Annotated in this window: 37 protein-coding genes and 1 rRNA gene; 34 read left to right on the top strand and 4 right to left on the bottom strand. The window is 63.5% G+C overall.

The features are described 5' to 3' along the window. A partial coding sequence (locus JW929_03730) for a DUF4372 domain-containing protein (GenBank protein MBN1438497.1) occupies window positions 1–387 on the bottom strand: 387 nt, incomplete at its 3' end. A 1,055-nt stretch (window positions 388–1,442) separates the two neighbouring features. Further along, window positions 1,443–1,826 (bottom strand): GxxExxY protein, encoded by a 384-nt coding sequence (locus JW929_03725; protein MBN1438496.1) that lies wholly within the window; start codon window positions 1,824–1,826, stop codon window positions 1,443–1,445. Window positions 1,827–2,148: 322 nt separating this feature from the next. On the opposite strand from JW929_03725, the gene JW929_03720 reads away from it, so the two are divergent. The 32 genes from JW929_03720 to JW929_03565 all read left to right on the top strand — a co-directional run bounded on the left by JW929_03720 (window position 2,149) and on the right by JW929_03565 (window position 45,580). Continuing rightward, window positions 2,149–3,057, top strand: a complete 909-nt coding sequence (locus tag JW929_03720) for a glycosyltransferase (protein ID MBN1438495.1) — start codon at window positions 2,149–2,151, stop codon at window positions 3,055–3,057. After that, window positions 3,047–4,684: a hypothetical protein gene (locus JW929_03715; GenBank protein MBN1438494.1), complete on the top strand. Its 1,638-nt coding sequence runs from the start codon at window positions 3,047–3,049 to the stop codon at window positions 4,682–4,684. Before JW929_03720 ends, JW929_03715 begins: the two co-directional genes overlap by 11 nt. Next, window positions 4,671–6,275 carry a hypothetical protein gene (locus tag JW929_03710; GenBank protein MBN1438493.1) on the top strand — a complete coding sequence of 535 codons (1,605 nt, stop codon included), beginning with the start codon at window positions 4,671–4,673 and terminating at the stop codon, window positions 6,273–6,275. Before JW929_03715 ends, JW929_03710 begins: the two co-directional genes overlap by 14 nt. A 2-nt stretch (window positions 6,276–6,277) precedes the next feature. Further along, a complete protein-coding gene (locus tag JW929_03705; protein MBN1438492.1) occupies window positions 6,278–7,927 on the top strand; it encodes a hypothetical protein in 1,650 nt (549 codons plus the stop codon). Between the two features lie 615 nt (window positions 7,928–8,542). Next, the gene (locus tag JW929_03700; GenBank protein ID MBN1438491.1) at window positions 8,543–10,408 is read left to right on the top strand and encodes a hypothetical protein; all 1,866 of its coding nucleotides are present in this window, start codon (window positions 8,543–8,545) and stop codon (window positions 10,406–10,408) included. After that, window positions 10,393–11,568, top strand: coding sequence for a glycosyltransferase family 4 protein (locus JW929_03695; GenBank protein ID MBN1438490.1), 1,176 nt, complete (start codon window positions 10,393–10,395; stop codon window positions 11,566–11,568). Before JW929_03700 ends, JW929_03695 begins: the two co-directional genes overlap by 16 nt. Beyond that, the gene (locus tag JW929_03690) at window positions 11,565–12,728 is read left to right on the top strand and encodes a glycosyltransferase family 4 protein (protein MBN1438489.1); all 1,164 of its coding nucleotides are present in this window, start codon (window positions 11,565–11,567) and stop codon (window positions 12,726–12,728) included. Before JW929_03695 ends, JW929_03690 begins: the two co-directional genes overlap by 4 nt. Further along, window positions 12,725–13,909: a glycosyltransferase family 4 protein gene (locus JW929_03685; protein ID MBN1438488.1), complete on the top strand. Its 1,185-nt coding sequence runs from the start codon at window positions 12,725–12,727 to the stop codon at window positions 13,907–13,909. The genes JW929_03690 and JW929_03685 overlap by 4 nt, the downstream gene beginning before the upstream one ends. Next, window positions 13,906–14,958: a glycosyltransferase family 4 protein gene (locus tag JW929_03680; protein MBN1438487.1), complete on the top strand. Its 1,053-nt coding sequence runs from the start codon at window positions 13,906–13,908 to the stop codon at window positions 14,956–14,958. The genes JW929_03685 and JW929_03680 overlap by 4 nt, the downstream gene beginning before the upstream one ends. 61 nt (window positions 14,959–15,019) lie before the next feature. Further along, window positions 15,020–16,153: a glycosyltransferase family 4 protein gene (locus JW929_03675; protein MBN1438486.1), complete on the top strand. Its 1,134-nt coding sequence runs from the start codon at window positions 15,020–15,022 to the stop codon at window positions 16,151–16,153. An 806-nt stretch (window positions 16,154–16,959) separates the two neighbouring features. After that, window positions 16,960–18,630, top strand: a complete 1,671-nt coding sequence (locus JW929_03670) for a glycosyltransferase family 39 protein (GenBank protein MBN1438485.1) — start codon at window positions 16,960–16,962, stop codon at window positions 18,628–18,630. A gap of 838 nt (window positions 18,631–19,468) precedes the next feature. After that, window positions 19,469–20,662 (top strand): glycosyltransferase, encoded by a 1,194-nt coding sequence (locus tag JW929_03665; protein MBN1438484.1) that lies wholly within the window; start codon window positions 19,469–19,471, stop codon window positions 20,660–20,662. 7 nt (window positions 20,663–20,669) lie between these two features. After that, entirely contained in the window at window positions 20,670–22,184 is a 1,515-nt protein-coding gene (locus tag JW929_03660; GenBank protein ID MBN1438483.1) for an undecaprenyl/decaprenyl-phosphate alpha-N-acetylglucosaminyl 1-phosphate transferase, read from the top strand. Continuing rightward, window positions 22,181–23,155, top strand: a complete 975-nt coding sequence (locus tag JW929_03655; GenBank protein MBN1438482.1) for a GDP-mannose 4,6-dehydratase — start codon at window positions 22,181–22,183, stop codon at window positions 23,153–23,155. The genes JW929_03660 and JW929_03655 overlap by 4 nt, the downstream gene beginning before the upstream one ends. A 12-nt stretch (window positions 23,156–23,167) precedes the next feature. Continuing rightward, a complete protein-coding gene (locus JW929_03650; protein ID MBN1438481.1) occupies window positions 23,168–24,589 on the top strand; it encodes a sugar transferase in 1,422 nt (473 codons plus the stop codon). 49 nt (window positions 24,590–24,638) lie between these two features. Then, window positions 24,639–25,610 (top strand): GNAT family N-acetyltransferase, encoded by a 972-nt coding sequence (locus JW929_03645; GenBank protein ID MBN1438480.1) that lies wholly within the window; start codon window positions 24,639–24,641, stop codon window positions 25,608–25,610. Then, complete coding sequence (locus JW929_03640; protein ID MBN1438479.1) at window positions 25,607–26,011, top strand: phage holin family protein; 405 nt, start codon at window positions 25,607–25,609, stop codon at window positions 26,009–26,011. The genes JW929_03645 and JW929_03640 overlap by 4 nt, the downstream gene beginning before the upstream one ends. A gap of 392 nt (window positions 26,012–26,403) precedes the next feature. Further along, complete coding sequence (locus JW929_03635; protein ID MBN1438478.1) at window positions 26,404–27,732, top strand: glycosyltransferase family 39 protein; 1,329 nt, start codon at window positions 26,404–26,406, stop codon at window positions 27,730–27,732. A 57-nt stretch (window positions 27,733–27,789) separates the two neighbouring features. After that, window positions 27,790–29,661: a cellulase family glycosylhydrolase gene (locus JW929_03630; GenBank protein ID MBN1438477.1), complete on the top strand. Its 1,872-nt coding sequence runs from the start codon at window positions 27,790–27,792 to the stop codon at window positions 29,659–29,661. A 254-nt stretch (window positions 29,662–29,915) separates the two neighbouring features. Then, the gene (locus JW929_03625) at window positions 29,916–30,284 is read left to right on the top strand and encodes an MBL fold metallo-hydrolase (protein ID MBN1438476.1); all 369 of its coding nucleotides are present in this window, start codon (window positions 29,916–29,918) and stop codon (window positions 30,282–30,284) included. A gap of 159 nt (window positions 30,285–30,443) precedes the next feature. Beyond that, window positions 30,444–31,685 carry an MFS transporter gene (locus tag JW929_03620; protein ID MBN1438475.1) on the top strand — a complete coding sequence of 414 codons (1,242 nt, stop codon included), beginning with the start codon at window positions 30,444–30,446 and terminating at the stop codon, window positions 31,683–31,685. A 219-nt stretch (window positions 31,686–31,904) separates the two neighbouring features. Next, entirely contained in the window at window positions 31,905–34,118 is a 2,214-nt protein-coding gene (locus tag JW929_03615) for a UvrD-helicase domain-containing protein (GenBank protein MBN1438474.1), read from the top strand. Between the two features lie 424 nt (window positions 34,119–34,542). Then, complete coding sequence (gene galE / locus JW929_03610) at window positions 34,543–35,523, top strand: UDP-glucose 4-epimerase GalE (protein MBN1438473.1); 981 nt, start codon at window positions 34,543–34,545, stop codon at window positions 35,521–35,523. A 72-nt stretch (window positions 35,524–35,595) separates the two neighbouring features. Further along, window positions 35,596–37,941: a DNA translocase FtsK 4TM domain-containing protein gene (locus tag JW929_03605; protein MBN1438472.1), complete on the top strand. Its 2,346-nt coding sequence runs from the start codon at window positions 35,596–35,598 to the stop codon at window positions 37,939–37,941. 83 nt (window positions 37,942–38,024) lie between these two features. Continuing rightward, complete coding sequence (locus tag JW929_03600) at window positions 38,025–38,318, top strand: hypothetical protein (protein MBN1438471.1); 294 nt, start codon at window positions 38,025–38,027, stop codon at window positions 38,316–38,318. 163 nt (window positions 38,319–38,481) lie between these two features. Beyond that, window positions 38,482–38,760: a hypothetical protein gene (locus JW929_03595; GenBank protein MBN1438470.1), complete on the top strand. Its 279-nt coding sequence runs from the start codon at window positions 38,482–38,484 to the stop codon at window positions 38,758–38,760. A gap of 123 nt (window positions 38,761–38,883) precedes the next feature. Beyond that, window positions 38,884–39,897: an SDR family oxidoreductase gene (locus JW929_03590; protein MBN1438469.1), complete on the top strand. Its 1,014-nt coding sequence runs from the start codon at window positions 38,884–38,886 to the stop codon at window positions 39,895–39,897. Between the two features lie 422 nt (window positions 39,898–40,319). Further along, a complete protein-coding gene (locus JW929_03585) occupies window positions 40,320–41,285 on the top strand; it encodes a hypothetical protein (protein MBN1438468.1) in 966 nt (321 codons plus the stop codon). Window positions 41,286–41,437: 152 nt separating this feature from the next. After that, entirely contained in the window at window positions 41,438–42,499 is a 1,062-nt protein-coding gene (locus tag JW929_03580) for a hypothetical protein (GenBank protein ID MBN1438467.1), read from the top strand. A gap of 106 nt (window positions 42,500–42,605) precedes the next feature. After that, entirely contained in the window at window positions 42,606–43,313 is a 708-nt protein-coding gene (locus tag JW929_03575; GenBank protein MBN1438466.1) for an HAD family hydrolase, read from the top strand. A gap of 150 nt (window positions 43,314–43,463) precedes the next feature. Next, window positions 43,464–43,676: a cold shock domain-containing protein gene (locus JW929_03570; GenBank protein MBN1438465.1), complete on the top strand. Its 213-nt coding sequence runs from the start codon at window positions 43,464–43,466 to the stop codon at window positions 43,674–43,676. Between the two features lie 236 nt (window positions 43,677–43,912). Then, window positions 43,913–45,580 (top strand): ribonuclease J, encoded by a 1,668-nt coding sequence (locus JW929_03565; GenBank protein ID MBN1438464.1) that lies wholly within the window; start codon window positions 43,913–43,915, stop codon window positions 45,578–45,580. A gap of 167 nt (window positions 45,581–45,747) precedes the next feature. Here JW929_03565 and JW929_03560 read toward each other — a convergent pair whose 3' ends face one another. Both JW929_03560 and JW929_03555 read right to left on the bottom strand, forming a co-directional pair. Then, window positions 45,748–47,259 (bottom strand): tetratricopeptide repeat protein, encoded by a 1,512-nt coding sequence (locus JW929_03560; protein ID MBN1438463.1) that lies wholly within the window; start codon window positions 47,257–47,259, stop codon window positions 45,748–45,750. A gap of 12 nt (window positions 47,260–47,271) precedes the next feature. Then, window positions 47,272–48,507, bottom strand: a complete 1,236-nt coding sequence (locus JW929_03555; GenBank protein ID MBN1438462.1) for a tetratricopeptide repeat protein — start codon at window positions 48,505–48,507, stop codon at window positions 47,272–47,274. Window positions 48,508–48,598: 91 nt separating this feature from the next. On the opposite strand from JW929_03555, the gene JW929_03550 reads away from it, so the two are divergent. After that, a complete protein-coding gene (locus JW929_03550; protein MBN1438461.1) occupies window positions 48,599–49,588 on the top strand; it encodes a hypothetical protein in 990 nt (329 codons plus the stop codon). 464 nt (window positions 49,589–50,052) lie between these two features. Then, window positions 50,053–50,142, top strand: a 16S ribosomal RNA gene (locus JW929_03545); the annotation flags it as partial.

The following is a 50,142-nucleotide window of genomic DNA, read 5'->3' as shown; positions in this document are numbered from 1 at the left end:
GGCATCCAGACTGATCAACGGGTTCTTGAACCGGAACTTCCGCTTCCGTTTGCCACCCCACTGTCGGCATTGGACCAGTAGATGCTCAAATAATTCCTGATAAACCTGCCAATGACGATGTTTATTGGCGTAGGCCAGTGTCGATCGGGACGGGGACTTCTTCAGGTTCAGGTGGATGAGTTTTCCCCCGGCGCTAGCCAATCCGCCAGATATCTCCCGTAGGGAATTGGCGCCGGCTAATTGAGAAAACAACATGGAAACGAACTGCTCCCAACAACTAAATCCTTTTGCATAACGTTCGGCTTTATGGTGTTTGATGGCTTGTGCGAACGTGGCTCGGTCGACCAAAGCGAGGATTTGCGTGAAACAGCTGGCTGCCTTTATCATTGGGTTGACCTCTTTCCGGGTAGGATGGTTGCGTCACAACGATTCTATCCCGTTTAGAGGTCACTTTTTTTAACCCGATCTTGGACAAGAGTGATGCAATATATTATTTTTTCGGCAATAATTAAGAATTATCCGCATTCGACCGGAGAAATAATTCGGATTTTTAGATTGAATACGAATACAAAGGAATTGATTTGGATTTCCGATCCGGGCGTCGATTCGTACGTTCCTGTTTGGATAGAGGGACCTGAATAATCGGGAAAATCTCGACATTATACAAAAGATAGAAGGTTTCCTTACAAATAGGGTGGCAGCAGTCGCGATAAGACACGCCCGCTCAGTGAAGCTGTGTGTTTTTAATAAAAAGTACGCGGATTCATAGATTGAATGGAAAAGCTGTCGCTGAGAAAAAACTTTATGTGCCTTTTGTGGTAAATCAATAGCCACATAAGGCATAAAAAGCACATAATAATTCTTCCGGTTTTTATTCTTGGTGGGTTGAGGGTAGTCGGTTCCCAAAAAACCCCTTATGTACCTTATGTACTTTTTGTGGCAAATCAATGGCAACATAGGGCACAATAAGCACAAAATAATTCTTCGGATTTTTTTCTTGGGGAGTCGAAGGTGGTCGTCTTCCCTAAAAACCTTGTGTGCTTTTTATGGGAAATCAATGGCCACATAAGGCACAAAAGTCACAAAATATTTCCCCCGTTTTTTATGAGAAGTGAATAGAGGGTAGTCAGTTTCCGAAAAGACCTTATGTGCCTTATGTGCTTCTTGTGGTAAATCAATGGCCACATAAGGCACAAAAGGCACAAAATAATTCTTCGGATTTTATTCTTGGAGTCGAGGGTGGTCGGTTTCCCAAAAACCTTTTGTGCCTTATGTGCCTTTTGAGGGAAATCAATGGCCACATAAGGCACAAAAGGCACAAGGAAATCTTCTGATTTTTATTCTTGGGGAGGCGAGAGTAACCAGTCTCCGAAAAAGACCATATGTGCCTTATGTGCCTTTTGTGCTTTTTGTGGCAAAAAAGGCCACATAGAGAACAATAGTCACAAAATTAATTTCCGGATTTGGATTTTTGGCGTGCCGAAATTTATGAGCATTGCGTCGCGGCAATTGGTTGCCCGCAGGTATCCCAATGTTTGCGCAAGGTGTTCTTCCGCCAATGATTTGCACGCTTTCAACTCCACGATCAGGCAATCTTCGACGAATAAATCGACGAAGTAATTACCCAGTGGAAATCCATCCTCGTCGTACACCCGCAAAGGTTTTTGCCGCTCAACCCTCATTCCTGCTTTTCGGAGCCGATGCAAAAGGCCGTTCTCATACACTTTTTCAAGATGTCCGTGACGCAGGTACGCATGGAGCGCAAACGCGACCTGCCGGACGTTGTTGCATAATTCCAGGATGATGGCTTCGTCTCTGGTTTCCATTTCTCCCCCCTTTTTATGGAACTAATGGAATATCAAGAATTTTATGTGCCTTATGTGCCTTTTGTGGCCATTTGATAGCCACATAAGGCACAAAAGGCACAAAATTATTTACCAGAGGCGCTTCTATTTTCCGGTCGAATGAATGTCGATCTCAGTCTGACGGATACGGTTGCACGGGTCGAGAGTGGCCTCTTCATTTCTCAATATATTCTCCCCCTTTAAAATATCCGAATTATTCATAGGACCTTATGTGTCTTTTGTGCCTTTTGTGGCTATTGTACCCCTTTATGGGATCGGCCTGCCCTTCGGTATAATCGAAGGGATGGCTTCCGACCCCCTGTTTTCGATCGTCATCCCGTCCTACAACCAGGGCGCATTCCTCGAGGAGTGCCTGTGTTCGGCGCTGGATCAGGCCTACGCCCGCAAGGAAGTCATCGTCGTCGACGGCGGCTCGCAGGACGCCAGCCGCGAAATCCTGCTTAAATACGAGCGGCGGCTGGATTTCTGGGTCAGCGAGTCGGACCGCGGCCAGGCCGAGGCGGTCAACAAGGGCTGGGCCCGCGCCAAGGGCGAGGTGCTGGGATGGGTCAACTCCGACGACCGGCTGGAGCCGGGCGCGCTCGCGGCCGCCGCCGCGGTCTTCGCGGCCCATCCCGGCGCGGCGATCCTCTACGGCGACGTGCAAGAGATCGACCACCAGGGCCGGACGCTCGGCGAGAAGAAGATGGCGGGATACGGATTGCGTTCGCTTCTGCTCGGCAAGAACATGGGCCAGCCCGGCGTATTCATCCCGCGGATGACCCGCGAGGCGGTGGGCGGGCTGAACGAGGACCTGCATTTCGCGCTCGATTTCGAGTTCTTCCTGCGGATTTGGAACCGCTTCCCGGACGGCGGCGCGCACATCCCCCAGACCGTCGCCGCCTCCCGGGTGTGGCAGGCCTCCAAGACCCTGCACCAGGGCGGGCGCTTCGGCGATGAATACAAGCGGGTTCTGGAAGAATATTTCGCCGATGAAAAATTGCCGCCGGAGGTAACGGCCCTGCGCCGCCAGGCGTTCTCGCGTTCGGTGTATTTCCGCCAGGCGCGGATCTTCCTCCGCGGCGGGCGGATCCGCGCGGGGGCGGCGAATCTGATCCGGGCGATGGCGCTCGAGCGCTCCCCGCGCGAGGCGGCGCGCTTATGCTACGCCGGGCTGCGGGCGCTGTGGGAGCGGGGCAAGCATGCATCATAGATCCTTCATCAGGCGGCATTGGCCGCTCCTGGCCGCGGCCGCCCTCTGGCTGGCGATCTTCGCCGTCACGCTGGTCCAGATCCTCTCGATCTCCGGCGGCAAGCTTATCTACGCTTCCGACGACGTCTACATCCACATGGCCATAGCTAAGAACCTCGCTCGCCACGGCGTGTGGGGCGTGACGCCCTACGCCTTCACCTCCTGCGCCAGTTCGATCCTTTGGCCGATCCTGATCGCGCTCACCTATGTGATCTTCGGGGTCAACGAGTGGAGTCCGCTGATCCTCAACCTGGGGATCTCGATCCTCGTGCTGGGCGCCGTCTACCGCGGGATGCGGGCGCGCGGGCGGGGGAATGCAACTTGCGCGGCGGTCCTGACACTCTTGGTGCTGTGCGTCCCGTTCGCGGCGATCACCTTCGACGGCATGGAGCACGTCCTGCAGATCCTGGTCTTCGTCCTCTTCGCCGAGTGGCTGATCTCCGTCTTGAAAGAAGAGGGCCCGGACAAATTCGACGGCCGCTTGATCGCGCTGGGGTGCACGCTGACCCTGATCCGCTATGAAGGGTTGTTCCTGGCCGGAGCGGCGGCCCTACTCCTCGGTTGGCGCCGGCGGTGGAAAACGGCGGCGGCGGTGATCGTTACGGCCTGCCTGCCGGTGGCGCTGATGGCGCTGGTTTCGCTGGCGCAGGGTTGGTATCCGGTGCCGAACTCGGTGCTGATCAAGAGCGCGCCGTTCACCGACATCGTCCCCGAGGCGCCGGCCCAGATCCTCACCCGCCCGTTCCGCTACCTCACCGGGCGGGATTACATCCTGGCGCTGGCCGTGTTGACCCTGCTTTCCTGGCTGTTCCTTGCCCATAAAGAAGAGCGGGAGAAGCTATTCGCGCGGATCGCCCCCGGCGCGTTCTTCCTGATGATCGCCTTCGCCCACGGGACGTTGATCAACATGGAGTGGTTCTACCGCCACGCCGCCTACCTGATCGCGCTCGGCGTGTGGGCCCTCGAGGCCGCGGCGCCGCCGGGCGGCTGGCGGTTGCGGCTGCCCTCCGCCGCCGCGGCGCGGATCGCCGCCGCGGCCACCGCCGTTCTGCTCGCCGTCCCGTTCCTCGGCCGGGCGCAGGGCGCGATCCTCCACACGCCGCCCGCGGCGCGCAACATCTACGAGATGCAATACCAGATGGCACTGTTCCTGAAGCGCTACTATCCGCAGGGGCCGGTGGCGGCCAACGACATCGGCGCGGTTTCGTTCTACAACGAATTCCCGCTGCTGGACCTCTATGGGCTGGCTTCGATGGATGTGGCGCGCGAAAAGCTCGGCGGCACGTACGATACGGTGGAAATCGCGCGGCTGGTGAGTGAAAGCGGCGCGCAGGTGGTGGTCGTCTACGATTACTGGTTCGACCGCTACGGGGGACTGCCCGAGGGATGGGTGAAGGTCGGCGAGTGGCATTTCACGGATTGCTACGTGTGCGGCGGCGACACCGTCTCGTTCTACGCGCCGTCCCCGGACCACGCGGACCTTTTGCGCTCGCAACTGGTGGAATTCGAGAGTTCGCTTCCGGAGCGGGTGGTGTTCGTCCCGGCGGAGGAGCTCGGGAGAACGGAGGAAACGCATGGCGGCGGATAAGGAATCCCTAAAACCGGCATGGCGCGCGCATTGGCCGCTCCTGGCCGTATTGGCGCTGGCGGCGGTTCTGCTGGGGATCGCGCTCGCCGGGCAGACCGCCTCCGGGCGGGTGATGCTGGCCGAGGAAGACGCCTATCAGCGCCTGGCTCTGGCTAAAAATTTGGCCCAAGGATTCGCGTGGGAGATCGTCCCGGGCGAGTTCGCCTCCGCCTTCGGGACCCTGTTGTGGCCGATTCTCCTCGCCCCCGTGTTCTTCCTGCTGGGCGCCGACGCCCTGTGGGCATGGATTTTCAACGCGCTCCTTTCCGCCGCGCTGATCGTGCTGGCCTATCGCGCCGTCCGCAAGGCGGTTGCCGCTCCGCTGGCTCAGGCTCTTCTGCTCGCGGTGCTGATCATCGCCCTGCCGCTCGCCCCGCTCGCCGCCTCCGGGATGGAGCACGTGTTGTTCCTCGTCCTCCTGCTCGCCTTTTTGGAATTGTGGGCGCGGCGGATGCAATCCCCCGCAGAGGCGGGCTTTGCGCCGCTGTGCGTCCTGGCCGCGCTGCTCGCTGCAACCCGTTACGAGGGCCTGCTGGTGGCCGCGATCGCCGGCTTCTTTCTTTTACTGCGGAGGGATTGGCGCGCCGGCCTGCTGATTCCGTGCGCGGCGGCGCTTCCGACGGCGGTCTTCGGCTTCTTCTCCTGGCGCGCCGGCTGGCTGCCCGTCCCGGCGTCGGTCTACCTGCGCCGCGCCGAGCTGATCCCGGCGGACCTCTCCGCGGCGCCGGCGGTGGTCTTCCGCTCGCTGAACATCCTCGGCCTCAATCCGGGCCTGCGCGCGCTCGTGCTCGTCGCGGCCCTCCTGCCGGCCTGGCTTGGATTCACCGGCCGGCTCGGGCCCGTCCGCGAACGCGGCTTCTTCGCGCCGGCGCTGGCGGTTCTTGTCATCCTCGCCGATCTCACGCTGATCGGAGACCTCGGATACCGGTATGACGCCTGGCTGATCCTGCTGGGGTGCTGGGCCGTCCTGCCGGGCTTGGGAAAGATCCTGCCCGCCGATTTGCGCGCCTTGCGCGACAACACGGTCTCTCTGCTGGCGGGCGCAGGCTTGGCCGTCCTGATCGGATTTCCGCTTCTCCACCGCGGCGTTCAGGGCGCAATCCAATTCGGCGAGTCGCTGGAACGCTACCAAGGGGTCCGGCTGGCCGCGGCCGGATGGATTGCGGATTGCGGATCGGGGATCGTGGCGACCGACTCGCCCGGGACGGTCGTCTTCCTGGCCGGGAAGGACGAAGTGGTGGATCTCACTGGCTTCGTCGGCCTCGCGGCTTTCCGGGAACGCCGCGGCGGAGAACTGAGCGCCGAATGGATGCGCTCGGAGGCGGAGCGCAGCGGAGCGTGCGCCGCGCTCATCTTCCAGCCGGTGATCCAGGTCCGGGCCGCGCAAGTTTGGATCCGCGCGGGCGGATGGGTGCAAGCGGAGTGCGCCGCGTGCGGCTCGGCCGAAATTTTCCTGGTGCGCGAGGACGACGAATTGCGGCGGTGCACCGACGCGTTCCTGGCGGATCTGCCGGATCACGGCGTTGTCCGCAAATTGGAGGGCGGGAAATAAGGATGCGCCGGGCGGCGGATTTTTTCCGCGGGAACGCGGTCCTGCTTGCGGCCTACGCCGCCGCGGCCGCGGCCGCGGCGGTCCTCCTGCTTGCCATCCTGCGCCAGACCGGGGGCCGCTTCATCTATAACCTCGACGACGCCTATATCCACCTCGCGATCGCCAAGCACATCGTCCGGGACGGGGTGTGGGGAGTCACGCCGTACGGTTTTTCCTCCTCCTCCAGCTCGATCCTCTGGCCGCTGATCCTGGCCGGGTTGATGCGGGTCTTCGGCGACCGGGAAATTTTTCCGCTGCTGATCAACGTCGCGGCCGCGGGCGTCCTGCTCGCCCTCTGGCGCCGCGAATGGGCCTCCCGCGGCGTTCGTCCCCCGGGCCAGTTAGCCCTCTTGGTCGGCGGCATGCTGGTCCTTCCTTTGTGGCCGCTGGTCTTTAACGGCATGGAGACGACACTGCAAACGCTCACCGCGGTGGCGTTCTGCGCCGCGGCCGTGCGCTTCCTCGCAGGCGGGCCGCCGGCGCGCCTGCTCCCGCTGTGTGGATGGGCGGCGCTGGCCGCGGCGGTGCGCTATGAAGGCTGTTTCCTCGCCGCCGCAGTGTGCCTGCTCCTCGCCCTGCGCGGGCGCTGGAAAGCGGCGGCCGCCGTCGGCCTATCCGCCGCGCTTCCGGTCGTTCTGTACGGGATTTATTCCCTGAGCCAGGGCTGGTCCTTCCTCCCCAACTCGCTGCTGATCAAACATGGCGGCGTAGATTGGACCGATCCGGTCTCACTCTGGACCATGGCCGTCCGGCCGTTCCTGCCCGTCACCGACATCGAGGGGCCGCACCTGCCCTTCTGGCAGTCGCTGGCGGTGATCCTCGGCGTGCTTTTGCTCCTGCGTGCGCGCGCCGAATCCAAAATCGCCTTTTGGGACCCGCGTGTTCTGCCCGCCGTCCTCTTCTTCCTCGCCGTTTTGATGCATTCGATATGGATCACGGCCGAAATGTTCTACCGCTATCAAGCATACCTGAACGCGCTCGGGATCTGGGCGGTCGGCTGTCTGGGGGTGCCGGCCGTGGATTGGGCTGGACTGCGCCGCAATGCGGCCGCCGCGGTCGCGGCGGTTGTCACCGCTCTCATAATCGGGATTCCGCTGGCGAACCTCGCGGTCCAGCCGCTCTGGAAGACGCCCGCCGCATCGCGCAACATCTGGCAGCAGCAGTATCAGATGGGCCTCTTCCTGCGGGAATATTATCCGCAGGGCGTCGTCGCGGCCAACGACATCGGGGCGATCGACTACTTGGCCGACCTGCGCCTAGTCGATCTGTTCGGGCTCGCCTCGCGCGAAGTGCTGGCGGCCAAGCTGGCCGGCGCCTGGCAGCGCGACCTGGCCGGCGCGCTGGAAACGCTCACCGCCGCGGAGGGGACGCGGATCGCGGTCATTTACGACAGCTGGTTCGGGTACAATCCGGAGACGGGAGCCGCGTCGGTCCCCGCTTCCTGGATCCGCGTCGGGGAGTGGACCATCCCCGGCAACGTCGTCTGCGGCAGTGCGACCGTGACGTGGTACGCGGTCCTGCCCGAAGAGGCCGCCCCGCTCCGTGCCGCGCTGGAGGCCTTCGAAGGGAAATTGCCGGCGGGGGTAAAAGTGCGGTATTTCGAATTGCTATAAAGGCCGCCCGCCGACATTGCCATCCCATCCTACCTCCCCCAACCCCTCCTCCCTTCCCGTATTACGGGAAGGGAGGAGGGGAATGTCACGAGCGCTCTTCCCGAGCGTAGCGAGGGATAGCGAGTGACAAGGGGAGGTGGGAAGGGATGGAGAATGGGAGGACGGCGTCCCTAAGGATGCCCTGCAGTCGTTTGATCGTCATCCCCGAGTGTCTTAATCGGGGATCCGGGATTTTTCGGGCTGGGTGCCCGCTGAGAGCACCCCCGCTCCGCGAGGGCGAGCGCGGGCATGACGACCTAATGGACGCCGTGAGTATCAATAGGGCATTTCCCAAGGAGCGGATATGAGAAATCATAGTCTCTGCTCAGCTTGTTTTGTAGTAGAGGGATATCCTGCCCTTTTCCATCCTCACCTCTATCCCCCGTCCCCTTCCCCCTCTCCTGACTTATGTCAGGAGAGGGGGAGGGGGTGTAGGGGTTGGGGGTGAGGATTGGATGACGGCGGGAGGCTGAGAAGCACTTACAAACCATGAAGATATCTTGGATGCTTCCAAACTTGTCAGGGAAATCCGATCGAATATGACGTTCGCCGAATCGTGAAGAGGACCCTGTGCGCGTGAAAAAGCAGCTGCCTTGGGAAATAATTCTCGACTGGGGCTGGATCCTGGCGGTGACGGCCGCCTCCAGCCTGATCTTTTACGCCGCCTGGCGCGAATCGGGGCCTTTCGACAGCCCGGACATCCGCACCCATCAGGCCAACGCGATCGAATTCATACGCAATGGGGTGATCCCCTACCGCGGACAGGGGCTCTCTTATTCCGGATGGGGCCCGCCCGGGACCTCGTTTCTGATGATCCCGGGGGTCCTGCTGTTTTCGGATCCGCGGCTCGCGGAAGTCCCCGGCGCGGTATTGCTGCACCTCGGCCTGCTGGCCTTCCTGTTCTTCCTTGCGCGGGATACGATCGGCCGGGTTGCGGCCTGGGCGGCCGTCCCGCTGGCGGGATTCCTGCCCTTGGTCGGACCGTCGCTTTGGCCGAACGGCCATCCGTTTTTCGTGGCGGGAATGGCTTACTTCCTGGTCCGCTGGGTGCGCGGCCGCTCGCCGCATATGTTCTCCGCCGCGTTCCTTCTGGCCGGCTTGGGGATGTACGTCTATTTCACGTTGGCTCCGGCGCTGGTCGCCATGTTGGTGATCGCCCTAGTCTTCCGGCCGCCGATATCGCTCCGCAGCCTGGCCACGGTCCTCCTGCTGTTGTTCCTTATCTGGCTGCCGTATTTAAATTTCGAAGCCGGGCGTGGCTTCGTGGATATCGGCAGCATGATCCTGCGCCGGGATCTCGAAACCGGAGCGGCGCAAACAACGGCGGACGTGGATTGCTACGCCACCCTTCCCGGCGAAACGGATTTTCAGGAGTGGAATTATCTCCCCTGGACCGCGGAGTATGATGCCAACCGGATGGTATACGCCGGGACGGGAAGGCTGGCGTCGCTTACCTGGCTGGCTTGCACGCTTTTTAATAAGCTGGACCGCAATTTCGATTCGGGGTATTTCTTGTTCGGCGATCCGGCCTGGCCGACGGGGATCCTCTTCGGCGCATACCTAACCGGCTGGATGATTTTATTCCTCTGTTGGATCGCCGGGTGGAAGCCTGTCTCCGGCCTAACCGAACGCCTGCGCGCCGCGCCGCTTTGGAGATTTTTGCTTGGAGGCGGAATCGGAGCCGGGATCCTGATTCTGATTTCTCAGCCGGCGTTGGTCGGCGCTTTCCTTCCGGGCGATTCGGGAGCGTATCATTCCATGGCGCTGTTGCTCGGCCAGGTCCGGGCATACGGCATCCTCGTGTGGGTTTCCGGCGCGCTCGCACTGCCGATCGCTCTGCGGCGGAAGGCGCCCGTCCGCGAGACGGGCGTTCTGGCGATAACGATCGGCGTCTGCGGCGGATTGCTGTGGGCGCTTTCCGAACTTGAGCGCTCGTGGCGGTTCTATTGGTTCTGGCCGCTGCAGTCGGTTGCGGTCGCCGCCGCGCTCGATGCCGTCGTGCGCTCGGCCAAACCCCGCCGCTGGCTGCCGGCCGCCGCGGTCCTTCTAGTCATCCTGTTCTTCTTCCCATACCGGTCAGCGTCTTCCAAAATGGAGTCGATCGTGTCATCGGGATACGGCGGCCGGGAAAGCGGGCAGGTCGAAGCGATGGCTTGGCTGGCGTCGGCGGCGGAGCGCCGGCCTTCCCAAACGGTTCGGATCGGAGTGGTTCGCTTGGGCGGCGAGGGGGATCCCACGCGGGCGTGGGGCTGGCTGGAATTCGGCTTGAAGTACGTGTATGAATCGCCGAACGCCGCGGTGGCCGGCCAGGGTCCTCAGGACGATTACCGGGTGGTCGAGTTCCTCGGTGCGGATCAGGACGCGCATCCAGACCCGTGCCCGTGGGATGGATACGAACTGGCCTGGGAAGGCCGGAGGTACGCGATATGCGCGCGGCGGTGAAGGCGGAGGCGGACCGGCTGCGGATCGCGCTCCCGACGGGCATCTTTCCGCCCGACATCGGCGGCCCGGCTTCTTACGTTCCACGGATTGCGGATTCGCTCGTTGCGCGCGGGCACGCAGTGGAGGTGTTGACTCTGGCGGACGATCCCGTCGGAGGGGATTACGCGTTCCCGGTGCGCCGCATCCGCCGCGGGATGCCGAGGCTCGCGCGGATGCGGGAGACCGTCTCCGCGATCGCGCGCTCGGCCGGCGGGGCGGACGTGATCTATGCCAACGGCCTGTTCATCGAGGCGGCGGCCGCGGCTGCGCTCGCGCACCGGCCGCTGGTGATGAAAATCGTCGGCGATTGGGCCTGGGAGCGCGCATCGAACCGGCGCGCCGGCGACCGAGACATGGCGGACTTCCAGCGCCGCCGCCAGCCGTTGAAGTTCGAGCTGATAAAGCTCCTGCGGAGCGCGGTCTCGCGCCGCGCCGATCGGATCATCGTCGCCAGCCGGTTCTTCCATGGGATTGTGGCCGGCTGGGGCGTCGATCCGCGGCGGATGGCGATCGTCCCCAACGCGGTCGTTCCGTTCCCGGATTCGCCGCCCGAGGAGTTGCCGCCGTTCCCGGGGCGCACGCTGGCCGTGGCGGCCCGGTTGATTCCTTTCAAACGGATCGACGGTCTGATCCGGCTGCTCGCATTGCGGAGCGACCTGCGGCTGGTAATCGTCGGCGACGGCCCGGAACGAGGAGCGCTGGAATCGTTGGCCGCGGAAATCCACGTTCGGGAGCGGGTTCTTTTCACCGGATCCGTCCCGCGGGCGCAGGTCGGCGGCTTCCTCCGCGCGGTGGACGCGCTGGTGGTGAACTCCATCAACGAGACCTTTTCTTATTCGGTGATCGAGGGATACGCCGCCGGCGTGCCGGTGGTTGCCTGCAACGGCGGGGCCGTCCCGGAGTTGATCGCTGATGGGGAAAACGGATTGCTCTATCCGCCGGACGATCTGCCGGCGCTTTCGGAAGCGCTGACGCGGCTGTTCTCGAATCCGGATCTGCGCGCTGCGCTGATCGAGGGCGGACGGAAGGCGTTCCTGGATCGCTACCAATGGGAGACGCTGGTGAAGCGGACCGAGGATGTGCTGATGCGGGCGGCGGGAAGGAGCGCCGCGGCGCGATGAACGTGCTGATGCTGGGCGTCGGCGACGACGGATTGAACGACCGGACAAGCGAACCCGTGCGGCGGCTATCGGAGTATGCGCGCCGGGCCGGCGGCCGGATTGATCTCATCGTGGACGCGCTGAAGCCGGGGGCGGACGAATTCGGCCCGTTGACCGTCCGGCGGACCGGCGTAAAGCGCATCGGCTATGCGCCGGCGGCGTACACGCTGGCCCGCGAGGCGGCGCGCGTTCATCCGCCGGACCTGATCGCCTCCCAGGACCCGTTCGCCACGGCGCTGGTCGGACATTTTCTGCGCCGTTCCCTGGGCCGGCCGTTGCTCATTCAAAACCACTCCTGCTTTCTGTTCAACCGGCATTGGATCGCGGAGCGGCCGGTGACCTTTCGCGGGCTGCACCTCCTCGCGCGCTTCCTGCTTCCGCGCGCGGACGCCTGGCGGGTGGTCAACACCCGCGAACGCGAACTCTACGTCCGCAGACTCGGCCTGCCCGCCGGGAAGGTCCGCGTCCTGCCCGTCCCCTGCGACATCGCGCTGTTCTCCGGAAGCCGCTTGGCGGATTCGACGGCCAGGGCCCGGGAGCGGTTGGGCTTCGCGGCTGATGCGCGGATGATCCTGTGGGCGGGCCGGCCGGTCCGCTTCAAGCGCTTGCCGTTGTTGTTCTCCGCATTTGCGGAAATCCGCGTCCGTTTTCCCGGAGCGCGCCTGGTCGTCGCCGGGCGGAAGGAATTGGCGCAGGAGGATCTGGACCGCGCGGCGAAGCGGGCGGGACTTGGCGGATCGCTGGTGTGGACCGGCGCACTCGCCTTGCAGGACTTGGCGGGAATGTACGGTGCGGCCGACGTGTTCCTCTATCCGTCGATCTACGAGGGCTTCGGCCGGGTCCTGGTCGAGGCGGGCGCGGCCGGCCTCCCGGTCGTGGCGACGAGGACCGCCGGAGCGGAGGACATCGTCGCCGACGGCGAGACCGGCCTGCTCGCGCCTGTCGAGGACGCGCGAGCCCTCGCGCAAAACGCTTGCGGGCTTTTGGCGGATGTGGAAAAACACTCGCGCATGGGCTCTGCGGCGCGGACGAGAATCCTCAGCCGGTTCGATCCCGATCGACTCTTCGACGGGATCGTCGCGCAATGGCGGGACGTCGCCGCGGCGGGGGTTTCCCGATGAAGCCGCCCGCCGCGCCCCGGCTGCTGTATCTGCTGCCGCGCTACGACGCCGAATCGGCGGAGCATCTATACCACCTGTACGATTTTCTGCGGAACCTACAGAAACGGGTCCCGGTCGAGATCCACGTCGAGCGGGCGACGGGTCCGCTGCCAAAGGATCCGCCGCTGCATCCCCTGCGGATCCGCCTGCCGGCCCTGCGGCTGTTCGAGGAAGCGCTCGTGTTCCTCGCCGCCCGCCTGCGGGGGATAGAATTTTTTTACGTCCACTATTCCTACACCGCCGCCGTCGCCGCCTCGATCGTCGTCCGATTGCTCGGCGGGCGGGCGTATTACTGGAACTGCGGCATGTACGCCGACATGGGGCCGGAGCCGGGCGAGCCGTGGCGGCGGAAACTCGTCTTTGGCTGGAATTGCTTCTGCATCAACACCTCGGTCCGCCTGTGCACCGATTTCGTGACCGGCACGCCGCGGATGGCGGAGTATTACGCCCGGCACGCGCGGATCCCGCTGAAAAAAATCATCGTCCTCCCGAATTTCGTTGACATCGAACGGTTTCAAGCGGTGGACCGGGACGATGCCCGGCGCGCGCTGGGCCTTCCGCCGGACCGCAAAGCGGTGCTGTTCCTGCACCGCGTCTCGCACCGCCGCGGCGCCGATTTCCTCCCCGGCCTGGCGCGGTCACTCCGGTCGGCGGCGGGGCCGTTGACCCTGCTGGTGGCCGGCGGGGGGCCGTACCTTTCCGAACTGCGGCGGCGCATTTCCGAGCTTGGATTGCAGGAATCGTTCGATATCCGCGGCCAGGTTCCCAATCGCGATGTGCCGGTATTTTTCCGCGCCGCGGACTTGTACGTCATGCCGTCCGACGTCGAGGGGTTTCCGCGCGTGCTGATCGAAGCCATGGCCGCCGGATGCCCGTTCGCGGCCTACGACGTGGGCGGCGTGCGCGATGTGATCGCGCCCGAACAGGCGGAATGCCTCATCGAAGCCGGCGACCGCCCGGCGTTTGCCGCGCTGTGCGAGCGCGTCCTGCGCGATGAACGCCTTCGGCGGGCTTGGTCCGCCGCCGGCGAAAGGCGGGTGGCCTTTTACTCCCAGCCCAGGGTGCTGAACGCCTTTGTTCGCATGATCGAGGGGCGCCCGCTGGATTGGCCGTCCTTCTTTTCGAGAGAGGCCGGCGAATGACTCCGCCGTCGAAGAACCGTATCGCCTGGGCGGGCGCCTGGAGCCGCGGCCACAACAACGCCCGCCAGGAGGAGCTGCTGCCGCGGCTGGATCGGGTCGACCGGTTCTATGTGGATATGCATCCCTGCTGGCCGATCCGCGGGGTCCGCCGGCGGATCTGGCTTCCGCTGTTGATGCGCTGGCTGGGCGCGCGCTATCCGCTTGTCTATTGCACCGATTGGCGGCAGATCAGGCGGATCCACAACGCCGTGGTCTGCGACCACGACGATCCGCTGTTCGGCGCCGAGGAAATCCGCGAACTCAACCGGCCGAACGTGGCGGCGGTGGTTGTCACCAGCGAATCCGTCTCGCGGCGCCTAGCCGATCGCGGATTGCGCAATCCGGCCGTCGTCATCCCGCAGGGGGTTTCCACTCCTTCCGTGACCCCGGAGCAGGTGAAGGCGGCGCGGGAGGCTTGGACGCGGTCTGCGCGGGAGGTGGTGGCGGGGATCCACCAGCCGCATTTCGAGTTCTCCGACGAGCTGCCGGCGGATTCGCTGCAGCAGATGTACGCCGTGGACCGGCTGCTCGAGGCGATGGAATGCGCGCGCCGGAAGGAACCGCGGCTGGTCCTCTGGCTGGTGGGCGAACCTAGCCGCAAGGTGCGGGAATATGCGGAGCGCAGCCCATGGGTCCGGCTGACGGGCTACCAGCGGCGGCCGGCCTTGATGGAATACGTCGCCGCCTTCGACATCGGGTTGTATCCGCGGGCGCTGGATTTGATGGGCCGAGCCAGCATCAAGGTCCTGGAATATATGGCATGCGGTGTGCCGGTCGTCGGCTTCGATGTCGAGGAAATGGTCCCGGTCAAGGAAGCCAAGGCGGGCATCGCCGCCCGCGATCCGGCTGCGTTCGCCGCCGGGCTTATCGCGCTGGCGCGGGATAAGCCGGCCCGCGCGCGGATGGGCGCACACGGGATAAAGGCGTCAGCAGCCTATCATTGGGAAGTGCTTGCCCAGCGGTACGCCGAACTGTTGGACCGGTGCCTGGAGCGGAGCGGAGAGCGATGAATGGAGTCAAAAAACGCCGTGCGCTTCTCCCGCGTCTCCGCTTCTTCCCCGGGGTGAATTGATGCCGTCGTCGCAGCGGATTCGGGTGCTTCATTTATTAAAGGCCGTTGGCATCGCCGGGGCGGAAAGCCATCTGCTTGCGCTTCTGCCCGCCTTGCTCTCTTTCGCGGTGGATCCGTCGGTGATCCTCTTGGAAGATCCGCGGCGGCCGCAGGACGCCCTGCGCGCCCGGTGGGAAGCGGCCGGAATCTCCGTTTTCACTCTGCCCATCCGCGGACATATCGATCCGTCGCTGCCCGCCCGATTGGGCGGCCTCCTCCGGCGCGAGCCGTTCGACATTCTGCATGCCCACCTGCCGCACGGGGAAGTGTACGGCGAGATCGCGATGCGGGCGTTTCCCGCGCGGCCGTTCGTGGTTTCCCGCCACAACGACGACCGCTTCCGCCGTTGGCTTCCCCTGCGGCCGGTCTTCGCCCCGTCGCTCCGGCGCGCGGGCCGGATCATCGCGATCTCGCAGGCCGTGCGGCGTTTTCTGGTGGAAACGGAAGGGGCGCCCGCGCAAAAAATCGAGGTCGTCCCCTACGGGATCGACGCGGATTCATTCGCGCGCTCGGCTCACCCGGGAAAATTCCGGCGCGAAATCGGCGCTGGCGGCGAGTCGATCGTCGGATTCGTCGGGCGGTTGACGCGCCAGAAGGGAGTCGACATTCTGCTGCGGGCGTTCGCGTCGGTGGAAAGGGAGCTTCCGGCGGCGCGGCTTGTCCTGGCGGGCGACGGGCCGGATCGGCCCGCACTGGAGCGGCTCGCGCACTCGCTCGGCCTCCGGCGGGCGCGGTTCCTCGGCTGGCGCGATGACGCGGCCGACGTGATGGCCGGCGCCGACCTGCTCGCGATTCCCTCGCGCTGGGAGGGTTTCGGTCTGGTGGCGCTGGAGGCCATGGCCCTCGGGAAGCCGGTTGTCGCCGCGGACGTTTCCGCGCTTCCGGAAATCGTCGTCCCGGAGGAAACCGGCCTGCTCGTTTCTCCGGGGGATCCGGCCGGCTTGGCGGAGTCGATCCGCGCGCTTGCGGCGGACCGGCCGCGGGCGGAGCGGATGGGGCGCGCGGGGAGCGAGCGGGTGCGGAAGGAATTTCCGGTGGAGAAGATGGCGGAACGGACGGTGAAGGCATATAGAAAAATTGTAATAGCGTCGTAAGATGGAAGATCTACATAGGGCGAAGTATGAATACCCCTTTGCGCAATCCGTGGAAGAGACTTTTCGAGATGCGTACGATTTTCTCGATATTGGAACTTCACCGCGCTGTCCTAACGAGATGCGGCTCTTTGAGTTTGTAATAAAATAGATTGACCACCGGTGCAGTTCTGTGCATTCAGGTTAAGGAGTATGTAGCCAATTAATTTCTGGCGGCAGAAGCATATTGCGGATACTTCGCCCCCGTGGAATCGTGCTCACGACCGCGGTGTTCATGGCGTCGTATCATTAAGGGCATGGCGCATTCCGTCAGACCGATAATGCTCCCCCCTTTTTATTTTGGGGCGTTTCACCCATCCGGATTTTGAATTTATTTTTCAGGTTTCGGAATGTGGATATATTTACTATAGAAGACTCAGTCGAATTCCGGCTCAGACTTATTATTGTGGCCTATTGTTGATGATTGTGGATTCGCGTCCGGTTTATTCCCTCCGCAAAGTCCAAGAATGACTCAGTCCCCGCTAAAACGAATTTATTTTGGTTTTCACATCCGTGCAGAGTACCGAAGTAGACACGGAGGGATTGGTAAACCAGGGCCTGTAAGCGAAATCGTAGCGTCATTCACGGCGGCGGTTGCTCGTGGAAGTGATGCAAAACACTTGCACTCATCTGCGCTGCCGGCGGCACCAATCCATCGCCGTCCGCTGGGTCCATGAGCATGATATAATCGCACCTTGGCACCTCACAAATTACACCGTCTCCATAGCGTAAAACTAATTGAAATGATCTTAAAACGAAGTCTGTTGTTCTTGATCCTGCTGTTGGCACTTGGGCTGCGGCTGTGGGGCCTTGACAATGGGTTGCCCCACGGGCAGGTGACGGACGAGAGTTCGGGCATCTCGGCTTCATTGAGAATCGCGTCGGGTGCTCCGCCCGATTATGCCTACATTCGTGCGGGCTGGGATATCATGCAATGGTCGGCTCTAGGCCCGTATTATGCGGCGCTTAAATTAACAAATCCCGGATTCTCGACTGCGGATTTTGAAGCGCTGTATTTCACCCACCGGGAATATTTTATTCTGGTGGTGCGCATTATGACGGTTTTCTTGACGCTGGCGGGCGTGTTTTTAGCCTATTTGACGGGCCGAGAACTGACTGGTAATGACGGGGGTGGATTGCTCGCCGGGCTGTTTATGGGCGTCCAACCTTTCGCTGCGTATCTGGCTCATTATTCGCTTTCAGACAACATGGGACTCCTGGGTGTCACGATAACCCTGACGGCGTCCGTGTATATGGCTCGGCGCGGCACACGCTGGTCCTATATCCTGGGTGGAATCGGACTGACAATCGCCATGCTAGGCCATCTGCAAACGGTTGTCGTTGGTATCGCACTGGTACTGGCCCATATAATCTATTGGTGGCGGCAGCCCGGGCGTCCGATCTCATTCTTGGCAACACACTGGTTGTGGGCTTTGCTGGCGTTTGTCGTAAGCCACCTAATTTTAAACCCTTACATTATCCTGGATACGGACGCGGTTCTCAGCGACATCGGTTTTATTTTCAGCGAGCGGTTCAGTACTACGAACACCCTCGCAGAGCGAATTGAAAACATCAAGGCCAACGCTCTGCTGCCATTAATCCCGATGCGGCCTTATCTTGCATTGCTATCCCTCGCCGGAACGGCACTGGCAATCCTGCGTCGCAGACTTGAACCGCTAGTTCTCGCCGTTTTCCTGATTTTATTCTCGTTTAGCATGATGCCCGCGCCGGGACCGCGAATCACATTCTGGCTGGCGACCGCCTTCCCGGTGGCGATACTTGGCGCCTATGCCATATGGACTTGGTCGCAGTACGAACGGCGGAAGCAACGCTGGATTGCCGTCAGTGTAGGCTCAATTGCACTGGTATTGGCCCTTGGCGAATGCCTATTGATAGACAGCGCCATGGCTGCTCCAAATACGCGATCTGCGGCATACGAGTATATTATCCAGCACATCCCGGAAAATTCCCGCATCTTGATCGGTGAGCCTTTTACCTTCAGCGTGCCGCTGGCGCGTAACGCGACCAGTATCCAGCGGATGCAAACGCTGACGACCCTCCCGCCCAGTTACGCGTATAGGTTGTCGCATCCGGACCTTTTCCACCAGCCTGAGTATGATCTTTTCGGCGCGGAGTTCCAATCCCAAATCACGGATCACGCGACATGGTGGAATTTCGTCCGGGCGAATGACATTGAATATGTGATCGAAAACGATTATTGCCAGGGATCCAGCCGTTACGGCGTGGACAGTGTCATTGAGTTCCCCGTGATAGATGACCAAACCCGCACTGAGCTGCAACTTGTTCAAGTCTTTTCGCCGTTTCGATCGGAAAGCTGCGAGCAAAGCATCGAAAACCGAACGCCAATGGAAAAGATGGATTTGCTGGGTTGGATTCGAGTAGGGCCAGTGATTCGCTTGTATCGTGTTCCGGCGGCATAAACCATCCACTATAAAGAGTGAAGATCTTGCACTTCGGCTCGCCCATACCTGTCTTGGAGGCCAGCCAAAAACGTCGTGAGAAGAGAGGTTTATCTGAATCGCGATCGTGCCCGCCAACCAACATGAATGCAAGCCCCATTTCGCAAGTGCGGCTGGGTATTATTGCTTTCCCCCCGCTTTAACAATAAGGTATCCCGTGGTAAACGAAGCAAAATGATGATGGGAAAATTGAGGAATGGTAAATTCACAAATCAAGTCCTGAATCAATTGGTAAAAGAAAGTATCTACTCAGCCTCTCCCTCATCCGCCCTCCCGTCGCCGTCCATCGCTGTCCCTTGCTGCGCTCGGGACAGTGACGGGAGGATGGGATGAGGGGGTAATATCGGGGCTTGTTTTTCTACGCTTCTTCCCATCCATGAAGCGGGCTGAGAAGATACAAAAGAGAAAGAATAACTATAACCGTTCACAACCATTTTTTCAGAGTCGCATATCATATAAGGAAGGAAACAGCCGACCTTATTCATCTCATTAATCATAAGACACAATGGTGGTGATGAATCCGAAAGAAGCATACGTCCTTGCCGAATCGGAAGTCCGCGGGGTTATCAAGAAGGCGGGGGACTTTTTCCGGCCAAGATATTAATGGGTATTAGTCACGGTTCTCATATTATTTCTCTTCAGACGGTAGGGGGTTGGGAATACCTCCCCGGTGAATCACCTATTAATGTCCCGGAGCCTGCCCTTGGCTGATCTTCCCGGAAGGGCGGCGGAAGCGCCGCCTATTCTCCAAAAAGGCGCCCCGTCCTTGGTATATAATCATCCCCGGACTCCGGCTCCAATGGACAAAAAACCCGAACGCCCCCTGCGGATCGTCCTCGTCATCGCGCGACTGAACGTCGGTGGGCCGGCCACGCACGTGATCGAGTTGGCGGCTGGGCTTCCCCGCGGCCGCTTTGAAGTTCGGCTGGTTTCCGGGCGCGAGGGGCGCGGCGAGGCCGGGATGCATTACCTGGCCGCCGAACGAGGCGTCAAACCGGAAATCCTCTCCGCCCTTTCCCCCCGCCTCGGACCCGCCGATCTGGCCGCGTTCGTCCAACTCCTGCGCCTGTTCCGGTCGTGGAAGCCCGACGTGGTCCACACCCACACGGCCAAAGCCGGAGCGCTCGGGCGGGCGGCGGCCCGCTGCGCCGGGGTCCCGGCCGTTATCCACACATTTCACGGACACGTCCTGCGCGGATATTTTCCCCGGCCGGTTGAGGTCTTTTTCCGCTCGGTGGAACGCGGATTGACGCGGATCAGCGACCGGATCGTCACCCTCAGCCCGGCGCTGAAGGCCGATCTGGCGGAGATGGGCGTCGCCGATCCGGCCAAGATTGAGATCATCCCGCTTGGAATGGACCTCAAACCCCTGCTCGGGTGCGATCCGCGCCGCGGCGAATTGCGGTCGGAATTGGGAATCGGCGCCGAAGAAAAACTGATCGGGATCGTCGGCCGGCTGGTGCCGATCAAGAATCACCGCCTTTTTTTGGAGGCGGCGCGAAGCATGGTAAACTCGGGGGTCCCGGCCCGGTTTATCATCGTCGGGGACGGCGAAATGCGGGAGCCGCTCGGGCAATACGCTTTCGAATTGGGGATCCGGGAGCGCGTGCATTTCCTGGGATGGCGAAAAGACATGGTTCCGGTCTATGCCGGACTGGATCTGCTCGCGCTGACTTCCGCAAACGAGGGCACCCCCGTGGCGGTGATCGAAGCCATGGCCGCCGGCGTGCCGGTGGCGGCCGCGGCGGTGGGAGGCGTGCCGGACGTCGTCCGGGACGGATTGACCGGACGGCTCTTCCCGGCCGGCGACGCCGGTGCTGCGGTCCGGGCCTGGCGCGAGGCCCTTGCGGAAAAAGAACCGACGGAGCGGATGCGCGTGCTCGCCCGCCGGGAAGTGGAGGAACGTTTCGGCCGTGAGCGGATGCTTTCCGCCATGGCCGCGCTGTACGAGGCGCTCGCCCGCGGCAAAGCGGGCGCGCCCGGCCCGCGGTGACCAGCGGATGGACGCCTACCTTCCCCTCATTATCTTTTCCTTTCTGGCCGCCTTCGTCGCCACGCCGGTGATCGGCCGGGTTGCGTTCCGCACGGGTTTCGTCGACGCCCCCAAGCCGCACAAGATGCACGTGCGCCCGATGCCGCTGTTGGGGGGCCTGGCGATCTACCTCGCGCTGTGCGCGGTCTTGCTGCGGGTCGACTTCTCCACCGAGGTGGTCCCGATGGCGGCGGTGGCGGTCGGGGCAACCCTGCTGATGCTGGTGGGCCTGTGGGACGACCGCCGGGGGGTTTCGCCGCGGGTGAAACTGCTGGCGCAGATCGCCGCCGCGGTGCTGGCGGCGGCGGCCGGGATCCAGGTGCGGATCACCCCCTTCCCCGCCGTCAACTTCGCGGTCACCCTTTTCTGGTTCGTGGGCATCACCAACGCCATCAACCTGATGGACAACATGGACGGACTGGCGGCGGGGATCTGCTCCGTCGCCGCGCTCTTCTTCACCATCCTGGCCGCCTCGGCCCGCCAGGGTTTGGTGGCGAGCCTGGCGGCGGCGGTCACCGGCGCCTCGCTGGGATTCCTCTACTACAACATCTCCCCGGCGATGATCTTCATGGGCGACACCGGCTCGCTGCTGCTCGGGTTCCTGCTGGCGGTGATCGGCGTCGAATACTCGCCGACCAACCTTCCCTTGGGATCGACCTGGATGGCGCCGATCGTTGTCCTGGGCTTGCCCATCTTCGACACCACGCTGGTCACTTTTTCACGGCTGTTCAACCGGCGGCCGGTTTCCCGGGGCGGAACGGACCACACCTCGCACCGGTTGGCGCGGCTCGGCCTGGGGATCAACCGCGCGGTTTTTTCCATGTATCTGGCCGCCGGACTGCTCGGGATCCTGGCCGTTTTGATGACCCGCTCCCGGCCGGAAACGGCCGTCCTGATGTTTGCCGGATTGCTGGTTGCGGGATTAATCGGCCTGGCGGTGCTGGAGCGGGCGCGGCCGATCCCGCTCAACAATCCGCTGATCCTGATCCTGGCGGAGGACGAGCAGGGAGTCGCCGCGGTTAAAGCCGCGCGGATGCTTTCGGAAAACCTGGTCGTCGCGGCCTCGCCCCGCGCCTCCCGTTCGGCGCTGAAGGCGTACTTGCGGGCCCTGGCGCTGGAAGGGGAAGCCTTCGCGGCGTGGATGGATTCCGGGATCGGCGAAGCGATCGGACAGCCGCAGGATTGGCATCGCTTGTTTCGCCTGGCGGGGAAGCTGTTGCCGTTTCCGGACGGACTCGAGACGCAGAAGGTCGGCGAATTGTTCCGCGAAGCGCATCTGATCGTTTTTTGCCGGGGCGCCGGTTGGCCGGAGGAGATCCGCAAGGGAGCGGCCGAATTCTCCGGCCGCCTGCTGGCCGCTCCCGGCGCGGAGCTCGCCTGCGGCGCGCCCACGGCCGAGGGGGCGTGGGCGGATCCGCCGGCCCTGGCCCGGGCGCTGGAAGAAACCATGCTCGGCGTTCGTCGAAAGGACAAGCCCTCATGACCCATACGTTGATCACCGGCGGCGCCGGGTTCATCGGCAGCCACCTGGCCGAAGCCCTGCTCGAGCGGGGGGAGGAGGTCACCGTCATCGACGACCTCTCCACCGGCCGCTTCGAGAATATCGAACCGCTGACGAAAAACCCCGGATTCTCCTTCGCGCTCGAGACGATCACCAACGAAACGGTGATGGACCGCCTGGGGAGCGAGTGCGACCGGATCCTCCACCTGGCCGCGGCGGTGGGGGTCCAGCTGATCGTCAATGATCCGGTCCGGACCATCGAAACCAACGTGATGGGCAGCGAGGCGGTCCTGCGGGTCGCCCGCCGGTATCGGCGGAAGGTGTTTCTGGCTTCGTCCTCCGAGGTCTACGGCAAGAACAACAAGGTGCCCTTCCGTGAGGACGACGACGGCGTGTTCGGCGCGACGACGGTCACCCGCTGGGCCTACGCCACTTCGAAGGCGCTGGACGAGTTTCTGGCGCTCGCCTATCACCGCTCGCAAAACCTGCCGGTGGTGATCGGGCGGTTCTTCAACACCGTCGGCCCGCGGCAGAGCGCCCAGTACGGGATGGTCATTCCGCGCTTCGTCCGCCAGGCGCTGGCGGGGGAGCCCATCACCGTCTACGACGACGGTCTGCAATCCCGCTGCTTCTGCAACGTGCGCGACGTGGTCCGGGCGATTCTGCTGCTGATCGAGAATCCGGCGGCGGAAGGACAGGTGTTCAACATCGGATCGACCGAGGAGATCGGCGTGCGCGCGCTGGCCGAGACGGTCAAAAAGCTGACCGGATCCTCCTCCGAGATTAAACACATATCCTACCAGCAGGCTTACGACGGCGGATTCGAGGATATGCGCCAGCGCGTTCCCGACATCCAAAAGATCCGGCGCGTCACCGGATGGAAGCCGGAGATCTCGCTCGCGCAGACCCTCGACGAAATCATCGGTTTTTTCCGCCGGCAGCCCAAAGCCTGACCGGCGGCTTCCATGGCGAACGCACCGTCGGTCCAGCGCAGCGGCCTCACCCTTTCCGAACGCCAGGCGTTGCTGTTCGCCGGCGACCTGCTTTGCATCGTTCTCGCCGTCGGCGTTTCCTGGATCGGATGGACCTGGATCGACCCGGCCGTCCAGGGTCTGACGGCGTTGTTCCGGATGCGCGATCCTGTCACGCCCTTCCTGCTGCTTGGGCCGGCGTGGTTTTTCCTCATCTTTCACCTGTACGATCCGCACGTCGCCTTTTCGAGCGAGCGCACCATCTCGGGCCTGGCGCTGGCCACGGGCGTTTCTTTGTTCCTCTACCTCGGACTGTATTTTTTCGCCGACGCCAATACGCTTCCCCGCATTCCGATCCTGATGTTTATGGGGTCGGTCAGCGTGCTGGAATTCGGCTGGCGGATGCTGGCGATCCGTTTGTTCACCCTGCCGATGCTGCAGCGGCCGGTTCTGATCATCGGCGCCGGACGGGCGGGGACGATGATCCTGAGCGTGCTGACCCGGGAGGTTCCCGGGCATTTCCGGGTGTGCGGGATGATCGACGACGATCCGCAGAAGCGCGGAACCAAGGTTAAGGGGGTCCCGATCCTCGGCGGTTGGGAGGTTCTGCAGGAGGCGGTCGGGATGCAGGGCGCTCCCGTCCTGATTCTCGCCATCACCGGCCGGATCCGCCCGGAATTGTTTCAGGCGGTTCTCGACTGCCAGGAGCGCGGCGCGGAAGTGATCCGCATGCCCGCCCTTTACGAATCCCTGCTCGGACGCGTGCCGATCGGCTACCTCAGCGCGGATTGGCTGCTGACGTCGTTCCTCGACAGCGTCCGGGTCAACAGCCTCTACGGCCCGCTCAAAAGGCTGATCGACGTCGCCGCGGCGCTGGTCGGCCTCGCCTTCACCGTCGCCACGTTTCCCCTGCTGGGTCTGCTGATCCGGCTGGATACGCGCGGCCCGATCCTCTACCGCCAGGAACGGTCGGGCAAGGGCGGGCATCCGATCGGGGTTTGGAAATACCGGACGATGGTGGAACACGCCGAGCCCGACGGCGAAGCCCGCTGGGCGTCGCCCGCGGATCCGCGGACGACGCGGGTGGGCAAATGGATGCGGCGCACCCGGCTGGACGAGTTTCCGCAGTTCTGGAACGTCCTGCGCGGAGACATGAGCCTGATCGGCCCGCGGCCCGAGCGGCCGGAGTGGATCGCCCAATTGGAAAAACAGATTCCCTTCTACCGCGCCCGGCTGCTGGTTCAGCCGGGCTTGACGGGCTGGTCGCAGGTGAATTTCGGCTACGTGCGCACGGTCGAAGACACCGCCCTCAAGCTGGAATACGATCTGTACTACATCCGCCACTTGTCCTTGATGCTCGACATGAAAATCGCCTTGCGGACGCTCGGAACCATCCTCCGCTTTCAGGGATCCTGATGCGTTGCCGCGCGACGCCGACCGGCCTCGCCTCCCCTCTCTCACGGGAATGAGCGGTTCCGCCGCCGGCCCGCGTCGGGCCCGCTTCCCGCACGACGTGCCGCAAATCACCCGGCTGGTGGAATTGTGCTTCGCCGACGTGCTGGATTCCTCCGCCCGGCGGTCGCTGCACGACGTGCGCTGGATCGCGGAGCTGGGCGGCGCGGCCTGGAGCCTCTCGCGGCTGGTCGGCGCCGTTCAGCCCGACGAATGGGTGCTCGGATCGGTGTGGACGGAGGCGGGGAGCCTGGTAGGCAACGCCACCATCACCCGCCGGACTCCGGAAGCGGGAGCCTGGCTGCTTTCCAACGTCGCCGTCCATCCGGATTTCCGGCGCCGGGGAATCGCCCGGGGGCTGGTCCGGCACGCGATGGACGCCGTCCGCGCCGAAGGCGGTCGGAAGATCTACCTGCAGGTGGATGCGGCCAACGAATCGGCGGCGCGGCTCTATCGCGAACTCGGATTCGCCGATATCGGCGGGCGGATTTCCTGGACCCGGGCAAGGGATTCTGCCGGGCCTGCGCCGGCCGCGCCTACATCCTGCAAAGTCTCCCTCCGCAAAGACGCCGAATGGGGCGAGGAATTCGCTTTGTACCGCGAGGTGACCCCGGACGGCACCGCGTGGAACGTTCCTCTCGCGGCGGAGGCGTTCCGCCCCTCGGTTGGGAAGCGCCTCAGACACCTGCTGGAGGGAAGGACGGTGAAGCATTTTCTCGCCCGCGGGCAGGGGGATGCGCTGGCCGCCCTCACGATGTACGAACGTCCGACCGGATGGGAGGGGGTGCTGATCCAGCGCGCCGGAACCTGCGGCCGGGTGGAACGGGCGCTGGTGGACGCCGCCGTGCAATACCGTACGCCGGACGGCAGAGCGGCGCTGGAGACGACGCCGGAGGCCTCGGCCGACGTCCTGATAGAACTTGGGTTCCAAAAACGACGTACATTTCAGTGGATGCGTTATACTTTTTCTGGAGGTGTCCTATGACCCGATTTCTAGTCCGATTGGGAATCAACTCGGTCGCCATTTATTTGGCCATCCGTCTCGTGCCGGAAATCTACATCCTCCTCCGGCCGGGGCAGGGGCTGGTCGTGGAATCCGCCCACTGGCTGGCGATCGTCGTCCTGGCGCTGATCCTGGGGCTGGTTAATTCGCTCCTGGCGCCGCTGCTGAAATTCCTGACCTGCCCGTTCATCCTGCTCACCCTAGGGCTGTTCACCCTGCTGATCAACACCTTCCTCTTCTGGCTGACTGGACAGATCGGCGGATTATTCGGCTTCGGGTACCGGGCGGATTTTCTGGCGGCCTTTCTTGGGGCGCTGATCGTGACGGTCGTCAACACGGTGCTGTCGGCGTTCTTCAAGGATCAACTCAAGAAAGCGAATTGACCGGCGGTGAAAAACCTCCTTTGGAATTGATCCCGTCCTGGATTATCTTTGCCCGGTGATGGCGGGAAAGCCCTTGGCGGGCCGGGTGATCTTCCGAGGCGGATAGCCTGTTCATGCCGGACGAGCTGGGGAAAAAGCAAAAAATGCGGCGATTCCAAAGCCTCCGCAGAGAGCCCGGCAAGCCCGGGTCCTCACGGCGGACTGGCCGGGCAGGGCAACCGCCTCAGCCGCCTTTTTCGACTCCCATTCATTAAGGCGCCCCTCTCCCGCTCCGAAGCAGCGGGGAGAGGGGCGCCTTCCGCTTTTCCCCCATCGCGTCCCTTGTGAGGCTATAATTCGGCGGGCTTTCAAAGCGGTTTCCGTCCGACGGCTTTGTACTGGGAGCGGCTGTCTTGGCGATCAGCCTCCGAAAAAGAACCCTTTATCTAGCGGCAATCCTCGCGGCCGCTCTGACGTGCGCGCTGGCCTACGCCTTCGGATTCCGCATTGCGCCGATGGTCGACGCGCGCTGGTACGACACGATCGGCTGGAACCTGGCGCAAGGCGGGGGCTTCCGGCTGGTGGAAGGCTCGGCGCTGGCGGAAGACCCGGCGATCGCCGTCGTCGGCCCCGGGTATCCGTATTTCCTAGCGGTGATCTACCGCCTTCTGGGACATCATCTCGAGCCGGTTTGGATCGTCCAATCCCTGCTGCACGCGCTGAACGCGCTGCTGGTGTTCCATCTGGCAAGCAAGGTGCTGGGCGAATCGGAGGACCGGGATGGATTGGCCCTGCTGGCGGCGGCGCTGTACGGATTCAATCCGGACCTGATCCAGATCGCCGCCATGCTATTCACGGAAACCCTCTACCTTACCTTGATCCTGCTTGCGGCGGCCGGGATGGTGCGGTTCGCGGATTCCCCGACAGCCAAGGCGGCGCTCGGCACCGCCGTCCTGCTGGCGGCGGCGATCCTCGTCCGCCCGATCGCCATTCTGGCGTTGGCGGTGCTGCTCCTCCTCCTGGCGGTGAAGAAAAAATGGATTCTTCTGCCGGCGGCCGCCGCGGCGGCGGTTCTTTTGGTGGGAATCTGGACGGCGCGCAACTGCGCGGTGTACGGGCGCTGCGTCCTGCTGACCGCCGCCGGAGGCTACGACCTGTGGGTCGGCAACAATCCGGATTCCTTGGGGGAACAACTCGTGACTCCCGAGATCAACCAGTACCTGAGCGAGCACGGGTTTCTGGAAACCGACCGTCACGGCACGGAGATGTATTTCCAATACATGCTTTCGGATCCGGGGGGATTTCTCGGACTGCAAATGGTGAAAACCGCGAAATTCTTCAGCGCCCTGCGCACATCCGCATGGTGGTTTCACCTCTCGGGGATCTCCCGGCTGGTCACCTTCCTGCTTTCCGCCCCCTTTTATTTTTTCTATCTGGCGGTCGGCGGCGCCGGCTGGATCTCGGCCTTGCGCAAAGGGCCGGCCGCGGCCCGGATCGCCGCCCTGCTCGCGCTGATTGTGCCGGCGGCGGCGATTCCGATCACTGTGACCAGCCGGCTGCGGTACCCCATGTACCCGTTCCTCGCCGCACTGAGCGTGTTGGCGATCCTGCGGCTGCGGCGGGGGGAGATTCCGCGCCGCCAATTCCTGGCCGCCGGCGGGTTCGCCGCCGCCGCGACGGTCGCCGATCTGATCCTCAGCGCTCCGCAGATACCGGAACGCATCGTTCAATTGTTCCAATAGCCTGAATCCGGAATTGAAACGCGGGCGGGAAGCGCCGGGACGCGGCGGGAGAAGGGCATGATGCGCATCAGCGGAAACGAGTTGCTCGACGGGCGCGGACGGACTCTCCTCCTGCGGGGCGTCAATCTCGGCGGGAGCAGCAAGGTGCCCTTCCGTCCGGACGGCGCCACGCACATCCGCGAAAATTTTTTCGGTCATCGCGGGGTTTCGTTCGTCGGCCGGCCCTTTCCGCTGGAGGAGGCCGACGAGCACCTCGGGCGCCTGCGGGCGTGGGGCTTCAATTTCCTGCGCTTCCTCGTCACCTGGGAGGCGGTCGAGCACGCCGGGCCGGGGATCTACGACGAGGAGTACCTCGAGTACGTGCGCGCCGTCGTGGAAAAAGCCGGCCGGCACGGCTTTCTGCTGTTCATCGATCCGCACCAGGACGTGTGGAGCCGGTTTTCCGGCGGAGACGGCGCACCGGGCTGGACTCTCGAGGCCGCCGGTTTCGACCTCCGCAACCTGCACGCGACCGGGGCGGCTGTCCTGCATCCCTTCCACGAAGGCCCGCTTCCGCGGATGATCTGGCCGACCAACGAAGCCAAGCTGGCGGCCGGGACGATGTTCACGCTGTTCTTCGGCGGGAATGTTTTCGCCCCCCGGCTCCGGGTGGAGGGCGAACCGATCCAGGATTTTCTCCAGCGCCGCTACCTCGGCGCCGTGTGCCGACTGGCCGAGCGGCTGAAGGACCTGCCCTGCGTCGTCGGCTACGACACCTTGAACGAACCCGGCAAGGGGTTTCTCGGCTGGGAGGATCTGCGCCGGCCGGGCGGCTATGTTAAAGTCGGCCCGCTGCCGAGCCCGTTTCAATCCATGCTGCTCGGCTCCGGGTTTTCACAGGCGGTCGAAGTTTGGGAGGCCGGCCCGACGGGATTCCGCAGGACGGGAAGCCGGATTTTGAACGAAGGCAGACGAAGCGCTTGGCTGCCGGGCAGGGAGTGCCCCTGGCGCGGGCACGGGGTCTGGGATGTCGGGGCGGACGGCCGGCCGCGCTGTCTGGCGCCGGAGTATTTCGCCGCGCGCAACGGAAGGCGGGTGGATTTTTCTCAGGATTATTATCTGCCCTTCGCCCGCCGTTTCGCCGAGGCCGTCCGCGCGGTGGATCCCAAGGCTGTCGTTTTCATCGAAAGTTCGCCGGAGACTCCACCGCCCGAGTGGAAGGCCGGCAACATCGTTTACGCTCCGCACTGGTACGACGGATCGGTCCTGTTCTTCCGCAACTTCTCGGCTTGGCTGGCCACCAATGCCCACACCGGGCGGCCGATCTTCACCCCGTGGTACATCCGGCGCTCCTTCCGCGAGCAGCTCGAGTTGTTCCGCTGTTGGGCGGAGCAAAGGCTGGACTCCCCTCCGGTTCTGATCGGCGAATCCGGGATCGCCTACGACCTGCAGGACAAACGGGCTTACCGGACGGGCGATTTCCGCCAGCAGGCGCGCGCGATGGACCGGCTGATGCGCGCGTTCGAGGACGCGCGGCTGAGTCTGACGCTGTGGAACTACACAGCCGACAACACCAACGCCCACGGGGACGGTTGGAACAACGAGGACCTTTCCATCTTCAGCCGCGACCAGCAGAGCGACCCGCGCGACGTGAATTCGGGGGGGCGCGCTTTGGGGGCGGTGGTGCGGCCGTATGTCCGGGCGGCGGCCGGGGAGCTTCTGCGGATGAGCTTCGACGTCCGCCGGCGGACCTTCTCCTGCGCCTTCCGCCACGCCGCCGACGTGATCGGACCAACGGAGGTCTTTGTCCCGCGGTTCCACTACCCGGACGGGGCGGACGTGAGCGTCTCCGACGGAACCTATGAGTACCGGTGGGAGGAGCAGGTCCTCCTCTACCGCCACACCGCCGCGCGGGAAACCCACACAATCCGGATCCGGCCGAGGCGCTAGGAGGGCGGGAGGCGGGCGCCGGGCGCGATTCCAAGGGACGGGGTTCCGGGGAATCGGGAACGCCTGCAAGGTAAAAAAAGACCTGCAGGAACCACTCCGAGGCCGCATACAGCCGATCCTTCGAGGCCGGAAGGCCGCCCGGGGGGAGAGGGGGCGCTTGAGGAATCCGCCGCGATCGGTTTCCGCACCGCCGGCTCGCGGCGATGAAAAGGAATCCCGGCCTCAGCGAGATTCGATCCATGTCTTGACGATTCATAATTGCGGAGAAATGCGCCCGCCGTTTCTCTCGCGGCGCGTGGGGGGCGTGCGTCCTGCACCGGACGGAAGACCGGCTTCTCCTGATCGACGCCGGATTGGCTAAGCGGGATTACGAGTCGCCGGCCGGGAAGCAGGAACTCCTTAAACGAATCTTCGGCGGGGTCGAGGATCCGGCAATTGCCGCCGTCCATCAGATCCGGCGGCTGGGATACGCCCCGGAAGCGGTGACCGACATCCTGATGACGCGCCTGCATTTCGACCATGCCGGAGGTCTGCCGGATTTTCCCAAAGCCGCCGTGCACGTCCAGGCCCGGGGACTGCGGTTTTTCCCCGCGGCGCATCCGGCTGACCATTTCCGGGGGTAAACACCCCTTCGGGATCGCCCTGCAATATGGTAGAACGGTGACCGGCTTTCCCCGTTCCGCAGCGGGAGGGGGAGACCCAATCCTTGAAGCAAGGACTATCCATCGTTGAATGCCAGACAGGAGTCACCCCTTCCGAAAAATTGGGCGCTTCGGTTTTCCATGATCTGGACCGGCCAGGTCTTCTCGATTTTCGGCTCGATGCTGGTCCAGTTCGCGCTGGTCTGGTGGCTCACCGCCCAAACCGGATCCGCGCTGGTCCTGACCGTCGCCACGCTGGCGGCGCTGCTGCCGACGGTGTTGATCGGACCCTTTGCCGGTGCGTTCATCGACCGCCACAACCGCCGCTGGATCATGGTGGCCGCCGACAGCCTGGTGGCGCTGGTCACGCTCTGGCTGGTGATCCTGAATGCCCGGGGGTGGATGGAAGTCGGGCACGTATATGCGGCGATGCTCTTACGGGCCGCGGCGGGCACCTTCCACTGGCCGGCGATGCTGGCGTCGACCTCGTTGATGGTCCCCCAGAAACACCTGGCGCGGGTGGGCGGGTTGAATCAAACCCTGAACGGAGCTTTGGGAATCGTGGCGCCGCCGACGGGCGCGCTGCTGGTGATGGTCTTCCCGATGCATTGGGTGCTGTCGATCGATCTCCTCACCGCGGTGTTGGCGGTCCTGCCTCTGCTGGCGATCGGCGTGCCGCAGCCGGCGGCGCCGCAGGGACATCCGGAAGAACCCCGGAAAAACATCCTCCAAGATATGCGCGTCGGCTTCCGCTATATCCGCGGCTGGAAGGGCGGCCTGCTGATCATGGCGGTGGCCGTGGTGGTGAAGTTTTTCCTCAATCCGGCCTATTCCCTGCTGCCGATCCTGGCGGTCAAACACTTCGGCGGCGGCGCACTCGAGATCGGCTGGCTGGACGCCGCCTCGAGTGTGGGGACGGTGGCGGGCGGATTGCTGCTTTCGGTTTGGGGCGGATTCAAGCGCCGGATCGTGACCGTCCTGCTGGGCATGACGGGCATGGGGACGGGCTTGCTCTTGGTGGGGTTGACGCCGCCGGACTTCTTGGCGATGGCGCTGGCCGCCATCGCCTGGGCGGGGGTGATGGGATCCCTGGTGGACGGCCCGGTCTTTGCGATTTTTCAATCGGTGATCGAACCCGGAATCCAAGGGCGGGTGATCTCGGTGTTCTTGAGCCTGATCACCGCCGTGGTTCCCCTGGGAATGATTTTCAGCGGATTGTTTGCGGACCGATTTGGAACGCCGATGCTGTTCGTGATCGCCGGGCTGGTCGCCCTGGCCGGGGCGGGGGTCTCGTTCGGCTCGAAGGAGATCCTGACCCTAGAACAAAATGCGCCGAGATGGGCGGATGAAACCCCGCCGGGCGCGGCACCGCCGATCCCATAGCCCGAACCCCCGGCGCCGGATCGGGCCGGGCGCGGCGGCCGATCGTTCGAACGCGCGGGCGGTTCCGTTCTTCCCGCGATGCGCGCGACGAGCGCGAAGGCGTGACGCCGGCATGGGGCGCTTTGCGCGCTTCGGGAAAAACGGAACCGCGTTGGAAATGGAATCGGGTTTATGATACAACGACGCGCGCGGTGAAGGCGCCGTAGGAAAAGCCCCGACATGGATTACCTACAATCGCTGAATGCGCGGCAACGCGAAGCGGTGGAGTGCGGCGAGGGGCCGGCGCTGATCGTGGCCGGTCCGGGCTCCGGCAAGACGCGCGTGCTGGCCTGCCGGTTCGCACATCTTGTCCTGCAGGCGGGGATCGCGCCGCGGCAGATCCTCGCCGTGACCTTCACCAACAAGGCCGCCCGGGAGATGCGCGAACGGATCGAGCGCCTGCTGGCCGCGGCGGACGGGGGCGACGGGCGGGAGCGAGGCCTGCGCCATCTGTCGATCGGAACCTTTCATTCATTGTGCGCCCGCTGGCTGAGGCGCGACGGCGAGGCGGTCGGCCTGCCGCGGGATTACGTGATCTTCGACGGCGACGATTCCGAGCGGACCGTGAAACAGGCCCTGCTGGACTGCAACCTGAACATCAAGCAATATTCCCCCGGGGCGGTCCAAAGCGCGATCTCGCGCGCCAAGAACGAGATGCTGTCCCCCGAACGGTTCCCAAACCTCACGCCCTTCGAACGCGCCGCGGGAAAGGCCTACCGCCGCTACCAGGAGCTGCTCGCCGCCAGCCGCGCCGCCGATTTCGACGACCTTCTGCTGTTGGCCGTGCGCCTGTTCCGGGAGCACCCCGAAATCCTCGGGCGCTACCAGGAGCGCTACCTGCACATCCTGGTGGACGAATTCCAGGATACGAACGAAGTCCAGTACGCATTGGTGAAATTGCTGGCTGAGAGGGGCCGCAACCTTTACGTTGTGGGCGACGCCGACCAGTCCATTTACCGCTGGCGCGGCGCGGATTACCGCAACGTCCAGCGCTTCCGGGAGGATTTTTCCGGAGCGCGGACGATCCTGCTCGAGGAGAACTACCGCTCGGTGCAGAACGTGCTCGACGCGGCGATGGGCGTGATCCGCGTCAACCGCGGACGGGTGGACAAGAAGCTCTTCACCCGCCGCGGCGCGGGGCGGAAGCTCGTCCTGCGCGAGGCCTACGACGAGCACGACGAAGCGCGGTTCGTGGTCGAGACGATCTCCGAGCTGACGGCGCAGATGCCTGGCGAAGGCGAGCGGACTCTCCGACCCGGGGATTGCGCGGTGATGTACCGCACCAACGCCCAATCGCGCGCCCTGGAGGAGGAATTCATCCGCGCCAACCTGCCCTACCGGCTGGTCGGCGCCCAGCGCTTCTACGGCCGGCGCGAGGTGAAGGACGCGCTGGCTTACCTGCGCCTGGTCCACAATCCGGCCGACGCGGTCAGCTTGGCGCGGGCGATCAATACCCCGACCCGCGGGATCGGCGATAAGGCCTTTGCCGCACTGCAGGAGGCCGCCGCGCGCGGGGGCCGGCAGCCGGGGACGCTGTTGCTGGCGATGGCCGATGCGGCGGCGACGGCCCGCCTCGCCGCGCTTCTCCCGCCCCGCGCCGCGCCCGCCTTCGCCGCTTTTGGACGGATGCTGGCCGATTGGCGCGCGGCGGCGGGCAAGGATACGGTCCCGGAATTGCTGAGGCGGATCCTGCGGGATATCCGCTACCGCGAATTTCTGCGGAACGGCTCGGAAGAGGGCGACGAACGCTGGGAAAACGTGGAGCAATTGATTGCGGTTGCCGAGGAGTTCGAGGAGATTCCGCTCGACCGCTTCCTAGAGGAGATCGCGCTCGTTTCCGATCAGGATACGCTGACCGAGGCGCAGGACGCGCCGGTGCTGCTCACCCTCCACGCGGCCAAGGGATTGGAATTTCCGGTGGTGTTCCTCGTCGGCTTGGACGACGGATTGCTTCCGCACATGCGCTCGATGGACGACCCGGAGGCGATGGCTGAGGAGCGCCGGCTGTTCTACGTGGGAATCACCCGCGCGATGGACCGCTTGTATCTGTTGCGCGCGTTCCGGCGGTCGGCCGGGGGCGGCGGCGGACTGATGGACGAATCGCGCTTCCTGCGCGACATCCCGCCGGACCTGCTGAGCGGGGAGGAATCCGCCGGGCGGACCTTCCCGTTCCGGCGCCGGATCGAATCGCCGCTCCGCGAAACGCCGGAGTCCGGCGCGCCGCGCGAATCCAAGTTCCGCAGCGGGATGCGAATCCGCCACAACCGCTTCGGCGAGGGCATCATCCTCGAAAGCCGGGTCCACGGCGGAGACGAAATCCTCACGGTCGAATTCGAATCGGCCGGCCTCAAGCGGTTGGACGCCGACGCCGCGCCGATCGAAGCGATCGAGTAGCCTTCCGCATCCAGCCCGCGCGCCATGGTCTCCGGGGGATGCGGGCCTTCCCGGGAGAGGACAGCCTATTCAAGCCCCAAAGCCCGTCCTGCAATGGACGCCGACGAACCGAAGGATCTTGCCGGCCGCGGCGGTTAAATTCGCGCACCGTACGGTTTCCTGGGGTTGATGGTTTTATTACGCCGGCTTTGATGCATGCTCTTCACGCTTTGACGCGGATGTTCGGCGCGCTGTTCTTCCCGCTTGCCGCCGACGGTTTATTAAAGTGAGCCGTGGACGGTTCCTGCGGATCCGCATCGATGTACAATGACGGCGTCCGGAGGAACCGCAATCACCCGCCGACGAAACAGCTGGGCCGGAAGGCTGAGCGTCCGGTGGCCCGTCGGGCGGGAGGAGCAGTGATGAAGTTGGGCGGAGGCGAGTCATGAACATTTTGGTCACCGGCGGCGCCGGGTACATCGGTTCGGGATGCGCACAGATGCTGCTCGAGGCGGGGCATGCGGTGACGGTGTTCGACGCGCTGCTTACCGGCCACCGCGCGGCGGTACCCGCGGGGGCGAAGTTCATCCAGGCAAACCTGGCGGACCGCGAGGCGCTGCGGGCGGCGCTGATGGAGGGGAAATTCGACGCGGTGATGCATTTCGCCGCCTTCATCGAAGCCGGGGAATCCATGCGCGACCCGGGCAAATACATGCACAACAACGTAACCTGCTCGATCGCGCTGTTGGAGGAGGTCCAACGCGCGGGAATCCGGCGGTTCGTGTTCTCCTCCAGCGCGGCAGTGTACGCCTCGAGCGACAAGCCGCTCACGGAAGATTCCCCGATCAAGCCGAGCAACGTCTACGGCCAGACAAAGCTGATGGTCGAGCAGACCCTCGAGTGGTACCACCTCGTCCACGGCTTGCGGTACGCCGCGCTGCGCTACTTCAACGCGGCGGGCGCGCTGCCCGGCCGGGGCGAGGACCATCCCGCCGAAAGCCACCTTATCCCGCTCGTCCTGCGGGTCCCGCTCGGCCTCCTGCCCGCGGCGAAAATCTTCGGCGACGATTACCCCACCCCCGACGGAAGCGCGATCCGCGACTACATCCACGTCGCCGACCTGATCTCGGCGCATCTGCAGACGCTCGACGCGCTGGCGGAGAAGCCGCGCCTGGTGTACAACCTCGGCAACGGCGCGGGGTATTCGGTCAAACAGGTGATCGAAGTCGCCCGCGAGGTCATTGGGCATCCGATCCCCGCCGAGGTCACTCCGCGGCGGGCCGGCGACGCGGCCCGCTTGGTGGCCTCCTCGGAGAAGATCCGCCGCGAGCTGGGCTGGGCGCCGCGCGTCCCCGCCCTGCGCGACATTATCGACAGCGCCTGGCAATGGCACCGGTCCCATCCGCGGGGATACGACGACCGTTGATATATAATCGAACGCGATCCTGAGACTCACGCGATCGTCCAGACCAAGGCCGCCTCGGTCTAGGAAAACACCGTGCCGACTCAAACGAAACGTCCCGTCGGAAAGAAAACGACCCGCACCCCTGCGCCCTCTTCCGAGCCGCTCGTCCCGCCGGACAGCCGGCTCGACATCCTCGGAGTGGGCTTGGCCGGGTTGGGCCTCCTGACTCTGATCTTCTTTTTCGCGGCCGAGCCGGAGACGCTTCCCGCCGCCTGGGTCCTGCTCTTGCGGCGCCTGTTCGGCCTCGGCGCTTTCCTCGCCCCGCTGATCTTCGCCGTCCCGGGCGTATACCTCATCCTGAGGCGGTTCCGCGCGATGCTGCCCGTCCCCGCGCCGGATCGGATCGCCGGGATAGCGGTCCTGTTCCTCGGATCGCTGATGCTGGCGCACCTGCTCACGTATCCCACACGCGACACGATTTTCCTGACGGCCCGCGACGGAAACGGCGGCGGATACACGGGCGCGCTGCTGCTGCACGTGTTCCTCTCGCTGATCGACTATGCCGGAACCGTCCTGGTGCTGGCGGCCTGGTTGCTGGTGGGTATCCTGCTCGCCTTCCGCGTCTCGATCCCGGAACTCATCCGTCTTCTCTGGCCCGTGTGTCAAAGGTTGGGAAATTTCCTGCGGGCTCGGTGGCAAGCCGCGCGCCTTCGTTTGCGCTCCCGTTCGCAGACCGCCTCTCCGGCCGTCCGTTACGATCGGCCCACGGCTGAATCCGAACCGGTCCTCCGCCAATCCGGTGTTGCGCCGGCGCCCGCCGTTCCCTCGGCCGCCGTGGGGGAATCCGAAGCCCAGCCGCACATACCCCCCCGGGGCGAAGAGGAGCCGGTCATCACGATCGGCGTTCCGGAACCTCCGCCGCCGTGGGCGCTGCCGGCGGCCGGACAGGTGCTCAATCCTGGAATGGAAGCGGCGTCAGACGAGAACATCGACCGCCAGCGGGCCAAGATTATCGAAGATACCCTGGAGAGCTTCGGGGCGTCGGCCAAGGTGGTGGAGATCAACCGCGGGCCGACGATCACGCAATTCGGGGTCGAACCGGGGTTCGCCGATACGCGCGGCGGAAAAACCACCCGGATTAAAGTCAGCAAGATCGCCGCGCTATCCGACGACATCGCCCTGGCCCTCGCCGCGCCCTCGATCCGGATCCAGGCGCCCGTGCCGGGCAAGGGATTCGTCGGGATCGAGGTCCCGAACGCGGAAATCTCGCTGGTCGGACTGCGCGACGTTGTCGAATCGGACGCGTTCCGCGAAAGACGGTCGCCGCTGCGGATCGCACTCGGCAAGGACGTCTCCGGCCGACCGGCGGTGGCCGACCTGGCGAAAATGCCGCACCTGCTGATCGCGGGGACGACCGGCTCGGGAAAATCGGTGTGCGTCAACGCGATCCTCGCCTGCTACCTGCTGCACAACACCCCGGACGACCTGCGGCTGCTGCTGGTCGATCCGAAACGGGTCGAACTCACCTCCTACAACGGCATTCCGCACCTCTTGGCGCCGGTGGTGGTGGAGCTGGAGAGGGTGGTGGGCGCGCTGCAGTGGGTGACGCGCGAGATGGATGAGCGCTACCGCAAGTTCAGCGGCGCGAAGGTGCGCAACCTCGAGGAGTACAACCGCGGGGCGGCGGAGCGCGGCGAGAAGCCGCTGCCGGTGTGGGTGGTGGTGATCGATGAACTGGCGGACCTGATGCTGATGGCGCCGGACGAAGTCGAGCGGATCCTCACCCGCATCGGACAGCTTTCGCGCGCGACGGGCATCCACATGATCATCGCCACCCAGCGGCCGTCGGTGGACGTGCTTACCGGGCTGATCAAGGCTAACATCCCCGCGCGGATCGCCTTCGCGGTCGCCTCGCAGGTCGACAGCCGGGTGATCCTCGACCAACCGGGCGCGGAAAAACTGCTCGGCCGCGGCGATATGCTGTTCCAATCCCCGGATTCGCCGAATCTCGTCCGCCTGCAGGGAGCCTACGTCTCGGAGCCGGAGCTCATGCGGCTGGTCCAATATTGGCGGGCGGCGTACGTGGCGCGCCAGCCGAGCGTCCCGGTGACGCACGGCGCGACGAACGCGCCGGCGGGTCCGGACGGCGGACGGATCCTCGACGAGCCGGATTTTCCGATGCAGCAGATGCCGATGTTCGAGCAAGAGGCCGACGGATCCGGCGAGGACAAACTGATCGAGGAGGCGATCGCCGCGGTGCGGCAGTGGCGCAAGGCCTCGACCACGCGGTTGCAGCGTCACTTCCGCATCGGCTACACCCGCGCCGCGCGGCTGATGGATCAGCTCGAGGAGCGCGGGATCATCGGCCCGCCGACCCAGGGCTCCCAGCCGCGGGAAGTGATCGACTATGGGGAGGGGGCGGAAGAGGAGTTCGCGTAAAGCGGGTATAATCCTGTCCATCCTGGGAAACGCTGGTAAAAGGGGAATCCCCCGAAAAACTGCGCCCAAAAAAGGAGAGAAATATGCAACAGACAATCGTCAATCCGCCCGTTACACCCCCGCCCGGATCCGAGCCCGCCAAGAAGAGCCCCGTGGCGTTGATCATCTCGATCATCGCCGCCGTCATCCTCTCTATGTGCTGCTGCTGCCCCGGCGTTTCCCTGCTGACAGGCCAGGGCACGTGGGAAACCTACGGGATGATGGGCGACCAATCCGGCACCATCGAGCCGATGTACGGCCTGATCTGCATCGGCGCGGCGATCATTCCGCTGTTCATTCCGGTCATCGTCTTCCTGGTCCAGCGCTCGAAGAAATAATCCACCGCCGGCCCGAATGCGGGTTTCCTCCGCATGAGGTTATTTTCGGGGGAGAAAATTTATAGGAAGAGAAATCCTTTCGGATGCGCGGGTTCCTGCCTCTCGAACATCCCGGCGAGGATGAGTCGCAGGAACCGTTTTTTTCGCATTGTTTGGAGGCTTTATGGAACCCCTTCCGTCCTCCGCGCCGATCCCGGCGACGCCGAAGAGGGGATTGTCAACCCCCGTGATTGTGGCCATCACCTCTTCGGTTTTCCTGTCCCTGATTTGTTGTTGCTCCAGTATTCTGACCCTCTCGGGATTCTTTTCCCCTTATGTCATCATTAACGGCGAAAAAACCTACCTCAACAACCCCGCCGGGTTATGCTGCATCGGGGCGGGGTTTGTTCCTTGGTTGATCACGGGGATCCTCTGGCTGGTCACCCGCCAAAAAGAGGGGTAGGAGTTCACCGCCGGGAATCCGCTGCCGGAATAATGGGCGCCGGTACAAAACCGGAAGCGCCGCAAACGGCGGCATGCAAAACCGGCGAGCCGCAGGAAATCCATTCTCACGGGAGTGAGCATCATGAAGGCGCTGTTCATCGGCGGGACCGGCCTGATCAGCTCGGCCTGCGCGGAGCGGGCGTTCGCGGACGGCTGGGAGCTGACGGTGCTCAACCGGGGGCGATCGCGCAAGTATCCCGCGCCCGCCGGAGCGGAGGCAATCCCCGGCGACGTCCACGGGGATTTGGAAACCCTCCGGTCGCTGCTGGACGGTCGCGAATTCGACACGGTTGTGGATTGGATCGCCTACACGCCGGCCGATGTCGAGCGCGACATCGCCCTGTTCCGCGGCCGGACGCGGCAATTCATCTTCATCAGTTCGGCCAGCGCCTACCGGAAACCGCCGGCGGATTACCGGATCACCGAGAGTACGCCGCTGGAAAACCCATTTTGGGAGTATTCGCGCAATAAAATCGCCTGCGAGGATCGGCTGCTGCGCGAATTCCGGGAACGGCAATTTCCGGCCACGATCGTCCGCCCCTCGCTGACCTACGGCCCTTCGCAAATTCCGCTGTGCGTCAACTCCTGGGAGCACCCCTACACCGCGATCGACCGCATCCGGCGCGGGAAGCCGGTGATCGTCCCGGGGGACGGGACCTCGCTGTGGGTGATGACCTGGAACGCGGACTTCGCCGTCGGGTTCTGCGGATTGATGGGGATGGGGAAAGCCGTCGGCGAAATATTCCACATCACCTCCGACGAGGCGCTGCCGTGGAACCAAATTTACCTTGAAGCCGGCCGGGCGGCGGGTGCGGAGCCGAAGCTGGTCCACGTCCCCTCGGACCTGATCGCCGCCTACGATCCCGATGCAGTGGGGAGCCTGCTGGGGGATAAATCCCACAGCCTGGTCTTCGACAACGCCAAGATCAAATCCTTCGTTCCGGACTTCGCCCCGAAGGTGCGGTGGGCGGAGGGAGTCCGCCGGGCGCTGGATTGGTTCGACGCGGATCCGCGGCGCTGCACAATCGACGGCGAGGCCAGCGCGAAATGGGATAAAATCCTGTCGGAGTACGAGAAAACTTTCCCGGGCAGATGATTTCAAAGTCCGGTTGTGGAAAACCTTTTCGCCGCAAAGACGCAAAGAACGCAAAGGTTTTAAATTTGTTACTGCTCAGCTGGTAATCGTCATGCCGGAGTGAAATTAGCCGGCATCCAGTAAATCTTCAATAAATACTGGACCCCGTCTTCGAACCTTGCTTCCCCCGCTTCCCCCGCTTCGCGAGGGCGGGCGCGAGGGCGGGAGCGAGGGCGGGCGCGGGGGAGCCACGCCGGGGTGACATACAAAACCTATAACACCGGTGATGTTATGCTGAGATTATTCTGTCGAAATAAGCTGCCTAAGCAGTTGCCAAAATATTTATATTACTTCTTGGCGCCCTTGACGTCACCCGGCCCGCCCACCGGGGACGGGCTTCGCGGTAAACGGTTTTTTAAAACCCATTCTATGCAGGAGGAATCATGAAAATCAAGGAGATCGCCGCCGCATCATTGAACGAACAACAATTCATCGAGCAAAAGGTCGCCGAGATCCAAACCGCCGTCGGAAGCGGCCTGGCGATCAACGCGCTTTCGGGGGGCGTGGATTCCTCGGTGGTGACGATGCTCGGGCACCGGGCGCTTGGAAAGCAATTGAAAACCGTGTTTATCCAGAACGGCCTGATGCGCCGGGACGAACCGGAGCGGGTTGCCGCAACCTTTAAAAAGCTCGGCGTTAAGGTCGAAGTCGTCGACGCCCGCAAGGAGTTCTTCGCCGCGCTGAAGGGCGTCGTCGATCCGGAACAGAAGCGCGAGGCGATCACGCAGACCTTCTACAAGAACGTGTTCGGCAAGATCGTCCAAAAAAGCGGCGCCAAATTCCTCCTGCAGGGAACGATCCTGACCGACGTCGACGAAACCGTGGCGGGGATCAAGCGCCAGCACAACGTCTTCGAACAACTGGGGATCGATCCGCAGCAAGCCTTCGGCTACCGGATCCTCGAACCGCTGATCCAATTGCGCAAGGACGGCGTGCGCAAGGTCGGGCGCGCGCTCGGATTGCCGGCCGAAACTTTCGATCGGATTCCCTTCCCCGGACCGGCGCTCGCGGCGCGGGTCATCGGCGAAGCCGCGCCGGAACGGATCGAGACCGTGCGCAAAGCCACCGCGGTCGTCGAGCGGATGCTGAAGGACAGCGGCGCGTTCCAATACCTGGCGATCCTGCATCAGGACCGGGTGACCGGGATGCGCAAGGGCAGGCGCGAGTTCGGCCAGCAGATCGAAATCCGCTGCTGGGACAGCCTGGATGCGCGCACCGCGGCGCCGACCAAACTGCCGATCGAAACGCTGTTGACATTGGCCGAGGCGATCCTCAAGGAAGTCCCCGGCGTAGTCAGCGTGACCTACAACCTCGCCCCCAAGCCGCCGTCGACGATCGAAGCGGTGTGAAGACGGACCATGGACGATGGACCATCGACCATCGCCTTTTTTAGATCGTTACGGGTGGTGCGTCCCTCAATAATTAAGCAGCCAGTCTAAAATTGGTCAACGTCCATCCTCCATAACCGGATTCTATTCCCTATAGGTTACAATTCCCGATAATGACTGGCCGCAAAATGGCTTTCTGCCCCGCCGTGATGCTTCTTGTTGCGATGGCCGCCTGCTCGCAGGGCGAGTCGCCGACGCCATCCGTGATGCCGACCCAGCCGGCCGTCCCCAGCGCGACGCCCACGCCTCCTCCGTTTGCGCTGTTGATGGCGCCCGAGCCTCTCGCCACCGAGGCCGGCAAGCGCGCGGCGCAGGCGGTGGAGGAATTCGCCGCACAGCAAGGCTGGCAGATCCTGCGCGTGACGCCCGGCGACGACATCCTCGGCGGGCGGAGCGCAAGCGGCCTTCGCTTGGCCGCGGTCGTCGAGGCCGATCTCGGACCGGCGCTTGCCTCCGCGGCGCAAGCCCACCCGGAGATCCGCTTTGTAGCCGCCGAGGCGGGCGGAACCGAGCCGCTTCCAAATCTGCTGGTGGTGGGCGGGGAAAACCTCCGCCGCGAACAGGCGGCGTTCATGGCCGGGCTGCTCGCCACGATCGAGAACCGCAACGATTACGTCGGTTGGATCGGCGAGGCGAACACCGATCGCGGAAAGATCTACCGCAACGGTTTCCGGCACGGGGTCCGCTACCTCTGCCCGCGCTGCCGGATCTTCACTCTCGAGATCGCCGCGGGCGCGGATCCCTCGGCCGGGACCACCGCCGCCGCGGACCTGCTGACAAATTACATCGACACCGCCTCGGCCATGCCCGGCACCGCGTGGGATGAGGGGCTCCATCATTTGGCGCGGAACGGGGTCCGCATCGCCGGGGCCAGGCCGGATTTCTACCTGGCCGTCTTCGGAAACGGAACCCGCGAAGGCGCGAAAAGCGTCCTGGGGGAAATCGCATTCCGTCCGGACATCCTGTTGAAAGATCTTCTGCCGCGATTCCTGGGAGGGGAGGCCTTCGCCGAGGCGGTTCCTTACAGCCTGGAAAACGGCGGGCTGGAATACGCGCCCTTTCCGAACGAGTGGATTTCCGCCGCGCGCCAAGAATACCTGATAAAAATCCTCGCCGAGGTGGCCGCTGGCCGGCTCGACATCGGCGTCGATCCGTTGACCGGCGATGAAATTTGATCCGGCACGTAAAGGCGCGCCGGCGGTGCGGAGAGCATCCAGCGGGCGCCGGACCAACACGATTCCGCCCGTCCCCATCCCGCAAGGCGGCTGAAAGTCCTGCTCCATGCCCATCCCCGAAAAACTGATCCTGGATCTGGATGACACCATCCTGGATTATTCAGCCCCGGCCGAAGCCTTATGGCCGCGGTTGTTCCGGACTTACGCCGAACGGATGGGGATCCCGGCCGCCCGGCTGCAGGAGGCGGTGGACGCCAGCCGGCGCTGGTATTGGTCCGACGCGGACCGATTCCGCGAGGGGCGGCTGGACCTGAAGCGGGCGCGCCGTTTTTTCATCCGGCGGGGATTCGAACAACTGGGCCGGACCGATTTCGCGACGGCCGACGAATTGGCGGACGTCTTCACCCGCGAGCGTGAAATCGTCGTGCGGCCGTTCGGGGGCGCGGTCGAGGCGTTGGAACGGATCCGGCGGGCCGGATCGCGGACGGCGCTTCTGACCAATGGAGAATCCTCGATCCAGCGGGCGAAGATCGAGCGCTTTCGCCTGGCGGAATATTTCGACGCGATCCTGATCGAGGGCGAACGAGGGATCGGCAAGCCGGATCCGCGGGCGTTCCAGGCCGCGCTGGAGGCGTTGGATGCGCGGCCGGAAGGGACCTGGATGATCGGCGACGATCCGGAGTACGACATCCGCCCGGCAAAGGATTTGGGAATGCGCGCCGCCCGGATCGGAAAGCCGCCCCCGGCGGCCGGAAACGGCCCGGACCCCTCGTTTCCATCCCTGCAAGCGCTGGTTGACCATTGGGAGTCGTGAGGCTCGCGAGGCGGACCGACGGGAGCGGGGAGGGGGCGGGCGGGGAAAAACCCGCCGCCGCCGCGGAATTCCGCGGAAAAAGAGAATAATTGACATGCCCGAAGGTGCGTGCTAAAATCCGCCAAACTCACTCCCGGAAGGATTTCTCGAATGGCACAGCGAACAACCGGCACCGTCCGATGGTTCGACGGGTCCAGAGGGTACGGCTATATCCGGACGGAGAAAGGGCACGAAGTGTTCGTGCACTATTCGTCGATTGTCGGTTCGGAATTGCAGAACCTCCGCGAAGGGGAAAAAGTGGAGTTCGCCGTGGAGGAAACCGTCCGCGGTTTGCAGGCAACGGGCGTGGTCCGGATGAATTAATCGGTTTTCCAAAAGCGGTTGTCCGCGCAAGGAACATCGAATGATCCCCGGCCCCCTCGGCGGGGATTTTATTTTTCAGCGATAATCGGAGCGGCGAAAATCTTTTCGACGGCTTCGGCCGGAAGGGCGGGCGGAAAACGTCGGTCGGAGGCCCCGGCCTCGAGGGCGGGCGGCTTCCCGTACCGGCGGCTTCCCCGAATCCGGCCCCGCCGTCGAATTTCAGGCAAAGGTGAACCATGAGTATGGATTTGCGGATTCTTCCCTTGGGCGGATTGGGCGAGGTCGGCAAGAACATGATGCTGATAGAAACCCCGACCGACGCCCTGATCGTGGACGCCGGGTTGATGTTCCCCGAGAACGACATGCTCGGGATCGACTACATCATCCCGGACTTCAATTCCGTGCTGGACCGGCGCGCCCGCGTGCGCGGGATCGTCGTCACCCACGGCCACGAGGATCATACCGGGGCGATCGACCATGTCGTCGAAACTTTTCCGGCGCCGATCTACGCCACGCCGCTGACCAGCGGCTTGTTGGAGGTCAAGCTTTCCCGCGCCGGCCTGCAAAACCGCACCACCCTCAACACCGTGCGGGCGGGGGAGAAGGTGCAGATCGGTCCGTTCGGGGTGGAATTCTTCCACGTCTGCCATTCGATACCGGACGGTGTGGGACTCGGCATCACCACGCCGTCCGGGTTGATCGTGCATTCGGGCGATTTCAAGTTCGACCACACGCCGGTGGACGGCAGGCCGACCGATTACGCCGCGCTGGCGGATTTCAGCAAACGCGGGGTGTTGGCGCTGCTTTCGGATTCGACCAACGCCGACCGGCCGGGATGGACTCCTTCCGAGGCGGTGATCGACTCGGCCTTCGACGACCTGTTCCGGGCCGCGCCGGGGAGGATCCTGATCGGATCCTTCGCTTCGTTGATCTCGCGCATCCAACAGGCGATCCGCGCCGCCGAGCGCCACGGGCGCAGGCTGGCGCTGGTGGGGACCTCGATGCAGGAAAACGCGAAAATGGCTCAGAAGCTGGGGTATCTGGAGGTTCCGAATGGGTTGCTGGTTTCGGTGGACGAGGCGCTGAAACTGCCTTCGAAAAAAGTGGTGTTGATGACGGCCGGGACGCAAGGCGAGCCTTCCTCGATCCTTGGCCGGCTGGCCACCGGGCGCAACCGCCAGTTCGACCTGGAGGAGGGGGATACGGTGGTGTTCTCCTCGCACCCGATCCCCGGCAATGAGGAGATGGTCCACCGGACGATCAACCGGCTGTTCCAGCGCGGCGCGCGGGTGATCTACGATCCGATCGCGCCGGTCCACGTCTCGGGCCACGCCAACGCCGAGGAGATGAAACTGCTGATCCACCTCGTGCAGCCGGAGCATTTCATCCCGATCCACGGCGAACTGCGCCAGCTGCACCAGCACGGGGCGATCGCGCGCGGTTTGGGGATCCCCGCCGAAAAGGTTGCGGTGGTGGAGAACGGGTACCCGATCGAATTCGAAGGCGGCGCCATGCGGGTGGGGGAGCGCGTTCCGGGCGAATACATCTTCGTCGACGGGCGGGGCGTGGGCGACATCGGCCCGGCGGTGATGCGCGAGCGCGAGCGGCTGGCGCGCGACGGATTCGTCATCGTCCGGGCGGAGATCGACCCTGCAACCCGGAGGCTGGCGGGGCGGCCGGAAATCCTCTCGCGCGGCTTCGTCTTCGTTCCGGAATCGGGGGAGCTGCTGGCGATGGCCGAGGAGAAAATCCGCGAAATCGCGGGCCGCGGGAACGGCGACCGGCTGGCCGAACGAATCGAATCGGCGCTGACGGAGTTTTTCTACCGGGAAACCAAGCGGAGGCCGATGATCTTCGTGTTGTTGAACGGAAACGGGGGAAAGGCCGGAGAGAAGCAGCAATAGTTTTTTGCAGACCCGCCGAGGAAATTCAGTCCATACCCCGGCGCCTATGTGCCGTGGTGGCTGGGTGGCAAACCAAGACCATTGACAAGCGAAGACGCAAGGACGCCAAAGCACCCCATCCGTTTCTCAACGCCTGCGCGCCGTGGCAGGTTGTCTCTTGGCAGGATTTACGATTTCGGCGTCGGGGTGCGGGCGAAGGCGGCGCAGATCGCCTCGCCCTCGCGGATGATGGTTTCCACCGTCGTGTCGTAGTAGGGCGAGGCGCGCAGCTCGGCGAAAATCGCGGCCGCTTCCGCGCAATTGCCTTCCGTTGCGCCGTAGAAGGATAGCACCGACCCGTAGGTGTAGTACACGTCGACCGAGTTGGCCTCGAGCTTCAGCGTTTCCACAACGTCCACCCCTTCGGCTTCGTTATCCTCCGCCGCGCAGCCGCGGATCGCGCAGCGCAGGACGGTTATCGCCGTCTCGTAGTTCTTCGCCTTGTAATAAATGACCCCCAGCCGGCCGTAAAGAAACGGATCGGTGTTGTCCAGCGAGAGGGCTTTCTGCGCGTTGCGCTCGGCCGCGAAGAAATCCCCCTGGTTGGCGTAGGTTTGGGCGATCGAAAGGTAGGGAATCGGATCCTTCGGATTCAGATCCGCCGCCCGGGCGAAGGCCTCGATGGCTTTTTCGATCATCGCGTCGCGGGACCCCGGATCGGTTGCGATCTCCCCCAGCTTGCGGTAATTGGCGCCCAGCCGGATGTAGAGGAAGGGCAGGTTGGAGTTCAGGCGGATGGCTTCCAGGTATTCCGTTACCGCGCGTTCGTAGTAGCCGTTGCTTTCGAGCACATAGGCGTAGGCCCGGTGGACGTCCATCACCTCCGGGCCGAGGGCGGCCGCCTGCGCGCCCACATCGAGGGCGGCCGACCAGTTGGCTTGGTCGACGAGGACTTCGGCGCGGAAGGCAAGGGCAAGCGCGTTGCTGGGATCCAGCAGGAGGGCTTTCGCCGAAGCCTGATAGGCTTCGGCCAGCGTCCGGTCGCGGGTTTCCGAGTCCATCCATTCCGTGTTGGCATACCAATCCAGAACCAAAGTCCGGATCGCGTAACCTTCTGCGAAATCCGGATCGCAATAGACCATGGGATCCAGGGGATTCTGGGCTTCCTGCAAACGGTCGCGCTGTTCTGCGGGGGAGAGGGCGGCGACCGTTTCGTCGGAGAGAAGCAAAGCGGCGATGCTTTCCTTGGTCTCCTGCAGCCGGCTTCGCCGCTCCTCCAAGGACAGCCGGCCGAAGGCTTCGTCGGGGCAAATCGACGTTTCGATTGAGGCCTTCGCCTCCTTCAACCGCTGTTCCTTCTGCTCCGCCGACAGCATCAACTCGCTGGAATAAGTTTGGATGCGCGCCAGTTCCGCCCACAATTCCGGATTCCGCGGGTCCACCGCCACCGCCTTTTGATAGGCCTCGATCGCCTTGTCGAGGATCCCCGCTTCGAAGAACGCTTTCCCTTCTTCGGCGAAGGAAAGGGCCATGCGGGTCGGGGTGGGCGGCGGGGCAAAGGGCGAGCGGAGGATGCCGTGATCCAGCAGCCGATACACGCCCAGGAGAACCAGGATCACGGCGGCGTATGCGGCGGTTCTCGCCAGAGTCAAACGGGGGGGTTCGGCGGCCGGATCGAAGCGGCTTCCGCGCAATTCCATGGGATCCGGCCTCTACGCCGAAGGCTGGGGCGTGTCCGCTTTGCAGAGCGTCAACCCCTCGGCGACGTTTTCCATGGCGATCTCGTCGTCCGGCCTTTGCTGCTCGAGCAGGCGGAACACGGGGATGGCTTCGGCGCAGCGCCCGACCTTCGCCAGCGCCAGACCGTAGGTCCAGTAATACTCCGAAACCGGCCAATCGCCGAGTGGCAATCCGACGACGGTCCCGGTTTCGGTGCCGGTGTTGATGGTTCCGCCCGCGATCGCCAAGCTCAATTCCGGGATGGCTTCCTGATAGCGGCGGTTGCGGTAATACATCACGCCCAACAGGCCGTGGTAGCTGGGATTGAGCGGGGCAAGGGCGACCGCCATCTCGGCGTACTGGGCGGCCTTTCCGAATTCGCCCTGCCCGGCGTACGTCCGCGAAATAAACACGAAGGGATCGGGGCTTTTCGAATCGAGCGTCGACGCCTTGAGGTAGGCGTCGATCGCCTCTCCCGGATCGTTGACCGCCTGGTAACACTGGCCAAGCCGCAGCCAGAGATCCGCCAGCTTATTGTGCAGGTCGATGGCTTTTTGGTATTCGTCCAGCGCCTCGCTGTAATTGCCGGTCATCAGGTAGACGTATCCCATCGCCCGGTGGCTTTCCATCAAATCCGGTTTCTGGACGATGGCGGTGCGGGCCGCCGCCGAGGCGTCTTCGTAGTACTGCCAGTCCGTGTCCATCAGCACTTCCGCCAGATAGGCGTGGGCCAAGGCCAGATTGGGTTCGAGTTCGAGGCTCTTGCGCAGCTGCTTGACGGCATTCTCGTAGGCGGGCAGGTCGTTTTCCGCCTCCAGGCGGTGAATCGCTTCGCCCCACACCGCGTAGCTCATCGCGCTTTTGGAAAGCAAAACGGCGTATTGGGCGTTTTCGACCGCCCCCTGGTAATCGTGCGCGAACACCTGCACCCGCGAAAGGGCGACGTAGAGCTCGCTGTTGGTGGGTGCGAGCAGAATCGACTGCTGATAAAGCGCAATCGACGATTCCAGCTTGCCTTCCATGAACATCGCCGCGGCATCCTCGGCGTAGGAGGCGGCCGGGCGGGTGGCGGTGGGGGTCGGAAGAAACAGCGGCGGAACCCGGGGAACGACGTATGCTTGGACGATCGCAGCGCCGACGATCAGAAGGCACAGGGTGAAAATTAAAGCCAGATTAAACCGAGACGGCTTTTTCCGTTTGATTTTGTACTTGCTGGTGTGAAGGTACATGGCGATTTCCCTTAAAGATGGTAATTCCGCATGCATGTCCCGTCAAGGCAGGCTTGCCCGGGGCGTGAAAAGGTGCAGTATAATCGGCCGCATGACTACCACAGAATCCGCCGGAAAAATGGAACCGTCGCCGACGCCGAAGCGCCGGGCGAATTTAATTTGGATTTTCCTCGGCCTTTTGGTCCTGGCCGTGGCCGCCGGATCGGTCGCCGGGTACTTCACCGGGACGAAGCGGTTCTCGGAAAGCCAGGCGGCTCGACTCAGCGCCTGGAACTTAGAGCAGATCCAATTGGCGGCCACCGACATCGCCGAAAAGAAATACGGCGTCGCCCTCCAGCGGTTGGACGAAGTCCAGAAAAACGATCCGGAGTATCCGGGGGCCGAAACGCTCCGCCAACAGGCGCTGGCGGCGATGAACGCCACCCCGACGCCGAGGCCGACCCACACGCCGGTTCCCTCCCCGACCCCGGATGCGCCGCGGGCGGAACAGCTGCTGGCTAAAGCGCGGCAGGAATTCGTGGATAAAAAATACGCCGAGATGATCGGGACCCTGCTGACCCTCAAGGTCGAGGTGCCGGGATTCGAACCGGAACGGGTGGACGGCCTGCTGTGGGTGGCGCTGCGCTACCGCGGCGTCCAACTGCTCAAGGAATCCAACCGGCTGACGGAGGGGATCTATTACCTCGACCTCGCGGCCAACTACGCCCCGTTGGATAAGGAAGCGGAATCCCAGGTTCAGGCGGCGATGGTTTTCCTGAGGGTGTATCAATCCGCGTATTACTACCGCAACAAAGACATTGAAAAGAGCTGGAAGGCGTTCGAGGAAGCGTACAGGATCCGGCCGTCCTACAACGAGTCGCTTCGAAGGGATTACGCCGACATCCTGGTGCAGAACGGAGACGCGCTGGTTCACCAAAACGCCTGCGCCGCATGGTGGTTCTACGAGGAGGCGCTGAGGCTGGTGCCGGATTACGAGGCGGCGCTCCAAGGAAGGGATTACGCCATCGTGAATTGCGGCGAGGCGGAGCCCATTCCGCCGGATGGATACGGCCCGGCGCCGGAAGAGACCTCGGCCGAATGACGGAAAACGCCCCCGCCCTTGGCGAATTTTTTCTGCACATAGGAACATCGGGGCGGGTTTTCGATCCCAGCCGGGCGGCCGGAATGGCTTCCGGCGGCGGGGAGGGGATCCGGAGGGCTGAGGCGGTCCGGGAAAGCGGGACGCAGGCGGGGTTAGGCTGCCCTTGACAAAAACCGGCCGGATCCATAGAATATACAAGTTGAACCGTTGAAATCCGCGGAAGCGGAAAGACGATTACAAAACATCCCAGTAGGCGAACAGAAACCGAGGCCAGAGGTCTGATGGTCTGAACGCCAGCCGATGCAGGCAATGCGCATCGGCCGTTTGCATCTTGGGGACTTGACAAGGCCGGCGGGGAGGTGGTAACATGCTCCGCCCGCAAGAACCGAACCTTAACAACTGAAGAGTGATAGGAAGAAGCCGGATCTCTGTCAACACAACTCGACACTTCGTGTCGAAAACTTCATACGGAGAGTTTGATCCTGGCTCAGGATGAACGCTGGCGGCGTGCATAATACATGCAAGTCGAACGAGGGCTTCTTGTAGCAATACGG

The organism is Anaerolineales bacterium (assembly GCA_016928575.1).
GTDB lineage: Bacteria > Chloroflexota > Anaerolineae > Anaerolineales > RBG-16-64-43 > JAFGKK01.
This window is presented reverse-complemented; position numbering and strand designations above follow the sequence as displayed.

Coding starts and splice junctions, on each gene's coding strand:
- JW929_03655 (MBN1438482.1), top strand. CDS start 22,181: ATGACCCATACGTTGATCACCGGCGGCGCCGGGTTCATCGGCAGCCAC.
- JW929_03570 (MBN1438465.1), top strand. CDS start 43,464: ATGGCACAGCGAACAACCGGCACCGTCCGATGGTTCGACGGGTCCAGA.
- JW929_03560 (MBN1438463.1), bottom strand. CDS start 47,259: ATGGAATTGCGCGGAAGCCGCTTCGATCCGGCCGCCGAACCCCCCCGT.
- JW929_03580 (MBN1438467.1), top strand. CDS start 41,438: ATGACTGGCCGCAAAATGGCTTTCTGCCCCGCCGTGATGCTTCTTGTT.
- JW929_03665 (MBN1438484.1), top strand. CDS start 19,469: ATGGACAAAAAACCCGAACGCCCCCTGCGGATCGTCCTCGTCATCGCG.
- JW929_03600 (MBN1438471.1), top strand. CDS start 38,025: ATGCAACAGACAATCGTCAATCCGCCCGTTACACCCCCGCCCGGATCC.
- JW929_03645 (MBN1438480.1), top strand. CDS start 24,639: ATGAGCGGTTCCGCCGCCGGCCCGCGTCGGGCCCGCTTCCCGCACGAC.
- JW929_03590 (MBN1438469.1), top strand. CDS start 38,884: ATGAAGGCGCTGTTCATCGGCGGGACCGGCCTGATCAGCTCGGCCTGC.
- JW929_03650 (MBN1438481.1), top strand. CDS start 23,168: ATGGCGAACGCACCGTCGGTCCAGCGCAGCGGCCTCACCCTTTCCGAA.
- JW929_03710 (MBN1438493.1), top strand. CDS start 4,671: ATGGCGGCGGATAAGGAATCCCTAAAACCGGCATGGCGCGCGCATTGG.
- JW929_03620 (MBN1438475.1), top strand. CDS start 30,444: ATGATCTGGACCGGCCAGGTCTTCTCGATTTTCGGCTCGATGCTGGTC.
- JW929_03720 (MBN1438495.1), top strand. CDS start 2,149: ATGGCTTCCGACCCCCTGTTTTCGATCGTCATCCCGTCCTACAACCAG.
- JW929_03575 (MBN1438466.1), top strand. CDS start 42,606: ATGCCCATCCCCGAAAAACTGATCCTGGATCTGGATGACACCATCCTG.
- JW929_03685 (MBN1438488.1), top strand. CDS start 12,725: ATGAAGCCGCCCGCCGCGCCCCGGCTGCTGTATCTGCTGCCGCGCTAC.
- JW929_03725 (MBN1438496.1), bottom strand. CDS start 1,826: ATGGAAACCAGAGACGAAGCCATCATCCTGGAATTATGCAACAACGTC.
- JW929_03695 (MBN1438490.1), top strand. CDS start 10,393: ATGCGCGCGGCGGTGAAGGCGGAGGCGGACCGGCTGCGGATCGCGCTC.
- JW929_03630 (MBN1438477.1), top strand. CDS start 27,790: ATGATGCGCATCAGCGGAAACGAGTTGCTCGACGGGCGCGGACGGACT.
- JW929_03690 (MBN1438489.1), top strand. CDS start 11,565: ATGAACGTGCTGATGCTGGGCGTCGGCGACGACGGATTGAACGACCGG.
- JW929_03660 (MBN1438483.1), top strand. CDS start 20,670: ATGGACGCCTACCTTCCCCTCATTATCTTTTCCTTTCTGGCCGCCTTC.
- JW929_03565 (MBN1438464.1), top strand. CDS start 43,913: ATGAGTATGGATTTGCGGATTCTTCCCTTGGGCGGATTGGGCGAGGTC.
- JW929_03550 (MBN1438461.1), top strand. CDS start 48,599: ATGACTACCACAGAATCCGCCGGAAAAATGGAACCGTCGCCGACGCCG.
- JW929_03715 (MBN1438494.1), top strand. CDS start 3,047: ATGCATCATAGATCCTTCATCAGGCGGCATTGGCCGCTCCTGGCCGCG.
- galE (MBN1438473.1), top strand. CDS start 34,543: ATGAACATTTTGGTCACCGGCGGCGCCGGGTACATCGGTTCGGGATGC.
- JW929_03585 (MBN1438468.1), top strand. CDS start 40,320: ATGAAAATCAAGGAGATCGCCGCCGCATCATTGAACGAACAACAATTC.
- JW929_03675 (MBN1438486.1), top strand. CDS start 15,020: ATGCCGTCGTCGCAGCGGATTCGGGTGCTTCATTTATTAAAGGCCGTT.
- JW929_03640 (MBN1438479.1), top strand. CDS start 25,607: ATGACCCGATTTCTAGTCCGATTGGGAATCAACTCGGTCGCCATTTAT.
- JW929_03680 (MBN1438487.1), top strand. CDS start 13,906: ATGACTCCGCCGTCGAAGAACCGTATCGCCTGGGCGGGCGCCTGGAGC.
- JW929_03615 (MBN1438474.1), top strand. CDS start 31,905: ATGGATTACCTACAATCGCTGAATGCGCGGCAACGCGAAGCGGTGGAG.
- JW929_03595 (MBN1438470.1), top strand. CDS start 38,482: ATGGAACCCCTTCCGTCCTCCGCGCCGATCCCGGCGACGCCGAAGAGG.
- JW929_03705 (MBN1438492.1), top strand. CDS start 6,278: ATGCGCCGGGCGGCGGATTTTTTCCGCGGGAACGCGGTCCTGCTTGCG.
- JW929_03555 (MBN1438462.1), bottom strand. CDS start 48,507: ATGTACCTTCACACCAGCAAGTACAAAATCAAACGGAAAAAGCCGTCT.